52 protein-coding genes, 2 tRNA genes and 1 pseudogene (2 of these 55 only partly in view) are annotated in these 55,592 nt (G+C 63.2%); 26 read left to right on the plus strand and 29 right to left on the minus strand.

Annotated features, from left to right (window positions below; genetic code table 11):
• Positions 1-354, minus strand: the 5' end (the start) of a protein-coding gene (serA, locus tag CFY91_RS01185) for a phosphoglycerate dehydrogenase (protein WP_093984507.1). It extends 876 nt beyond the left edge of the window; the window shows 354 of its 1,230 coding nt (coding positions 1-354); its start codon is at positions 352-354; its stop codon lies off the left edge, out of view.
• A gap of 187 nt (positions 355-541) precedes the next feature.
• Between serA and CFY91_RS01190 the strand changes: the two genes are divergently transcribed.
• The 4 genes from CFY91_RS01190 to CFY91_RS01205 all read left to right on the plus strand — a co-directional run bounded on the left by CFY91_RS01190 (position 542) and on the right by CFY91_RS01205 (position 4,710).
• Positions 542-1,936, plus strand: a complete 1,395-nt coding sequence (locus tag CFY91_RS01190; RefSeq protein WP_093984508.1) for an FAD-binding oxidoreductase — start codon at positions 542-544, stop codon at positions 1,934-1,936.
• A gap of 153 nt (positions 1,937-2,089) precedes the next feature.
• Positions 2,090-2,755 carry a fumarylacetoacetate hydrolase family protein gene (locus CFY91_RS01195; RefSeq protein ID WP_093984509.1) on the plus strand — a complete coding sequence of 222 codons (666 nt, stop codon included), beginning with the start codon at positions 2,090-2,092 and terminating at the stop codon, positions 2,753-2,755.
• A gap of 75 nt (positions 2,756-2,830) precedes the next feature.
• The gene (locus tag CFY91_RS01200) at positions 2,831-3,727 is read left to right on the plus strand and encodes an SdiA-regulated domain-containing protein (protein ID WP_093984510.1); all 897 of its coding nucleotides are present in this window, start codon (positions 2,831-2,833) and stop codon (positions 3,725-3,727) included.
• 41 nt (positions 3,728-3,768) lie between these two features.
• A complete protein-coding gene (locus tag CFY91_RS01205; protein WP_371870507.1) occupies positions 3,769-4,710 on the plus strand; it encodes an SdiA-regulated domain-containing protein in 942 nt (313 codons plus the stop codon).
• A 70-nt stretch (positions 4,711-4,780) separates the two neighbouring features.
• Here the strand turns inward: CFY91_RS01205 and dctM are convergent, their stop codons facing one another.
• From dctM to CFY91_RS01225, 4 genes are all read right to left on the minus strand, one after another.
• Complete coding sequence (gene dctM, locus CFY91_RS01210) at positions 4,781-6,064, minus strand: C4-dicarboxylate TRAP transporter large permease protein DctM (protein ID WP_093984511.1); 1,284 nt, start codon at positions 6,062-6,064, stop codon at positions 4,781-4,783.
• Positions 6,061-6,690: a TRAP transporter small permease gene (locus CFY91_RS01215; protein WP_093984512.1), complete on the minus strand. Its 630-nt coding sequence runs from the start codon at positions 6,688-6,690 to the stop codon at positions 6,061-6,063. The genes dctM and CFY91_RS01215 overlap by 4 nt, the downstream gene beginning before the upstream one ends.
• 81 nt (positions 6,691-6,771) lie before the next feature.
• The gene (dctP, locus tag CFY91_RS01220) at positions 6,772-7,767 is read right to left on the minus strand and encodes a C4-dicarboxylate TRAP substrate-binding protein DctP (protein ID WP_093984513.1); all 996 of its coding nucleotides are present in this window, start codon (positions 7,765-7,767) and stop codon (positions 6,772-6,774) included.
• Positions 7,768-8,043: 276 nt separating this feature from the next.
• Positions 8,044-8,793 (minus strand): NRDE family protein, encoded by a 750-nt coding sequence (locus tag CFY91_RS01225; RefSeq protein WP_093984514.1) that lies wholly within the window; start codon positions 8,791-8,793, stop codon positions 8,044-8,046.
• A gap of 148 nt (positions 8,794-8,941) precedes the next feature.
• Between CFY91_RS01225 and CFY91_RS01230 the strand changes: the two genes are divergently transcribed.
• The 3 genes from CFY91_RS01230 (at position 8,942) to CFY91_RS01240 (ending at position 11,399) form a co-directional block, all read left to right on the plus strand.
• Positions 8,942-9,724, plus strand: a complete 783-nt coding sequence (locus CFY91_RS01230) for a sulfite exporter TauE/SafE family protein (protein ID WP_093984515.1) — start codon at positions 8,942-8,944, stop codon at positions 9,722-9,724.
• 9 nt (positions 9,725-9,733) lie between these two features.
• Positions 9,734-10,525 carry a prolipoprotein diacylglyceryl transferase gene (gene lgt / locus CFY91_RS01235; protein WP_093984516.1) on the plus strand — a complete coding sequence of 264 codons (792 nt, stop codon included), beginning with the start codon at positions 9,734-9,736 and terminating at the stop codon, positions 10,523-10,525.
• Between the two features lie 79 nt (positions 10,526-10,604).
• On the plus strand, positions 10,605-11,399 hold the full coding sequence (locus tag CFY91_RS01240) for a thymidylate synthase (protein ID WP_093984517.1): 795 nt from the start codon (positions 10,605-10,607) through the stop codon (positions 11,397-11,399).
• Positions 11,400-11,429: 30 nt separating this feature from the next.
• On the opposite strand, the gene rmf is transcribed toward CFY91_RS01240, so the two are convergent.
• The 3 genes from rmf to CFY91_RS01255 all read right to left on the minus strand — a co-directional run bounded on the left by rmf (position 11,430) and on the right by CFY91_RS01255 (position 15,755).
• Complete coding sequence (rmf, locus tag CFY91_RS01245) at positions 11,430-11,630, minus strand: ribosome modulation factor (protein WP_093984518.1); 201 nt, start codon at positions 11,628-11,630, stop codon at positions 11,430-11,432.
• A 144-nt stretch (positions 11,631-11,774) separates the two neighbouring features.
• A complete protein-coding gene (gene gshA, locus CFY91_RS01250; RefSeq protein ID WP_093984519.1) occupies positions 11,775-13,328 on the minus strand; it encodes a glutamate--cysteine ligase in 1,554 nt (517 codons plus the stop codon).
• A gap of 93 nt (positions 13,329-13,421) precedes the next feature.
• Positions 13,422-15,755: a Tex family protein gene (locus tag CFY91_RS01255; protein WP_093984520.1), complete on the minus strand. Its 2,334-nt coding sequence runs from the start codon at positions 15,753-15,755 to the stop codon at positions 13,422-13,424.
• A gap of 181 nt (positions 15,756-15,936) precedes the next feature.
• Here CFY91_RS01255 and ompR point away from each other — a divergent pair, with 181 nt between their 5' ends.
• Positions 15,937-16,668 (plus strand): osmolarity response regulator transcription factor OmpR, encoded by a 732-nt coding sequence (gene ompR, locus CFY91_RS01260; protein WP_093984521.1) that lies wholly within the window; start codon positions 15,937-15,939, stop codon positions 16,666-16,668.
• 34 nt (positions 16,669-16,702) lie between these two features.
• The gene (locus tag CFY91_RS01265; RefSeq protein ID WP_093984522.1) at positions 16,703-18,016 is read left to right on the plus strand and encodes an ATP-binding protein; all 1,314 of its coding nucleotides are present in this window, start codon (positions 16,703-16,705) and stop codon (positions 18,014-18,016) included.
• An 8-nt stretch (positions 18,017-18,024) separates the two neighbouring features.
• On the opposite strand, the gene rimK is transcribed toward CFY91_RS01265, so the two are convergent.
• Both rimK and rimB read right to left on the minus strand, forming a co-directional pair.
• Positions 18,025-18,930 carry a 30S ribosomal protein S6--L-glutamate ligase gene (gene rimK, locus CFY91_RS01270; protein WP_093984523.1) on the minus strand — a complete coding sequence of 302 codons (906 nt, stop codon included), beginning with the start codon at positions 18,928-18,930 and terminating at the stop codon, positions 18,025-18,027.
• On the minus strand, positions 18,927-19,388 hold the full coding sequence (gene rimB, locus CFY91_RS01275; RefSeq protein WP_093984524.1) for a retropepsin-like aspartic endopeptidase RimB: 462 nt from the start codon (positions 19,386-19,388) through the stop codon (positions 18,927-18,929). The genes rimK and rimB overlap by 4 nt, the downstream gene beginning before the upstream one ends.
• A gap of 67 nt (positions 19,389-19,455) precedes the next feature.
• On the opposite strand from rimB, the gene CFY91_RS01280 reads away from it, so the two are divergent.
• Positions 19,456-19,851: an RNA-binding S4 domain-containing protein gene (locus CFY91_RS01280; protein ID WP_093984525.1), complete on the plus strand. Its 396-nt coding sequence runs from the start codon at positions 19,456-19,458 to the stop codon at positions 19,849-19,851.
• Positions 19,852-19,861: 10 nt separating this feature from the next.
• Here CFY91_RS01280 and CFY91_RS01285 read toward each other — a convergent pair whose 3' ends face one another.
• On the minus strand, positions 19,862-20,659 hold the full coding sequence (locus tag CFY91_RS01285; protein WP_093984526.1) for a phosphatase PAP2 family protein: 798 nt from the start codon (positions 20,657-20,659) through the stop codon (positions 19,862-19,864).
• Positions 20,660-20,754: 95 nt separating this feature from the next.
• Between CFY91_RS01285 and hslO the strand changes: the two genes are divergently transcribed.
• The gene (gene hslO, locus CFY91_RS01290; protein ID WP_093984527.1) at positions 20,755-21,648 is read left to right on the plus strand and encodes an Hsp33 family molecular chaperone HslO; all 894 of its coding nucleotides are present in this window, start codon (positions 20,755-20,757) and stop codon (positions 21,646-21,648) included.
• A 171-nt stretch (positions 21,649-21,819) separates the two neighbouring features.
• Positions 21,820-23,361 carry a phosphoenolpyruvate carboxykinase gene (locus CFY91_RS01295; RefSeq protein ID WP_093984528.1) on the plus strand — a complete coding sequence of 514 codons (1,542 nt, stop codon included), beginning with the start codon at positions 21,820-21,822 and terminating at the stop codon, positions 23,359-23,361.
• A gap of 111 nt (positions 23,362-23,472) precedes the next feature.
• Here CFY91_RS01295 and CFY91_RS01300 read toward each other — a convergent pair whose 3' ends face one another.
• The 7 genes and pseudogenes from CFY91_RS01300 to CFY91_RS01330 form a co-directional block, all read right to left on the minus strand.
• Positions 23,473-24,834 (minus strand): sigma-54-dependent transcriptional regulator, encoded by a 1,362-nt coding sequence (locus CFY91_RS01300; RefSeq protein WP_093984529.1) that lies wholly within the window; start codon positions 24,832-24,834, stop codon positions 23,473-23,475.
• The gene (locus CFY91_RS01305) at positions 24,831-26,642 is read right to left on the minus strand and encodes a sensor histidine kinase (protein ID WP_133063648.1); all 1,812 of its coding nucleotides are present in this window, start codon (positions 26,640-26,642) and stop codon (positions 24,831-24,833) included. Before CFY91_RS01305 ends, CFY91_RS01300 begins: the two co-directional genes overlap by 4 nt.
• An 81-nt stretch (positions 26,643-26,723) precedes the next feature.
• Positions 26,724-26,888, minus strand: a pseudogene (locus CFY91_RS16345) (winged helix-turn-helix domain-containing protein); the annotation flags it as partial.
• Between the two features lie 29 nt (positions 26,889-26,917).
• On the minus strand, positions 26,918-27,751 hold the full coding sequence (locus tag CFY91_RS01310) for a hypothetical protein (protein WP_165765284.1): 834 nt from the start codon (positions 27,749-27,751) through the stop codon (positions 26,918-26,920).
• A gap of 48 nt (positions 27,752-27,799) precedes the next feature.
• Positions 27,800-28,243 (minus strand): DUF6957 family protein, encoded by a 444-nt coding sequence (locus CFY91_RS01320; RefSeq protein WP_229727140.1) that lies wholly within the window; start codon positions 28,241-28,243, stop codon positions 27,800-27,802.
• Between the two features lie 69 nt (positions 28,244-28,312).
• Positions 28,313-29,038, minus strand: coding sequence for a phage antirepressor N-terminal domain-containing protein (locus CFY91_RS01325; protein WP_003464201.1), 726 nt, complete (start codon positions 29,036-29,038; stop codon positions 28,313-28,315).
• Positions 29,039-29,042: 4 nt separating this feature from the next.
• Positions 29,043-29,528: a hypothetical protein gene (locus CFY91_RS01330; protein WP_093984533.1), complete on the minus strand. Its 486-nt coding sequence runs from the start codon at positions 29,526-29,528 to the stop codon at positions 29,043-29,045.
• Positions 29,529-29,624: 96 nt separating this feature from the next.
• Between CFY91_RS01330 and CFY91_RS01335 the strand changes: the two genes are divergently transcribed.
• Positions 29,625-29,879, plus strand: coding sequence for a helix-turn-helix domain-containing protein (locus CFY91_RS01335; protein WP_003464196.1), 255 nt, complete (start codon positions 29,625-29,627; stop codon positions 29,877-29,879).
• Here the strand turns inward: CFY91_RS01335 and CFY91_RS01340 are convergent.
• Positions 29,876-30,181, minus strand: coding sequence for a hypothetical protein (locus CFY91_RS01340; protein ID WP_229727139.1), 306 nt, complete (start codon positions 30,179-30,181; stop codon positions 29,876-29,878). The genes CFY91_RS01335 and CFY91_RS01340 overlap by 4 nt on opposite strands.
• Positions 30,182-30,871: 690 nt before the next feature.
• On the opposite strand from CFY91_RS01340, the gene CFY91_RS01345 reads away from it, so the two are divergent.
• From CFY91_RS01345 to CFY91_RS01400, 13 genes are all read left to right on the plus strand, one after another.
• Positions 30,872-32,269 carry a tyrosine-type recombinase/integrase gene (locus tag CFY91_RS01345; protein WP_133063649.1) on the plus strand — a complete coding sequence of 466 codons (1,398 nt, stop codon included), beginning with the start codon at positions 30,872-30,874 and terminating at the stop codon, positions 32,267-32,269.
• Between the two features lie 587 nt (positions 32,270-32,856).
• Entirely contained in the window at positions 32,857-33,078 is a 222-nt protein-coding gene (locus CFY91_RS01350; RefSeq protein ID WP_093984535.1) for a helix-turn-helix transcriptional regulator, read from the plus strand.
• Between the two features lie 3 nt (positions 33,079-33,081).
• Complete coding sequence (locus CFY91_RS15965) at positions 33,082-33,234, plus strand: hypothetical protein (RefSeq protein WP_165765285.1); 153 nt, start codon at positions 33,082-33,084, stop codon at positions 33,232-33,234.
• Positions 33,231-33,473 (plus strand): hypothetical protein, encoded by a 243-nt coding sequence (locus CFY91_RS01355; protein ID WP_093984536.1) that lies wholly within the window; start codon positions 33,231-33,233, stop codon positions 33,471-33,473. Before CFY91_RS15965 ends, CFY91_RS01355 begins: the two co-directional genes overlap by 4 nt.
• Positions 33,473-34,465 carry a toprim domain-containing protein gene (locus CFY91_RS01360; protein ID WP_229727137.1) on the plus strand — a complete coding sequence of 331 codons (993 nt, stop codon included), beginning with the start codon at positions 33,473-33,475 and terminating at the stop codon, positions 34,463-34,465. The genes CFY91_RS01355 and CFY91_RS01360 overlap by 1 nt, the downstream gene beginning before the upstream one ends.
• Positions 34,462-36,144 carry a DUF3987 domain-containing protein gene (locus tag CFY91_RS01365; RefSeq protein ID WP_093984537.1) on the plus strand — a complete coding sequence of 561 codons (1,683 nt, stop codon included), beginning with the start codon at positions 34,462-34,464 and terminating at the stop codon, positions 36,142-36,144. Before CFY91_RS01360 ends, CFY91_RS01365 begins: the two co-directional genes overlap by 4 nt.
• Entirely contained in the window at positions 36,141-36,941 is an 801-nt protein-coding gene (locus tag CFY91_RS16145) for a hypothetical protein (RefSeq protein WP_229727136.1), read from the plus strand. The genes CFY91_RS01365 and CFY91_RS16145 overlap by 4 nt, the downstream gene beginning before the upstream one ends.
• Complete coding sequence (locus CFY91_RS16150) at positions 36,938-37,549, plus strand: hypothetical protein (RefSeq protein ID WP_229727135.1); 612 nt, start codon at positions 36,938-36,940, stop codon at positions 37,547-37,549. Before CFY91_RS16145 ends, CFY91_RS16150 begins: the two co-directional genes overlap by 4 nt.
• Before the next feature lie 190 nt (positions 37,550-37,739).
• Entirely contained in the window at positions 37,740-40,238 is a 2,499-nt protein-coding gene (locus tag CFY91_RS01380) for a type I restriction-modification system subunit M (RefSeq protein ID WP_093984538.1), read from the plus strand.
• Positions 40,231-41,454 (plus strand): restriction endonuclease subunit S, encoded by a 1,224-nt coding sequence (locus CFY91_RS01385; RefSeq protein ID WP_093984539.1) that lies wholly within the window; start codon positions 40,231-40,233, stop codon positions 41,452-41,454. Before CFY91_RS01380 ends, CFY91_RS01385 begins: the two co-directional genes overlap by 8 nt.
• Position 41,455: 1 nt before the next feature.
• Positions 41,456-43,108 (plus strand): ATP-binding protein, encoded by a 1,653-nt coding sequence (locus CFY91_RS01390; RefSeq protein ID WP_093984540.1) that lies wholly within the window; start codon positions 41,456-41,458, stop codon positions 43,106-43,108.
• 77 nt (positions 43,109-43,185) lie between these two features.
• Positions 43,186-46,503: a type I restriction endonuclease subunit R gene (locus CFY91_RS01395; RefSeq protein WP_093984541.1), complete on the plus strand. Its 3,318-nt coding sequence runs from the start codon at positions 43,186-43,188 to the stop codon at positions 46,501-46,503.
• A 1-nt stretch (position 46,504) separates the two neighbouring features.
• The gene (locus CFY91_RS01400; protein WP_093984542.1) at positions 46,505-47,206 is read left to right on the plus strand and encodes a M48 family metallopeptidase; all 702 of its coding nucleotides are present in this window, start codon (positions 46,505-46,507) and stop codon (positions 47,204-47,206) included.
• A 1,185-nt stretch (positions 47,207-48,391) separates the two neighbouring features.
• On the opposite strand, the gene CFY91_RS01410 is transcribed toward CFY91_RS01400, so the two are convergent.
• From CFY91_RS01410 to CFY91_RS01455, 10 genes are all read right to left on the minus strand, one after another.
• Positions 48,392-48,467: transfer RNA gene (locus tag CFY91_RS01410), tRNA-Thr, on the minus strand.
• A 272-nt stretch (positions 48,468-48,739) separates the two neighbouring features.
• Positions 48,740-49,951, minus strand: coding sequence for a methyltransferase (locus CFY91_RS01415; protein WP_093984543.1), 1,212 nt, complete (start codon positions 49,949-49,951; stop codon positions 48,740-48,742).
• 9 nt (positions 49,952-49,960) lie between these two features.
• Complete coding sequence (locus CFY91_RS01420) at positions 49,961-50,650, minus strand: ABC transporter permease (protein WP_093984544.1); 690 nt, start codon at positions 50,648-50,650, stop codon at positions 49,961-49,963.
• Positions 50,647-51,342, minus strand: a complete 696-nt coding sequence (locus CFY91_RS01425; RefSeq protein ID WP_093984545.1) for an ABC transporter permease — start codon at positions 51,340-51,342, stop codon at positions 50,647-50,649. The genes CFY91_RS01420 and CFY91_RS01425 overlap by 4 nt, the downstream gene beginning before the upstream one ends.
• Before the next feature lie 49 nt (positions 51,343-51,391).
• Positions 51,392-52,144, minus strand: coding sequence for an ABC transporter substrate-binding protein (locus CFY91_RS01430; protein ID WP_093984546.1), 753 nt, complete (start codon positions 52,142-52,144; stop codon positions 51,392-51,394).
• A gap of 12 nt (positions 52,145-52,156) precedes the next feature.
• Positions 52,157-52,930 carry an ABC transporter ATP-binding protein gene (locus CFY91_RS01435; protein WP_093984547.1) on the minus strand — a complete coding sequence of 258 codons (774 nt, stop codon included), beginning with the start codon at positions 52,928-52,930 and terminating at the stop codon, positions 52,157-52,159.
• 350 nt (positions 52,931-53,280) lie between these two features.
• A tRNA-Phe gene (locus CFY91_RS01440) sits at positions 53,281-53,356 on the minus strand.
• Between the two features lie 86 nt (positions 53,357-53,442).
• Positions 53,443-53,715 (minus strand): oxidative damage protection protein, encoded by a 273-nt coding sequence (locus CFY91_RS01445; protein ID WP_093984548.1) that lies wholly within the window; start codon positions 53,713-53,715, stop codon positions 53,443-53,445.
• Positions 53,712-54,779 carry an A/G-specific adenine glycosylase gene (gene mutY, locus CFY91_RS01450; protein WP_093984549.1) on the minus strand — a complete coding sequence of 356 codons (1,068 nt, stop codon included), beginning with the start codon at positions 54,777-54,779 and terminating at the stop codon, positions 53,712-53,714. Before mutY ends, CFY91_RS01445 begins: the two co-directional genes overlap by 4 nt.
• Positions 54,776-55,592, minus strand: partial view of an AsmA family protein gene (locus tag CFY91_RS01455; protein ID WP_093984550.1) — the 3' portion only. It continues 1,400 nt past the right edge of the window; 817 of the gene's 2,217 nt are visible here — the last part of the coding sequence; the start codon falls outside the window, past its right edge; its stop codon occupies positions 54,776-54,778. Before CFY91_RS01455 ends, mutY begins: the two co-directional genes overlap by 4 nt.

A 55,592-nucleotide genomic window follows, 5' to 3' on the forward strand; every position in this document is an offset into this window, starting at 1 on the left:
GCCCAGCACCAGCTCGGCTACCGAACGGGTGTTCGAGTAGGGCGCGTTGAATACCGCGATGCCACGCTCGCGAGCCGCATTCAGGTCAACCTGGTTGGTGCCGATGCAGAAGCAGCCCACCGCAACCAGCTTCTTGGCGCAGTCGAAGACCTCGGCGGTCAGCTGAGTGCGCGAACGGATACCGATGAAATGGGCATCGGCGATCTTTTCTTTCAGTTCGTCACCGGACAGCGCGCCCTTGAGGTACTCGATGTTGCTGTAACCGGCCGCCTTCAGGGTGTCGACGGCGTTCTGGTGTACGCCTTCGAGGAGAAGGAACTTGATCTTGCTCTTGTCGAGAGAGGTCTTGCTCATCGGGATACCTGTGGTCGCGCTGGAAGTGAGTCTGGGCAGGCGCTGGCAGGCGTCTGCGACCCGCCGATATCGGCCTGCTGGCGTGATTCGCGGGGGGCGTATGCTAGCATAGGAGCCCTCCGAAATACCCAGCCTTGGCCGATGAAGCGTGCTCAGGGTGACCATGAATCCTTTGAGAGTTCCCTAGATGACCGACAACGCCCTGATCGAAGCGCTGAAGAGCCTGGTTGAACCGGGCAAGGTGCTGACCGACACCGATTCCCTGCAGGCTTATGGCAAGGACTGGACCAAGCACTTCGCGCCGGCGCCGCTGGCCATCGTGTTTCCCAAGAGCATCGAGCAGGTGCAGGCCATCGTGCGCTGGGCCAACCAGCACAAGGTCGCCCTGGTGCCGTCCGGTGGGCGTACCGGGCTGTCTGCCGGCGCGGTGGCAGCCAACGGTGAAGTGGTGGTGTCCTTCGACTACATGAACCAGATCCTCGCCTTCAACGAGTACGACCGTACGGTGGTCTGCCAGCCAGGCGTGGTGACCAAGCAGTTGCAGCAGTTCGCCGAGGACAAGGGTCTGTACTACCCGGTGGACTTTGCTTCCAGCGGTTCCAGCCAGATTGGCGGCAACATCGGCACCAATGCCGGCGGGATCAAGGTGATCCGCTACGGCATGACCCGCAACTGGGTGGCCGGCCTCAAGGTCGTCACCGGCACTGGCGACCTGCTGGAACTGAACCGCGACCTGATCAAGAACGCTACCGGCTACGACATGCGCCAGCTGTTTATCGGCGCTGAAGGCACCCTGGGTTTTGTTGTCGAGGCGACCATGCGTCTGGAGCGGGCGCCGAAGAACCTCACTGCCATGGTGCTCGGTACCCCGGACTTCGATTCGATCATGCCGGTGCTGCATGCCTTCCAGGGCAAGCTCGACCTGACCGCCTTCGAGTTCTTCTCCGACAAAGCCCTGGCCAAGGTGCTGGCGCGCGGCGATGTGCCGCCGGCTTTTGAGACCGACTGCCCGTTCTATGCCCTGCTGGAGTTCGAGGCGACCACCGAGGAAGTGGCCAACCAGGCCCTGGAAACCTTCGAGTACTGCGTCGAGCAGGGCTGGGTACTGGATGGCGTGATGAGCCAGAGCGAGCAGCAGCTGCAGAACCTGTGGAAGCTGCGCGAGTACATCTCGGAAACCATCAGCCACTGGACGCCGTACAAGAACGACATTTCGGTCACCGTGAGCAAGGTGCCGGCGTTCCTCCACGATATCGACCGCATCGTTGAGGAAAACTACCCGGACTTCGAAGTGGTGTGGTTCGGCCATATCGGCGACGGCAACCTGCACCTGAACATTCTCAAGCCGGAGAGCCTGTCCAAGGACGAGTTCTTCGCCAAGTGCGCGACGGTCAATAAGTGGGTGTTCGAGACCGTGGAGAAGTACAACGGCTCGATCAGCGCCGAGCACGGCGTGGGCATGACCAAGCGCGACTACCTGCACTACAGCCGTTCCGAGGCGGAAATCGCCTACATGAAGGCGGTCAAGGCGGTGTTCGATCCGAACGGCATCATGAACCCCGGCAAGATCTTCCCGGTTTAAAGCTGCTGCGGGCTTGCGCGCACCAGGCGTTGTTGGCGCAACCGGGAAAAATGCTCATTGGCTACAGCCAACTGCGCTTTTTCCCGCTTACGCCGCCTAGCCTGGCCTTCGCTCGCGACGCTTTAAACAGCTCCCAGTAATGGAGAAGCCGCAATGAGCTACCAGCACCACTACACCGACGGCACGCCGATCCACTTTCCGCTGGGCAAGGTGGTCTGTGTCGGGCGCAATTACGCCGAGCATGCCGCCGAGCTGAACAACCCGATCCCCAGCGAGCCGCTGCTGTTCATCAAGCCGGGCAGTTGCACCGTACCCATGGAGGGCAGCTTTGCCATCCCGCAGGAGCGCGGCGCCGTGCACTTCGAGGCGGAGATCGCCGTGCTGATCGGCAAGCCACTGTCGAAAAAGCCGAGCGAAGAAGAGGTGCGTGATGCCATCTCCGGCTATGCCCCGGCACTGGACCTGACCCTGCGTGACGTACAGGCCAAACTGAAGGAAAAGGGCCTGCCCTGGGAGCTGGCCAAGAGCTTCGACGGCGCCTACGTGCTGGCACCCTTCGTGGCGGCCGATGCCGTGGAGGATGTCACGGACATCGGCATTCGTTTGTCCGTCGATGGTCAGCTACGCCAGGACGGCAACAGTCGCGACATGCTCAACCCGATTATCCCGCTGATCCAGCACATCGCTGCTCACTTCAGCCTGCAAGCCGGCGACGTGGTGTCCACCGGCACGCCGGCCGGGGTTGGCCCGTTACACAGTGGCGAGCAACTGCACATTGAGTTGCCCGGGCTCAGTGGATTTACCTGTCGCGTCCGCTAGGTGTTGCGTAGTGCCAGGGAACCAGCGCCTCTCCCGGTGGGTCTGAAACGCTCTGTAGCCTGAACGGGTGGTTGGATGTTTCCTGTATTACGTCGCTATCGCGGGCGTTTGCTGCTGCTGTTGTCGTTGCTGGGTGGTACGGCACTGGCCGGCTACATGCACTGGGATGACCGTGGCCTGTTTTGGCTGCAGCAGCAGCGCAGTACCCCGGCCGAGCGGGCTGCCGCGATCTGGTTGCCGGATTACCATGCGGTAATCGATGGCAAACCGTTGCAGGGCCTGGAGGAGGATGAGACCTCGGGGCTGACCTATCATCCGGCTACCGGCACCCTGTTCACCGTGACCGGACGTAATCCGCTGCTGGTCGAACTGTCCCGCCAGGGTGATGTGCTGCGCCGTATTAGGTTGCGCGGCTTTGCCGACCCGGAAGCGGTCGAGGTGCTGGGTGCCAATCGCCTGGGCATCGTCGATGAACGGCGGCGCCAGCTGGTGGTCTTCGAGCTATCCGCCGCCACCCGGGAAATTGATGCTGCCGACTGGCCGGGCTATGACCTGGGCTTTGCTTCGGCTGGCAACAAGGGCTTCGAGGGCATGGCCTGGAATCCGCGTACGCAAAGCCTGCTGTTGGCCAAGGAGCGTGAGCCACTGGGCCTGTTCAGCCTGCCCTTTCCAGGTGAGGACGGTGCGCCCGGGGCCTTGCAGCCGTTGCGTGGTGGGCATCTGTTCGTGCGTGATCTGTCATCGCTGACCTACGACCTGCGTACCGGCCACACCCTGGTGTTGTCCGACGAGTCGCGTCTGCTGCTGGAGCTCGACGCCGCGGGACAGCCGGTCAGCTTCATCAGCTTGCTGGGCGGGCAGCGCGGCTTGAAGTTCAGCATTGGCCAGGCCGAAGGTGTGGCCATGGACGAGGACGGCACCATCTACCTGGTCAGTGAGCCAAACCTGTTCTATGTGCTGCGCAAGCGCTGATTCAGTTTCGCTTCAGCTGCGTCCGCTATAACGCTTGGCGGATGACCAGCCTGGAGCTCTACCCCACCATGAACAAGCCGATTCGCCTTGTCGTTCTGCTCGGTCTGAGCCTGCTGCTGGTGGGGCTTGCCCAGCATTACCGGTTGTTCGAGCGGGCCTGGTTCAGTGTGCAGGAGTGGCGCAATGCCGCGCAGTGGCGGGAGCGTTCGCTGTGGCTGGGTGACTATCAGGTGGTTATCGAGGCGCAGCCGGTAGCAGGGCTCAGCGACCTGTCGGCGCTGACCTACGATCCGCAGCGGCGTAGCCTGTTCAGCGTGACCAACAAGCCGGCGCGGGTGGTTGAACTGAGCCTGGATGGCCAGCTCAAACGGATTATCGAGTTACGTGGCTTTGGTGATCCGGAAGCCATCGAGTACATCCAGCCGGGTATTTTCGTGATTGCCGATGAGCGTGAGCAGCGCCTGGTCAAGGTATTTATCGATGAACATACCCGCCTGCTCGATGCCAACGGCCTGCAACAGCTGGCGCTGGGGTTGGGGCGCAACGGCAACAAGGGCTTCGAGGGGCTGGCCTGGAACAGTAGCAGCGAGCGCCTGTGGGTAGCCAAGGAGCGTGATCCGGTGCGGATCTTCGAAATCGTCGGTTTTCCCCATGTGCAGCGTGAGTTGCCGCTGAGCCTGGAGGTCAACAGTGACCCGCACCGCGATGCCGGGCTGTTCCTGCGCGACCTGTCGAGTCTTGATCATGACCGTAGTACCGGGCACCTGCTGGTGCTGTCGGACGAGTCGCGGCTGATTCTTGAGTTGGATAGCCAGGGCAAGCCGGTCAGTAGTCTGTCCCTGTTGCGCGGCCGTCATGGTCTGCAGCGCAGTGTGCCGCAGGCCGAGGGGCTGGCCAGCGACGAGCAGGGCAACTTGTATCTGGTCAGCGAACCCAACCTGTTCTACCGCTTCAGCAAGCCTGAGCAGGCTACGGCAAACTGAGGCGCCTGGGATAAAAAAGCCCGGCACATGGCCGGGCTGGAGAACAGCGTCGCACGCGCGACGCGTGGCTTCAGTTCATACCCAGCAGCGCGGGCAGGCCCAGGGACACCGCGGGAATGTAGGTGATGATCAGCAGGAAGCTGAGCAGCAGCATCAGCCATGGCCAGGCGGCGCGAATCACCGAGGTCAGGGGCATGCCGGTGACGGCCGAGGTGACGAACAGGTTGAGCCCCACGGGCGGGGTAATCAGGCCGATTTCCATGTTCACCACCATGATGATGCCCAGGTGGATGGGGTCGATGCCCAGCTGCACGGCGATGGGGAACAGGATCGGCGCGAGGATCAGGATGATCGCCGACGGTTCCATGAATGCGCCGGCCAGCAGCAGCACGATGTTCACCACCAGCAGGAACTGCCAGGGCTGCAGGCCCAGTTCGACGACCCAGGCGGTGATTTGCTGGGGGATCTGCTCGGTGGTCAGCACGTGGGCGAACAGCATGGCGTTGGCGATGATGAACATCAGCATGATGGTCAGCTTGCCGGACTCCAGCAGCACGCGCGGGGTTTCCCGCAGGCGCATGTCCTTGTAGACGAAAATGGCTACGAAGGCGGCATAGACCGCCGCCACGGCGGCTGCTTCGGTGGGGGTGAACATGCCGGTGTAGATGCCGCCGAGGATGATCACCATCAGCAGCAAGCCCCAGATCGCCTTGCGTGCTGCGCTCAGCCATTCGCGCAGGGTGGCACGCGGCAGTGCCGGCAGCTTCTTGACCCGGGCGACGATATAGATCGCCAGCATCAGTGCCACACCGAGCAGGACTCCGGGAATGACTCCGGCCATGAACAGCTTGCCCACCGACTGCTCGGTGGCGGCGGCGTACACCACCATGACGATCGATGGCGGGATGAGAATGCCCAGGGTGCCGGCATTGCAGACGATGCCGGCGCCGAACGCCTGCGGATAACCGGAACGCACCATGCCGGCGATGGCAATCGAGCCCACCGCGGCCACGGTGGCCGGCGATGAGCCGGACAGGGCGGCGAACAGCATGCAGGCCAGCACCGCGCCAATCGCCAGGCCGCCACGGATATGTCCGACACAGGCGTTGGCGAAGTCGATCAGGCGCTTGGCCACGCCGCCAGTGGTCATGAAGGCACCAGACAGCAGGAAGAATGGAATGGCCAGCAGGGTGTAGTGCTCGCTGGTTTCGAACAGCTTGATGGCCAGCGAACGGACCGAGTCGGGGCTGAACAGCATGATGGTGATCGAGCCGGCCAGCCCCAGGGAGGCAGCGATCGGCACGCCGATGAACATCAGCAGGAACAGCAGGAGGAACAAGAACAGCACGGTCATGGCTTGGCCTCCTCGTGCTCGTTGATTTTCAACGCATCGGCGGCTTCGTCAGCCAGGCCCAGGCCGGTCTGCTGGTTACGCAGGATGCGCACGAGGATTTCGCAGAAGCGCACAAACACCATGGCGTAACCGAAGGGCACGATCAGCGCGATCTGCCACTGCATGACGCCAAAGTGGCCAAGGTCTTCGGCACCGATGCCGGCGATAAACAGGGTGCGCACCCAGTCATAGCTGCCCAGGGCAATCAGCCCGGCATAGCCCAGGCAGCACAGGCAGGCCAGCACCCCGATGCAGCGCTGTATGCCGCGCGGGGCCAGCTTGACCAGCGCGTCCACGCCGATGTGTCCGGCGGTGCGTACGCCATAGGCCAGGCCGAAGAAGATCAGCCAGCCAAACAGGGCCTTGGTCAGCGCGTTGCTCCAGGTCATGGCCTGCGCCAGGTCGAGAATGAAATCGCCGATGGCCAGCAGCGCTTCATGGCCGCCAAAGTAGTCACCCAGCCAGTAGAACAGGGTGTAGAAGTTGTTGAGGATCACGTAGGCGAAGGTGATCAGCGTCATGGTCGCCAGGAGAAAGGCGATGAAGCCTTCCTCGAAGTGCTCCCAGGCGCGCCGCAAGGCGTTCATGGTCGGTTCTCCGCAATGCAGGGACGGGCAGGGCAGGCCGGCACTCGGCCTGCCCCGTCGATTGGCCGCAAGGCCTGCGTGTTACTGGTTGGCGTCCTGCGCCGCCTTGATCAGTTCGGCACCGATCTCGCCCTCGAATTTCTTCCACACCGGCTGCATGGCGTTGCGCCATTGCGCGCGCTGCTCGGCGCTGAGGGTGATGATTTCGGTGTTGCCGGCGGCGAGGATGCGCTGCTTGTCGCCTTCGTTGAGTGCGTCGGCCTGGCGGTTCACCTCGACAGTCACCTCGGCCATGATCTGCTTCAGCTCGTTACGCACGTCCTCCGGCAGGCCGTCCCAGAAGGTACTGTTGGCAATCACCATGTAATCGAGCAGGCCGTGGTTGGACTCGGTGATGTACTTCTGCACTTCGTGCATCTTCTGGCTGTAGATATTCGAGTAGGGGTTCTCGGCACCGTTGACCACGCCAGTCTGCAGGCCCTGGTAGACCTCGGCGAAGCTCATCTTGCGCGGGTTGGCGCGTACGGCCTTGAACTGCTCTTCGAGCACGGCCGAGGCCTGCACGCGGAACTTCAGGCCGCGCGCGTCCTTGGGCTCACGCAGCGGCTTGTTGGCCGACAGCTGCTTGAGACCGTTATGCCAGTAGGCCAGACCGGTGATGTTCTTATCCTTCATCGAGGTCAGCAGGCTTTGTCCGGCGGGGCTCTTCTGGAAGCGGTCGACGGCCGCCATGTCGTCGAACAGGAACGGCAGGTCGAAGATCTGGATCTGCTTGGTGTAGTGCTCGAATTTGGCCAGCGATGGGGCGATCAGTTGTACGTCGCCGAGCAGCAGCGCCTCTATTTCCTTGCCATCACCGAACAGCGAGGAGTTCGGGTAGACCTCGACGCGCACCTTGTCGCCCAGGCGCTCTTCGGCCAGTTGCTTGAACAGCAGGGCGCCCTGGCCCTTGGGTGTGTGTTCGGCGACGACGTGGGAGAACTTGATGACGATGGGGGCGGATTCGGCGGCCTGGCCGAGGCCGGCAACACCGAGGGACAGGGCGCAGAGCAGCGCCTTGGCAGAGAACTTGAACATGCGAGAGCTTCCTCTTGTTGTGATTGTGCCGGCAGGTCGCAGCGGCTGGGGCGGTGCCGAACCTGTGCAACGGTGCGGCAGCAGAGCAAGAGCAAGGGCTGTGCCAGTAGGTTGGCGGGTAGTTATTTGCAGATAAAAAGCGACTATTTGCAGCTAACGTGCGGGAAATTGGCTTTTCTGCATGAGCCATGACGGGGTGGTGGCGTGAGCGCTTGGCGAATCTTCGCCAGTTGCTCCGGGTGGGTTGGCGGAAATCCGCCAGCGTGCTGGGTGGGGCTAACCAGGCAGGTGCAGACGCGTTTCGCCCAGCGCCTGACCCAGTGGCCCAAAGCGTCGCTCGCGCAGTTGCTGGCGACCATCGGCAAACTGGCGCAGCAGGGTGCTGGCGCGTGTGCCGTAGTGTGCGCTGTGGATGAAGATGCTCGACAGTAGGCGCTCGCTGGCCTGGCCGATGCCGGTATCCGGCAGTTCGGCGTCCGTGGCCGGCTGGCGGTCGGCGAGCAGCTCCAGCAGGCGCTCGTCATCGGCGTCGAGGTGCTCCGCCAGGCCCTGGCGCAGGCGCAGCAACTTGGGCCAGGGGCTGTCCAGGTCGGCATTGCTCAGAGCGTACAGGCCGGGTGCGAGGACGCGCGCCTGGCCGCTACGGGCGTTGAGGTGGCAAAGCTGCTGGCCGTCGCCGAGCAGCAGGTTGAAGCCGGCATAGCGTGGCAGTTGCGCCTGCAGGCGCGCCAGGTAGTCGGTGATCGACAGTTCGCCCTGCAGGAAGTCGCGTGGCAGCGCGCCGCGCGAGTGCTGGCCGGGTGGCTGGCGCGGGTCGCGGATGTTGGTCAGCGCCGCGAAGCGTCCCCGTCGGTCAACGCCCAGCCAGGTGCCGCCGGCTTGCAGATCGCGGCCGGCGAACAGCCCGGGGCTGTCCGGCCATTCGCTCAGCGCCTGGCTGGGCCGGGCATAGAATTCGTCGCGATTGGCCAGCACCAGCAGGGGCTGGGGCTGGCCGGGTCGCCAGGCAAAGGCCAGCAGGCACATGGTAGAGCTCCGGGCGAGTGCGCCGGGTGGCGCGGCTGATGGCCGACAGTAGGCGATGGCCGGGCAGCTTGTCCATTCACAGACCGAGCAGCGAGCTTTAGCTCGGCCCGCCGAGCAGTTACCATGCCGCTTCGCGTACGGGGGTGTCATGGAATTTCTGCTCTACATGCTGCTGGGGGCTGCCGCCGGCGTGCTGGCCGGGCTGTTCGGTGTCGGTGGCGGGTTGATCATCGTGCCGGTGCTGGTGTTCAGTTTCACTGCCCAGGGCTTTGCCCCCGAGGTACTGACCCACCTGGCCGTGGGCACCTCGCTGGCCACCATCATCTTCACCTCGATCAACTCGGTGCTCGAGCACCAGCGCAAGGGCGCGGTGCGCTGGCCGATCTTTGCCTGGATGGCGCTGGGTATCCTCCTCGGCACCGGCCTGGGCAGCCTGACGGCCGCTTCCCTGCAGGGTCCCCTGTTGCAGAAAGTCATCGGCAGCTTTGCCATTCTGATCGCCATCCAGATGGCCCTGGATCTCAAGCCGCGGGCCAGTCGCGCCGTGCCCGGGCGGCTGGGGTTGACGGCTGCCGGTGGCGTCATCGGCTGGGCCTCGGCGATCTTTGGTATCGGTGGCGGTTCGCTGACCGTGCCGTTCCTGACCTGGCGCAGTGTGATGATGCAGCAGGCTGTAGCGACCTCGGCAGCTTGCGGGTTGCCGATAGCCCTGGCCGGTGCGCTGAGCTTCATGCTGATCGGTTGGGAGCGCCCGGCGCTGCCGGCGTGGAGCCTGGGCTTTGTCTACCTGCCGGCGCTGCTCGGCATTGCCCTGACCTCGATGTATTTCGCCCGCTTGGGGGCGCGTCTGGCCCATCGCCTGTCGCCGCGCCTGCTCAAGCGCCTGTTCGCCCTGCTGCTGTTCTGTGTTGGCAGCAGCTTTCTGCTCTGAGGCTCGACCATGCTGGCTTATCCTGCGATCAACCCGGTAGCCCTTGACCTGGGCTTTGTACAAATCCACTGGTACGGCCTGATGTACCTGATCGGCATTGGCGGCGCCTGGTGGCTGGCCGCGCGCCGGCTGGCGGCCTTCGACCCGCGCTGGACGCGTGACACGCTGTCGGATCTGGTGTTCTGGGTGGCCATGGGGGTGATCCTCGGCGGGAGACTGGGTTACGTGCTGTTCTATGACCTGTCCAGCTACCTGGCCAACCCGGCGCTGATCCTCCAGGTATGGAAGGGCGGCATGTCCTTCCACGGCGGCTTCATCGGCGTGTTGCTGGCCACCGCCTGGTTTGCCCGTCGGCAGGGCAAGACCTTCTTCGAGCTGATGGATTTTATCGCCCCGCTGGTGCCGATCGGCCTGGGTGCCGGGCGTATCGGCAACTTCATCAATGCCGAGTTGTGGGGCAAGGCCAGCGACCTGCCCTGGGCCATGGTGTTTCCCACCGACCCGCAGCAGCTGCCCCGTCATCCCTCGCAGCTTTACCAGTTCGCCCTGGAAGGCCTGGCGCTGTTCGTCATCCTCTGGCTGTATACCCGCAAGCCGCGCCCGACCATGGCGGTGTCCGGGCTGTTCGCCATCTGCTATGGCAGCTTCCGTATCCTCGTCGAGTTCGTACGCGTGCCGGATGCCCAGCTGGGCTACCTGGCGTTTGGCTGGCTGACCATGGGGCAGTTGCTCAGCCTGCCGATGATTGCCGTTGGTGTGCTGCTGATGGTCTTGGCGTATCGCCGCCAGGCGGCTGCCTGAAGCCCGGCTGATTTGGATACACTGGCTACTTTGCCCGGGCGCCTGAGCAGGCACCCGCGACCTGTCCCGCGGAGCTGAGATGAAACAGTACCTCGACCTGATGCGCCACGTGCGCGAGCACGGCACCTTCAAGGAAGACCGCACCGGCACCGGCACCTATTCGGTGTTTGGCTACCAGATGCGCTTCGACCTGGCCGAGGGCTTTCCCCTGGTGACCACCAAGAAGTGCCACCTCAAGTCGATCATTCACGAGCTGCTGTGGTTCCTCAAGGGCGAGACCAACATCCGCTACCTGAAGGAAAACGGCGTGAGTATCTGGGACGAATGGGCCGACCAGAACGGCGAACTGGGGCCGGTCTATGGCTACCAGTGGCGCAGCTGGCCGGCGCCGAATGGCGAGTCGATCGACCAGATCAGCAAGCTGATCGAGATGATCAAAGCCAATCCCGATTCGCGCCGGCTGATCGTTTCCGCCTGGAACCCCGCATTGGTCGAGCAGATGGCGCTGCCGCCCTGCCATGCGTTGTTCCAGTTCTATGTGGCGGACGGCAAGCTGAGCTGCCAGCTGTACCAGCGCTCAGCGGACATCTTCCTCGGTGTGCCCTTCAACATCGCCAGCTATGCGCTGCTGACCCTGATGGTGGCGCAGGTCTGCGACCTGCAGCCGGGTGAGTTCATCTGGACCGGCGGTGACTGTCACCTCTACGCCAACCACCTGGAGCAGGCCGATCTGCAGCTGGGTCGCGAGCCGCTGCCGCTGCCGACCATGCAGCTCAATCCGCGGGTGAAGGACCTGTTCGCCTTCCGTTTTGATGATTTCGAGTTGCTTGGCTATCAGGCGCACCCGCACATCAAGGCGCCTGTGGCGGTATAAGCGTCGGCGGTTGCTCGGGGCGTGCCCGGGCTAGGCGCTGTGGCGGTGTGACGTACGCTGCTGCAGGGCCTGGCCGTCATCCCAGCCGGCCTCCCAGGCCGCGGCGGGAATGGCCGCCTGGTAGGGCTGGCGGGTCAGTGGCTGGCCGGTCATGCCGGCCATGTAGCCTTGCTGGTAGGCCTTGTTGAGGCTTTCCAGACTCCAGTGTTGTTCGGCATCCGCAGCGTCCATGACAGCCACCCGATGAGGGAATCGATCTGCGACCATCCTAGCGGCTGTCTGGCGTGCGGGCCTGGCCGGTCGTCTGCGTACACCGGCAGCTGGTCAGATCTGTGCGCTGTCGCACAATGTTGAATGATCGGTCAGCCAGCCTGGCTACAGGCTGGCCTGAAACGCCGCGACGTAGGCGGCGAAATCCTCCTGCGGCTGGGCTTCCAGCGCGGCCTGGTCGGCCAGCGACTGCTCGGCCAGGGCCGTGAAACGTGCCTGCGCGTCAGCGGACAGGGCGTTCTCGCGCAGTGCCTGCCTGTGCTGGCGGCTCAGTTGCAGGGCCAGCTCGCGGAAGCTCTGGCCGCTGTTGCGCAGATCATCAAGCAGGCGTGCCGAGGGCGTCAGGCTGACATCGGCGAGCTTGTCGCGCTGGCTGGCCAGGGCGCGGGTATGTCGGTCATCGCCATGTGCCTGGTCGAGCAGGGCGGCACACTCGGCGATGCCGTCGAGCAGTTCGCCAGCCCAGCTGCGCAAGTCGATGGCCTGGCCTTGGCGCTGCAGTTGCAGGCCGGGCTGGCGGCCCTGTTTGACCACGCGCTGGAAGTTGTCCTGGCAGGCCGGGCACTCGTTGCCGGTCAGCGCCGGGCTGTCGCTCAGGCTGCAATAGAGCAGGAAGGCATCGAGGAAATGCGCCTGGGCCAGGTCGATGCCCAGCGGCAGGTAGGGATTGATGTCCAGGCAGCGCACTTCCACATACTGCACGCCGCGTGCGGCCAGTGCCTGCAGTGGGCGTTCGCCGGGCAGGGTGACGCGTTTCGGGCGAATGCTCGAGTAGTACTCGTTTTCGATCTGCAACAGGTTGGTGTTGAGCTGCAGCCATTCGCCGTCACGCTGCGTGCCGATCGCCTCGTAGGGCGGGTAGGGCGTCGAGACGGCCTGGCGCAGGCTGGCAATGTAGCTGTCCAGGCTGTTGTAGCAGGGCGTCAGGCTGGACTGGGCATTGTTCTGGTAGCCCAGGTCGCTCATGCGCAGGCTGGTCGCCCAGGGCAGGTAGGCGGTATCCGCGTCGAGGCTTTGCAGGTCGTTTGCAGCGCCGCGCAGGAAGCTCTTGTCCAGCGCCGGTGAGGCGCCGAACAGGTACATGAGCAGCCAGCTGTAGCGGCGGAAATTGCGGATCAGGGCGATATAGCCCAGGGAGCCGGCTGCCGCTTCCTGCTCGCCATAGAGCAGCGTCCAGAGCGCCGGCGGCAGGCTGAAGTTGTAGTGAATGCCGGCGATGCACTGCATGGTCTTGCTGTAGCGCACGGCCAGGCCCTGGCGGTAGACGTACTTGAGGCGGCCCTGGTTGGACTGGCCGTAGCGGGCAATGGGGATCTGTGCCTCGTCGGGCAGCAGGCCGGGCATCGACGGGCTCCACAGCAGCTCGTCGTGCAGCTGGCTGGCGGTGAAGGCATGGATGTCGCGCAGTTCGTCGAGGGTATGCGCAACGTCGCGGTGCGTGGCAGTGATGAACTCCAGCAGCGCTTCCGAGTAGTCGGTAGTGATTTGCGCGTGGGTCAGCGCCGAGCCGAGCGCACGCGGGTGCGCGGTTTGCGCCAGTTGTCCCTGTGCGTCGACGCGCAGGCCTTCACGCTCGATGCCGTGCAGGCACTGGGTGAGCAGCGACAGGTGATCGCCCTGGCCGAGAAGCGCCAGGCGGCGGGAAAGTAGAGTGCTCAACGGCGGGATTCCTTACACGGGTATCGCGCCAATATGGGGGCGCTCGGGACACTCTGCAAGGGGGCGGGGCATGCCGCCCCGCCTGCCGGGCGCTTACTTCTTCTTCAGGCTGCGGGCATTGGCGAACAGGTTGGCCATGGCGCCGTTGGCCGGGGCCGGCTTGTCCTGGCTACTGTGACGCTCGCTGCGTGGCGTGTTGCCGCCGCGCGGCTGGCCGCCACGGCCCTGGCCACGGGCGGGGCCGTCGACTTTCTCGCCCGGGGTGTCGCTCATGCGCATGGACAGGCCGACGCGGTTGCGCGGGATGTCCACTTCCATGACCTTGACCTTGACGATATCGCCGGCTTTCACCACCTCGTAGGGGTCCTTGACGAACTTTTCCGACAGCGCGCTGATGTGCACCAGGCCGTCCTGATGGACGCCAATGTCGACGAAGGCGCCGAAGTTGGTGACGTTGGTTACCACACCTTCGAGGATCATCCCCGGTTGCAGGTCCTTGAGGCTCTCCACGCCGTCCTGGAAAGCGGCGGTCTTGAACTCCGGGCGCGGGTCGCGGCCGGGCTTGTCCAGTTCCTTGAGGATGTCTGTGACGGTCGGCAGGCCGAAGCGTTCGTCGGTGAAACGTGCCGGGTCCAGCTGACGCAGGAAGCTGGAGTCGCCGATCAGTGTGCGGATATCGCGCCCGGTATCCTGGGCGATGCGCTGCACCAGCGGGTAGGTTTCCGGGTGCACCGCGGAGGCGTCCAGCGGGTTGTCGCCATTCATGACGCGCAGGAAGCCGGCGGCCTGCTCGAAGGTCTTCTCGCCCAGGCGCGGCACTTTCTTCAGCTCGGCACGGCTGCGGAACGCGCCGTGGGCATCGCGGAAACTGACGATATTGCTGGCCAGGGTCGTGTTGAGTCCGGAAATGCGTGCCAGCAGGGCGGCCGAGGCGGTGTTCAGGTCGACGCCAACGGCGTTCACGCAGTCCTCGACCACCGCGTCCAGCGAGCGGGCCAGCTGCAACTGCGAGACATCGTGCTGGTACTGGCCGACTCCGATGGATTTCGGCTCGATTTTCACCAGTTCGGCCAGCGGGTCCTGCAGGCGGCGGGCGATGGATACCGCGCCACGCAGCGAGACATCCAGCTCGGGGAATTCGCGCGCAGCCAGTTCGGAGGCCGAGTACACCGAGGCGCCGGCCTCGCTGACCATGATCTTGGTCATGCGCAGTTCCGGCAGCAGCTTGACCAGCTCGCCGGCCAGCTTGTCGGTCTCGCGGCTGGCCGTGCCGTTGCCGATGGCGATCAGCTCGACGCGGTGCTTGGCGCACAGCTTGCCCAGCGTCGCCAGGGTGCCGTTCCAGTCATCGCGCGGCGCGTGCGGGTAGACGGTGGCGGTATCCAGCAGCTTGCCGGTGGCATCCACCACCGCGACCTTGCAGCCGGTACGCAGGCCGGGGTCGAGCGCCAGGGTCACCTTGGCGCCGGCCGGGGCGGCCAGCAGCAGATCGTGCAGGTTGCGCGCGAATACGCTGATCGCCTCGCTTTCCGCTTTTTCGCGCAGCTCGCCGAACAGATCGGTTTCCAGGTGGCTGTACAGCTTGACCTTCCAAGTCCAGCGCACCACTTCGGCCAGCCATTTGTCGGCGGCGCGACCCTGGTTGCGGATGGCGAAGCGCTCGCTGATCATCAGCTCGCAGGGGTGCAGGCTGCCTGGTTGCTCCTCGCCCACGGTCAGGCTGGCGCTGAGGATACCTTCGTTGCGTCCGCGGAAGATCGCCAGGGCGCGGTGCGAGGGTACGCTGTGCAGGGCTTCGTCATGCGCGAAGTAGTCGCTGAACTTGGCGCCTTCGCTTTCCTTGCCGGGCACCACGCGGGCGCTCAGGCTGGCCTCGCTCTTCAGGAAGCTGCGCAGGCGTTCGAGCAGGCTGGCGTCTTCGGCGAAGCGCTCCATGAGGATGTACTTGGCGCCGTCGAGCACGGCCTTCACATCGGCGAAGCCTTTTTCCGCGTCAACGAAACGCTCGGCCTGCTCCTGCGGGTTCAGCGTCGGATCGGCGAACAGGGCATCGGCCAGTTCGCCAATACCCGCTTCCAGGGCGATCTGTCCCTTGGTGCGGCGTTTCTGCTTGTACGGCAGATAGAGGTCTTCCAGGCGCGTCTTGGTATCGGCCAGGTTGATTTCGCGGGCCAGTTCGGCGGTCAGTTTGCCCTGTTCCTCGATGCTGGCGAGGATGCTGGCGCGGCGCTCGTCCAGTTCGCGCAGGTAGCGCAGGCGTTCTTCCAGGTGGCGCAGCTGGGTATCGTCCAGGCTGCCGGTGACTTCCTTGCGGTAGCGGGCGATGAACGGCACGGTGGAGCCTTCATCGAGCAGGCTTACCGCGGCGGCGACCTGTTGCGGGCGTACGCCCAGTTCTTCGGCAATCCGTTGATTGATGCTGTGCATGAAACTACCTGAGTCGGTGGGGCAGGCAGGCCGTAGCCTGGGCAAAGGCGGGGATTATAAGAGCAAAGCCGGGCAGGCCAAGAGGCAGGCGCCGGCAGGCGCAAAATCTGCTAACAATGCCCGACACGCCGGTTGCGGCGTGGCTGCGCCATAATGCGCACACCTGTCTGGGAGAGCTGCAATGACCACTGCCGTGCCGAACGAAGGCGAGAAGATCCTTTTGGTTGACGATGACCCCGGCCTGCGCCGTCTGCTGGAGCGTTTCCTCAGCGAACAGGGCTATCGCGTGCGTACCGTGGAGAATGTCGAGCAGATGGACCGTCTGCTGGCCCGCGAGCTGTTCAACCTGCTGGTTCTCGACCTGATGCTGCCAGGCGAGGATGGCCTCTCTGCCTGCCGGCGCCTGCGCGAAGCCGGCAACCAGATGCCGATCATCATGCTTACCGCCAAGGGTGACGAAAGCAGCCGTATCCAGGGGTTGGAGCAGGGTGCTGACGATTATCTGGGCAAGCCGTTCAACCCGCGTGAGCTGCTGGCGCGCATCAAGGCGGTGCTGCGTCGCCAGGCACCGGTAGTGCCGGGTGCGCCGGCCAGCGACGATGAGGTGGTCAGCTTTGGCGATTATCGCCTGTCGCTGGGTACCCGCGAGCTGACCCGCGGCGATCAGGTGCACATGCTCACCACCGGCGAGTTCGCCGTGCTCAAGGCCCTTGTGCAGCATGCCCGCGAACCGCTGACCCGCGACAAGCTGATGAGCCTGGCGCGTGGTCGTGAGTGGGATGCGCTGGAACGCTCCATCGACGTGCAGATTTCCCGCCTGCGCCGGCTGATCGAGCCGGACCCCTCGAAGCCGCGCTATATCCAGACAGTGTGGGGTGTGGGCTATGTCTTCGTGCCGGATGGTAACAAGTGATTCGCCATGAGGCTGGCCGCCGGACGTGTCGCGGATGAACGCACCGGCCTGGTTCCCGCAAAGCTTTTTTGCCCGCACGCTCTGGCTGGTGCTGGTGGTGGTGCTGTTTTCCAAGGCGCTGACCCTGGTCTACCTGATGATGAACGAGGATGTGCTGGTTGATCGCCAGTACAGCCACGGTGCGGCGCTAACCCTGCGTGCCTACTGGGCCGCCGACCCGGAAGATCGCGAGCAGATCGCCCATGCGGCGACCTTGCGTCGGGTGCCTGCCGAGCAGGTGCCGGCCAGTGAGCAGCACTGGCCGTACAGCGAGATTTTCCTGCGCCAGATGAAGTCCGAGCTGGGCGAGAACACCGAAGTCCGTGTGCGTGTGCAGAGTCCGCCATCGTTGTGGGTGCTGGCGCCGGATTTCGGCCCGGACTGGATTCAGGTGCCGCTTTATCCGCACCCGTTGCGCGGCCAGAAAATCTGGGACGTGCTGGGCTGGTTCCTGGCCATCGGCCTGCTGTCCACGGCCGCGGCGTGGATTTTCGTGCGGCAGTTGAATGCCCCGTTGAAACGCCTGGTGCTGGCCACTCGCTACCTCGGCCAGGGACGCAGTGTGCGCTTGCCGGTCAGCGATACGCCCAGTGAAATGACCGAGGTCTATCGCTCCTTCAACCAGATGGCGGATGAACTGGAACAGGCGGCCCGCGAGCGCGAACTGATGCTCGCCGGTGTGTCCCATGACTTGCGCACACCGCTGACCCGCCTGCGCCTGTCGCTGGAGCTGATGAGCAGTGATGCCGAGCTGACCGAGGAAATGATCCGCGATGTCGAGGACATGGACGCCATCCTCGACCAGTTCATCGCCTTCATCCGCGACGGGCGTGACGAGCCGCTGGAGCGCCTCGACCTGGCGGCGCTGATCCGCGAGGTGGTCGCTCCCTACAACCAGCATGGCGAACGGGTGCGCCTGTGCCTGCAGGTGTTGCCGGAAGTCAGCCTGCGCCGGGTATCGATCAAGCGCCTGCTGACCAACCTGATCGAGAATGCCCTGCGCTACGGTGGCGATGCGGTAGAAGTGGCCGCCTCGCTGGGTGGCGAAGAGACGGCGCCTTACCTGGTGCTCAGCGTGCTGGACCGTGGCCAGGGCATCGACCCGGCGGAGCTGGCATCGATCTTCAATCCGTTCATTCGTGGTGATCGGGCGCGAGGCGGGCGAGGTACCGGGCTGGGCCTGGCGATTGTCCGGCGTATCGCCGCGCTACATGGCGGCAGCGTCGACTTGCGCAACCGTGAAGGTGGCGGGCTGGAAGCGCGGGTCTGTTTGCCCCTGGGCCTGCTGTTGCCGCGCGACGCCAGCTGAGGCGCGGCTCAGCCCTTGCCGCGGGTGCGCGTCAGCCCCGGTCCGGCATGCTTCTCCAGGTGTTCGATGATCAGCCCGGCGACGTCCTTGCCCGTGGTGGTTTCGATACCTTCCAGGCCAGGTGAGGAATTCACCTCCATCACCAGGGGGCCGCGTTGCGAGCGCAGAATGTCTACCCCGGCGACGCTCAGGCCCATTACCTTGGCCGCACGGATGGCCGTGGAGCGCTCCTGCGGGGTGATCTTGACCAGGCTGGCACTGCCGCCACGGTGCAGGTTGGAGCGGAACTCACCGGGTTTGGCCTGGCGCTTCATGGCGGCGATGACCTTGTCGCCGACCACGAAACAGCGGATATCCGCGCCGCCGGCTTCACGGATGTACTCCTGCACCATGATGTCCTGCTTGAGGCCCATGAATGCCTCGATCACCGACTCGGCGGCCTTGTGGGTTTCCGCCAGTACCACGCCGATGCCCTGGGTGCCTTCCAGCACCTTGATGACCAGCGGCGCACCACCGACCATCTGGATCAGGTCGGGAATGTCGTCCGGCGAGTGGGCAAAGCCGGTCACCGGCAGGCCCAGCCCCTTGCGCGAGAGCAGCTGCAGGGAGCGCAGTTTGTCGCGTGAGCGGCTGATGGCGACCGACTCGTTGAGCGGGAATACGCCCATCATCTCGAACTGGCGCAGCACTGCGCAGCCGTAGAAGGTCACCGACGCGCCGATGCGCGGAATCACCGCGTCGAAGCCCTCCAGGGCCTGGCCGCGGTAGTGGATCTGCGGCTTGTGGCTGGCAATGTTCATGTAGGCGCGCAGGGTATCGATAACCAGGATTTCATGGCCGCGTTGCTGGCCGGCTTCGACCAGGCGGCGGGTCGAATACAGGCGCGGGTTACGCGAGAGAATGGCGATCTTCATGCGTCCCCCAGGGCCAGCAATGGCTTGTCCTGCACATAGCTGCGCGCTGGGTCGACCAGCAACCGGCCATCCACCAGCGCCTTGCAGCCCAGCAGCATGCGGTAGCGCATGGTCTTGCGGCAGGCCAGGGTCAGCTCGATGGGCCAGCTATGCCGGCCGAGGGTCAGGCGGGTGCTGATCACATAGCGCGATTGACTGTGGCCGTTGGAGCTCTTGATGGTCTTCAGCGAAACCAGCGGTGCCTCGCAGCGATGGCGACGCTGCACCTGAGTACCCAGGTAGGCGGTGAAGCGTACCCAGGGCTGGCCGTCGCGCTCGAAGGGCTGGATATCGCTGGCGTGCAGGCTGGAGGTGCTGGCGCCGGTATCGATTTTGGCGCGCAGGCCGATGATGCCTAGCTGGGGCAGATCCACCCACTCGCGTAGGCCGACGATATTGGCAGGGTCTATGGATTTCATGGTGGCTCAATCAGCACGGATGACCGCGTATGATGCGCAGGTTAGCGGGGCACGGAGGGGCATGCCAATGAGCGAACAGGGTGAACAGCGCGTGCGGCTCGACAAATGGCTGTGGGCGGCGCGTTTCTTCAAGACCCGCGCCCTGGCCAAGGCGGCCATCGACGGGGGCAAGGTGCATTGTCGTGGCGAGCGCTGCAAGCCGGGCAAGGAACCGCGGATTGGCGACGAGTACCTGATCCGTAGCGGCTTCGACGAGCGCAGCGTGCGCGTGCTGGCGCTCAGTGACGTGCGTCGTGGCGCGGCCGAGGCGCAGTTGCTGTACGCCGAAACCGCCGAGAGCCTGGCGCGTCGTGAGCAGGCCGCAGCGCTGCGCAAGGCTGGCGCGCTGGGGCTGCAGAGCGATGGGCGACCGAACAAGAAGCAGCGCCGTGAGCTGACGCAATTTCACGCCAGCCACGACTGAGCCTGTCTTGTCAGTGGCGCTGCAGAACCGCCCACTGGCCCACCAGGGGCAGTCGGGTAAGCAGCGGCAGCAGGGGTTGGTATAGCGCTTCCAGGCCGGCGGCCATGCGTCCGGCCAGTGGTGTGCAGTAGCCCCAGGCAAAGGCCAGCAGGGCCAGGAGCAGGCCGCCGACGGCCACGTCTACCAGCCAGTGGGCACCGGCGACCAGGCGCGGCAGCATGCACAGCACGACCAGCAGCTGGCCGGCGAACAGCTTCCAGCCGCGGCTGAAGCAGGCCATGAACAGGCCCCAGAGCAGCAGTACCGAGGCGTGATCACCCGGGAAGCTGCGACTGGAGCGGTCCTTGAGTTCAAAGACCCGCTCCAGCAGTGGGAACTGCTCGCTTAGGTGATAGGCGCCGGCGAGCACGACGGACGGGCTGGCGTGCTGCCAGTCGAAATAGCCGATCAGCTTGTTGAACAGTACCCGGCCAACCAGCAGCAGTGCCAGCAGCGCGAGAAAGTGCAGCAGCGCGCTGCGGGTTTCCTCGGCGCGGAAGGTCCAGCCACTGTGGATCAGCATGCTCAGCATGAGGGCGCCGACCAGAATGTCGAACACCCGCAGGCTGCTCAGGGCCCACAGCCAGTCCCATAGCGGCCAGTGGCCGAGGCTGCCGTTGAGGCTGTAGAACAGCGCCTCGTTGGCGGCCTGCCACAGCGGCCTGCTGGCCGGAGCCAGCCAGCTGGTCATGAGCAGCAGGGCGAGCAGGTGCAGTACGAGAAATGCCGGCCATCGCCAGCGGGCTTGGATGCGCGAGGTATTGTCCATAGAATCGCTCACTTCCCTTGAGTGCATGAATGCCTGGCGCGCCTTATAGCCAGCTGTCATGCATTTGTCATGTTCTTCTCGATAGCCGGGCCTGTATGAGCGATAGCGATTTCACTCAGCGTTTCCTTTTTGACGAGTTCGATGCCCGTGGCGAGTTGGTGTCGCTGCGCGACAGTTATGCCCATGTGCTGGCCAAACATCCCTATCCGCAACCGGTAGCCCAACTGCTGGGCGAATTGCTGGCCGCGGCGGCGCTGCTGGTCGGCACGCTGAAGTTTGATGGTTTGCTGATACTGCAGGCGCGCTCCTCGGGTGCCGTGCCGCTGCTCATGGTGGAGTGCTCCAGTGAGCGCGAATTGCGCGGTATCGCCCGCTACCATGCCGAACAGATCGATGCCACCGACGGCCTGCGCGAGCTGATGCCCGAAGGCGTGCTGGCACTGACCGTCGACCCGCGTAATGGTCAGCGTTACCAGGGCATCGTCGAGCTGGACGGCGACACGCTGGCGCAGTCGCTGTCCAGCTACTTTGCCAACTCCGAACAATTGCCGACCCGCTTCTGGCTGCAGGCTGACGGGCGCACTGCGCGTGGTCTGCTGTTGCAGGCGCTGCCTGCGCAACAACAGACTGACCCTGAAGAGCGTGCGGCCAGCTGGCAGCACCTCACCGTGCTGGCCGACAGCCTGCAGGCCGAGGAGTTGCTCGGGCTGGACAATGCCACCCTGTTGCATCGCCTGTATCACCAGGAAACGGTACGCCTGTTCGAGCCGCAAGCCCTGCAGTTCCGCTGCAGTTGCTCGCGCGAGCGTTCGGCGCGGGCGCTGGTCAGCCTGGGTGAGGCTGACGCGTTGCAGCTGGCCGAGGAACAGGGTGGGCAGATCAGCATCGACTGCCAGTTCTGCAACCACACCTATGCCTTTGATAGCGCCGATATTGCCCAGCTGTTCGCCGGAGCGGGTAGCGACGAACCGTCGCCTACCCGCCACTGATATGCCGCCGTTGGCTTATAGCGAAGCGCTATCAGCTCCATTAGCCTTTCGCGGGCTGCCAAAAGCAGCGGCTTTCTGGCATACTCCCGCGACTTTTTTATCGATGTAGTGCGCTTCATGGCGCACTACACACTGTTCGGAAGGATCGGCCGCTGGCCGACGGGGACCCACATGACGCAAGCCAACACTGCCGTGTACACCGATATCAGCGCTGCCCAGCTGGTAGAACAAGCGATTCAGCGTGGCGAGGGCGAACTGGCCGCCAACGGTGCGCTGGTCGTTCGTACCGGTCATCGTACCGGCCGTTCGCCGGCTGACCGTTTCATCGTGCAGGAGCCGAGCACCGAGGCGAAGATCGCCTGGGGCAACATCAACCGCCCGTTCCCGGCTGACAAGTTCGATGCCCTGTGGGCCCGCGTCGAAGCCTTCAATGCTGGCCAGGAACACTTCGTGTCGCATGTGCATGTCGGTTCCGCCGAGGCGCACTATCTGCCGGTCAAAATGACCACGCAGACCGCCTGGCAAAACCTGTTTGGCCGCTGCCTGTTCATTGAGCCCGAGCAGTACAACCCGGCGGGCAAGGCCGAGTGGCAGATTCTCAACGTCGCCAACTTCGAGTGCGTACCGGAGCGTGACGGCACCAACTCCGATGGGTGCGTGATCATCAACTTTGCGCAGAAGAAAGTCCTGCTGGCCGGCATGCGTTACGCCGGTGAAATGAAGAAAGCCATGTTCTCCGTGCAGAACTTCCTGCTGCCGGAAGCCGATGTGCTGCCGATGCACTGCGCTGCCAACATTGGCGAAGAAGGCGATGTCACCCTGTTCTTCGGTCTGTCCGGTACCGGCAAGACCACGCTGTCCGCTGACGAAAGCCGTTACCTGATCGGTGACGACGAGCACGGCTGGGGTGAAGGCGTGGTGTTCAACATCGAAGGCGGTTGCTATGCCAAGTGCATCGACCTGTCCGAGAAGAACGAGCCGGTGATCTGGAAAGCCATCCAGTTCGGCGCCGTGCTGGAAAACGTGGTGCTCGACGCCAACCGTGTTCCGGACTACAGCGATGACAGCCTGACCCAGAACAGCCGTGCCGCCTACCCGCTGGAGCACGTCGAGAAGCGCAGCGAGAAGAACCTCGGTGGCGAGCCGAACGCGGTGATCTTCCTGACCTGCGACCTGACCGGCGTACTGCCGCCGGTGTCGATCCTTAACAACGAGCAGGCGGCCTACCACTTCCTGTCCGGTTACACCGCACTGGTCGGTTCCACCGAAATGGGTTCGGGCAGCGGCATCAAGTCGACCTTCTCCACCTGCTTCGGTGCGCCCTTCTTCCCGCGTCCGGCCGGCGAGTATGCCGAGCTGCTGATCAAGCGCATCAATGGCTTCGGCTCCAAGGTCTACCTGGTCAACACGGGCTGGACCGGTGGTGGCTACGGCGTCGGCAAGCGTTTCAACATCCCGACTACCCGTGCGGTGATTGCAGCCATTCAGAGCGGCGCACTGATCGGTGCCGAGACCGAACACCTGCCGATCATCAACCTCGACGTACCCAAGTCGGTACCGGGCGTCGACAGCGTGCTGCTCAACCCGCGCAACACCTGGGCTGACCAGAACGCCTACGACGAAGCCGCCAAGGCCCTGGCCAAGCTGTTCATCGACAACTTCCAGAAGTTCGACGTCAGCGCCGCCATCAAGAACGCTGGCCCGCAGCTCTAACAGGCTATTGAAAGACCTAGGTGGTTTTTCAGCGGCCTGCTAAGCCCTGTCGTGACGTACCAACGCCCAGCCCGCTTTGCGTGCTGGGCGTTTTTCATGGCGTAGTGGCGGCTAGGCCTGGCCGTCTTCCTGGCTACCCAGGCCATGCTTGCGCAGTTTGTCGTGCAGGGTCTTGCGGGGCAGGCCCAGGGCTTCGGCCAGACTACGCAGCGAGCCATGGTTGCGCGCCAGTTCGGCGGCGATCAGCGCCCGCTCGAAGGCTTCTACCTGCTGGCTGAGGCTACCGGCGTTGGGCTGGCTGAGCGGCACCTGGCCATCCAGGTCGAGTGGCAGGCCCAGGGCGAAGCGCTCTGCGGCATTGCTCAGCTCACGCACGTTGCCTGGCCAACTGTGCCGCAGCAGTGCTGCCTGTTCGTGGCCTTCCAGGTGGCGCAGGCTGAGGCCGTGGCGCAGTGCGGCACTCTCGGCAAAATGCTGGAACAGCTGCAGGCAGTCGTCACCGCGTTCGCGCAGCGGTGGGATAGCCAGGCTGGCGACGTTTAGCCGGTAGAACAGGTCGGCACGGAAGCGGCCCTGTTCGGATGCCTGGCGCAGGTCCTCCTTGGTCGCGGCGATCACCCGGATATCCAGCGCCACCGCCTGGTTGCCACCCAGCCGTTCCAGACGGCGCTCCTGCAACAGGCGCAGCAACTTGACCTGGATATCCAGGCTCATGCTTTCGATTTCGTCGAGAAACACCGTACCGCCGCTGGCAAATTCGAACTTGCCGATACGTCGCTTGCTGGCCCCGGTGAAGGCACCGGCTTCATGTCCGAACAGCTCGCTTTCCACCACCGACTCGGCCAGCGCGCCGGCATTGATGGCCACGAAAGGCCCCTGGCGTCGGCTGGATAGCTCATGCAGGGCGCGCGCCACCACTTCCTTGCCGGCGCCGGTTTCACCGAGGATCAGCACGTCGGCCTGGGTTGCCGCCAGGGCCCCCACCTGCTGGCGCAGACGCTGCATGGCGGGTGACTGGCCGAGGAGGCGGCCGTCCAGGGCCTGGCGGTCGGCCAGAGCCAGGCGCAGACGACGGTTGTCCAGTACCAGGCGGCGCATCTCCAGGGCGCGTCGCACGCTGTCCAGCAGTAGATCGCTGGCGAAGGGCTTTTCCAGAAAGTCATAGGCGCCGGCGCGCATCGCCTGTACGGCCAGCGGCACATCACCGTGCCCGGTGATCAGCAGAACCGGTAACTGGCTATCGCGGGCCTGCAGTTGGGCGAGCAGCTGCAGGCCGTCGATGCCCGGCATGCGGATGTCACTGATTACCACGCCGGGCCAATCGTCTTCCAGTTCCTCGGCCAGGCCTGCGGCAGTACCCCGGCTATGGACCCGCAGGCCAGCCAGGTCGAGCGTCTGTGCCAGGGCCTGGCGCAGGTGCGGGTCATCGTCGAGCAGCAGTACCTGGCTGTCGGCGAGCAGATGGCTGGTCATGCAGGGGTATCCTCCGGAGACAGGGGGCGCGCGCCGGCATCTACTGCGCGCAGGCGCAGGGTCAGGAGTGCCCCGCCCTCGGCATGGTTGGCCAGCTGCAGCTCGCCACCCAGGGCGCGCAGCAGGCTGTCACAGATGGCCAGGCCGAGGCCCAGGCCCTGGGTGCGCGTCTTGGTTGTGAAGAAGGGCTCGCGAGCACGTGCCAAGGCCTCATCAGTGAAGCCGGGGCCGTTGTCGTGGATCAGCAGGGCGATGTATTCCCCTTGTGTCTGGGTGCTCAGGGTCAGGCGGCGGGGCGGTGGGCGCTCGCCCAGGGCGTCGAGGGCATTGCCCAGCAGGTTGCCGAGTACCTGGCGCAAGCGGGTTTCGCCGGCCTGTACCCAGAGTGGCGCCTCCGGCAGGTCGCGGATCAGCTCGACCTGTAGCTCGCGGCGTCGTTTGGCCAGCAAGGCCAGGGCGTCATCGATGGCTGGCTGCAGGGCTACACGCTCCGGGGCATGGCTATCACGACGGGCAAAGGCGCGCAGATGAGCGATGATCGAGGCCATGCGCGCCGTCAGGCCACTGATTTGCAGAAGGTTGTCGCGGGCCTCGGCCTGACGCTGTTGGTCGAGCAGCACCACGGCGTTATCGGCGTAGCTGCGAATCGCCGCCAGCGGCTGATTGAGCTCGTGGCTGATGCTTGCCGACATGGTGCCCAGCACCGAGAGCTTGCCGGCCTGCAACAGCTCATCCTGGGTGCGCGCCAGCTCCTGCTGGGCCTGCTCACGCTCCAGTACCTCATCCTGCAACCGCTGGTTGAGCTGCGAGAGGGCCTGGGTGCGTTGCTGTACGCGCTGCTCCAGGTGCTGGCGTGCCCGGCTGTCCAGGGCAATGCGTTCCAGATAGTGCCGGCGCCGCTGCAGCAGCAGGCCGAGGAGCAGGATCAGCAACAGCCAGGCGCTGCCGGCAATCAGCATGGCGCTTTGCACCGGGCGATCGAGCAGGTTGCGCGGCGTCAGGATACTGACCTGCCAGCCGGTTTCCGCCAGCTTGCGGTCCTGACGCAGCCACTGCGCTTGTTCCAGCTGCAGGGGGCGTGGCGCCAGGGTTGGGTAGGGCTGGTTGGCGGCAATCGCCGCGTGATCGGCGGCATCCAGCTCGCGGGTGGCGCGGAAGCGCCAGGCCGCGTGCGAGGTGAGGATCACCACGCCATGCTGGTCGGTGACCAGCAGGCGCTCGGGACTGTTGCCCCACAAGGTCTCGGTATGGTCGAGATCGACCTTGACCACCAGTACGCCGAGCGTGCGTTCCGCGTCACGGATGGCCGCCGCGAAGAAGTAGCCGCGCTTGCCCGAGGTGTTGCCCAGTCCGAAAAAGCGTCCCAGGCGGCCCTGCATGGCTTCGCGGAAGTACGGGCGGAAGGCGAAGTTGCGTTCGATGAAGGAGTCTTCCGCCGCCCAGTTGGAGGAAGCCAGGGTGCGACCATCCGGCGCCATCAGGTAGATCACATCCGCGCCGGTTTGCCGTTGCAGTCCGGCCAGCAGACGGTTGGCCTGGTCACGCCGTGTCGCCTCCTCGGGCGCCAGCAGGGGCGCACGGAGCACCGGCAGCTGGCCGAAGATGGCCGGCAGCACTTCGAAACGACGCAGCGTACCCAACAGGTTGGCGACATACAGGTCGAGCGTCTGGCGATTCTGCTCGGCCAGCTGCTCGCTGTAATGGCGCTGAACCACTCCTTGCAGCGGCCACAGCAAAGGCGCCAGCAGCAAGGCCAGCAGCAACAGGCTACGCCAGCGCAGGCGCGGCGGTAGGTGTTTTTTGTCCATGCGCCGATTATGCCTGAGGCTCCGCGCGCACGCCGCGTGCCTGCGTGCCCGCGCGTTGGCGCAGTGGAAGGTGCGCGCCCATCCCTCCCGGTTGTTGATGACGGTCTGCCGGCCCGAAGGCAGGCGCTCGTGGCGTTCCGCTTCGCTGAGTTGGAACTCATTGGTAATCCGCTCGCGCAATGCGCTCAGTGCCAGCGGAGCACCATCGGCCACTGCGGCAAGTACGGGCGTATAACCGTTTGGCAATCTGGAATGGGCATAAAGCCTCCTTGCAATCAGCGGGGCAGGGGTGCCGCCAATTGGCCGCTGCTGGGTTTGCGTGAAAAACGCAGGGTATCGTTGTGCAACTGTTCCAACACCTCGGTTAGCCCGGCGCGGCGTAGGCCCTGTTCGGCCTCTGCGCGCAGTTCATCAAGCCATGGGGAGTGCCCGGAGCAATGTGGCCATAGCTCATGGTCGGCCTCCAGGGGGTGAGGGCGGCACTTGCCCAGCCAGTTGGGGATAAGCTCTTTATGGTGACTCAGCTGATACAGGGAGGCCTCATCCAGCTGCGAGCGGCGCATGATGGTGCCGTGGTGATGGGCGATAGCCAATACCTGTAGGAGATGGATCAAACAGGGCCGATGCTCGAAGTGACCGCCTGCGGTGAGGTGGTAAAAGCGTCTGCACACTGAATGTTCTTCATTCATTCGCTCCAGAAGCAGAGCGTAATAGCCGGCTGAGTCCGGCCCGATTTCGCGGGTGTCGGGTGTGAGCAGGTGCAGCGTGAACTCAAGAAAGGTTTCAGGCGTGCGGTGTTCCTGAAACCATTGATTTAGCCGTTCCGGCGCTTTGTAGCTGAAGAGATGCTGATGAGCTGAATCGCTTTGCCCGGTCAGCCAGCCTTCTGCGAGCGCGAAATGCTGGTTGAGCCAATCCAGGTGTGCTTGGCGCAAGGCCAGCTTGAGCTGATCGGCACTCGACCATTGGTAGGCGGATAGCTGTAGCGCCTCCGGTAACAGAGCGTTGATCTCAGTGCGTGCCACGCCATGGGCTTCAAAAGTCGCCAGTACGCGTGCGGCCTGCTGGCGTGCAGGGCTTGGCGTGATCGGGATGATCTTCTTGGTCATTACAACGCCTTTGAGCGACGGTTCTACGAGAAGGACTGCTTGCAGGCGCTATACAAAGCGCAGACCCCGCGTTGGGAAGGCATTTGGCAAGGCACGTGCTGAGCGCAAGGAGGAGGTCGTCCAGTTGCTAAAGGACTTGACCGGCAATGCCTTCACCGAACAGTTGGGCAGCCAGTTTGAGCTGGGCTGGGGGACCTGGATGCGCGTGCCTGGTCCTAGAAGCAAGTAGGCTGTATTGAGCGTTCTGAAATGGAACTCCTCGTGATGGTGCAGAAGTGACGTTCGGACGAAGTCTCCGACATCCCACCGTCTTTCACTGTCGAAGATAACCGTGTGTGCATAGACCAGAGCAGGTTGTCGTCGGGTCTTTGCCAGTTGTAGGCGCTGGCTTTCAGTGACATCCAGATCAAGCCACCGCCAGTTCCGCACCAAGCAATAGCCGCCATAAACAAAATGCTGCCGTGCATAGGCCATGGCCTCAGTGTCGTTCATGCCACTGCCGCTCATCGGCTCGCCTGCTGAATACAGCAAGTCCGCCATTTCCCTAAGTGTGGCCATGGTCTAAGGCTGTTCGTGCTGAGCGCTGCTATGGTGGTGCTCCTCAAGCTCAATGCTGCACAACAGGGCCGCAAAGTCCGAGTCGAGCAGATGAATGCGCTGAGGGCGGGCATCCACGATGGATTTGATGATCGCGTCGACCCGTTGTGAAACAGGCATCTGGCTTGGCGATTTCGAGCGGTCATGCTGATAAATGATCGTGCTGAGCGAAGCGACGGCTCCACGCAACTGGTGCTCCTGCGCTTCAGCAATTTCAAAACCGTTTTTCGCACTGAATTGGTCGGAGAGCTCTTTGAGCACGGCTTTGCGGTTTCCTGGCTCAGCCTGTTGCGCTCGCCAGTTCAGAATCCGCTTCAGCACCGCAGGTGCTGCCGTTGCAGTTGGCGGTGTCGGCCCTGCCAGCGGTGTGGGCTCACCAAAGAAATGTGCGCGCAACTGATCGAGTCGCATGCGGGCGCCGGGGGAAACCTTGCGCGAGCTAAGGCTTTTCAGCCAGAACTCGAATTCCGACTGCGGCAGGCACAGCATTCGTTTCAGCAGTGGTTCCCCAGGCAGGGCAACGTCATGCTCGGTCGGGCTGTAGCGAGGGGGCTGCAGTTTGGCGGCTTGAGCATGCCAGTTAAGACCCATAGCTTCGCAAATGGGGCGTATCGGCCAGTAACGCTCATTGTCGCTGCTGATCAGACTTGGAATCGACAGTCCCTGGATTTTGATTTTGGTGGCGCGCATCGGATTACTGTCCTCCCGGAGCTGCATGGTTGGGGGAAGTGGCCGGTGGGTGTTGATGCTGTCTGCTGAGGATCTTGTGCATTGTTTGCGTGGCTTCATCAGAGTCCATCCACTTCAGCCATGTCTCGTAGACGTGGGGTTTGGTCTGTTGCAGCCTGGAAATCTTGTTGGCGCTAGCTTCAATGGTTCGGCAAGCATCTCGGAATTGCACGGCATCTGTTCTGCTATCTGAATCCAACTGGTCAAGAATCAGATCGATGAAGTCAGCAGATAGCTGCATTGGTAAGTAGTACAGCGGTGATCCTGAGTCGGGATCCTCTGTTATTAAGAGCTCGTTTTCCCAGGTCGAAGCTGCAGCTTTAGCCAGGGTGGTGGGTGCGCTGAACGCACGGAGCAGTGAGCCAAGTTCGATCTTGGTTTGCTGTGTTTTCTTGTCGATCAAAAACAGGATTTCCGAATTGCTCGATGGTGTCTTGGTGAGGGTATCCATGAATGACTCCGTGAACCTTTATCCAGATAATCTGTAAATCAGATATCTGTAGATTAGATATACCCTTGCCGGATTGTCAAGCGTGAGGTGTACCCGTTGGAAAAGTCGGTGTATCGGGATGAGAACCTGGTGCTGCTCAGACTGCTAAAGCAGTGTCGAGTGGAAGCTGGTTTGACCCAGGCGCAATTCGCCCAAGCGCTGGAGCGCCCACAGTCGTTTGCCAGCGATATCGAGCGCGGCTTGCGCCGGATTGATCTCGTCCAACTGCGGGATATCTGCCACGCGCTGAACATCGGCCTCGTCGAATTCGTGCAGCGCTTCGAGACCGAGTTAGCGCGTAAGGACGCTTAAGGCTGGAGCTGGTTTTCTGCTTTGCTGCGTTCGCATGCTGCCGCATACAGCGCAGCAGCATCGGAGCACAGCAGCCGCAGTGCCATGATGCAGTCCAGAAGCAAATGGTTTTCCAAGGTGTTCAAGTCACTTGCGCTGGAGAGCGCGTGGAGCATGCCGACTGCGGCGTTTTGGCGAAGCTGGGCTTCGTCATGCAACTGGTCGGAGGTGACATCGCTGCGGACAGTGAACAGGCCGCTGAACGCGTCGAGGGCCTGGGGAGCGGAGTCGGTGGTACTCGAAGGGATATTGGTCTGCTGCATAGGGTGATCTCTTGAGTTTTAAGAGACCGCCACCTTCGCTTCCACACGAAGGGTGGCGGCTGCATACGGGTGTGGAAGACCGAGACTCAAGGAACTCGGTGCGCCGAAGCGCCCCGCATGCAGCCACCATGACACAAGAATCCTCTGGCGCTGTGTTCCTGAAGCCAGGTCTGTCGACCCGCCCAATCACCCTATGCTGCCCGCAGAGGCCCTGCAAGGTGGCACTTTACGGGATCTGGGCGCAAAAGGCTCTGACCATGAGTAGCCTTCAAGATGCTGTTAATGCCTAGATTTTGATGGCGGGGGATGTGATGCGGAGGGCGCCATCGGTGATGACAGATAAAATAGCCCGACGAGCGGCTTTGAGACTGGCGCAGATTTTTTCTAACCGAGAGGTGGCGCGGTGGCAAATCCCTACCCCAATCCTACCCCAGGCCGAATTTCAGGCACAAAAAAGGGCTACGCTTTCACGTAACCCTTTGATTTGTATGGTGCCGGCACCAGGAGTCGAACCCTTGAACTACTGATTACAAGCCGCTTGTCCTGGTGATTTTCGGTGTTTCGCAGGGTTGCTGATAAGCCTATATATTCTTGTATTTAAAGGATTATCGCTATTTTCTTGTTCTTTGCTGTTTCAGGTTGTACCGTTCGATTACACCCTCGAACGGGGAGCAGAACGGGGAGCAGATTATGGCCGTTTCTAAGACCAAGGATGACAAGCGGATCACTGATCTTCAGGTGCGCAACCTGAAAGGCAAGCTATCTGAGCCTGCAGACAAGGACCAGAAGCGCGGCTTTGGGACTTTGCAGTTCGAGCGCAGGGCCTCTGGCATCGTTGAAGCCTATTACCGCCAGCGAGTGGAGGGGGCCGACGTGGCGCTAAAGATCGGCGTCTATAAGGCCAATCCCCGTGCTGCTGGGCTGACTGTCTCCCAGATCAGAGATAAGGCAAACGAGTACGCAGCAATCGCTGCCAAGCACGGTAGCGTCAAAGCGTATATCGAAGAACAAGAAGCCGCCGCTGCTGTTGAGCGGGCGAGGCTTCAGCGTCTAGCCGAGATCGAAGCGTCTCACGGCACTTTCAGCGAGCTATTCCTCGATTACATCGACTCGCGCAGAGCGAAGGCCACGCCTGGTGTCGTTAAGGAGCTCGAGCGTCTGTATCAGACCAACATGCTTGGGCCGCACCCTTGCATCATGGCCATGAAGGCGCGCGATATACGGCCCGACCATATCCTCGACATTCTCAATACGATCTGGGAGCGCGGTGCGAAGGTGCAGGCCGAGCGTATGCGTTCGTTCTTGTCGGCAGCCTTCAATCATGGCCTGCGTGCCGAGAATGCGGTCGGCAGGGCTAATGCCAAGAGCTACAACCTAGAGAGCAATCCTGCCGCGGTGGTTGCGGTCGAAAAGGTGTCCGTACCTGCTACCCGAGCGCTTACTGATATCGAACTGCGTCAATTCTGGGAAAGCATCGAGCATACGGAAGGCGTTGGGCCAGTTATGGCGTTGCTCTTCAAGTTCGTCATTGCTACGGGTGGTCAGCGCATTTTCAATATTTGCCAGACCACCTGGGAGGATTACGACCTGGATGCCGCTACTGTGCGCCTGGTTCATCGTAAGGGGCGTGGTGGTCAGGCGATGAGCAGGCCGCACCTTGTTCCGCTTTCGTCGCGCGCCATCGCCATTCTAGAGCGCGTGAGGGAGATCAACGGCTGCCACCCTTGGCCATGGACGACCACAGGAAAGCAGCACATCGTTGTCAGCAGCCCGCGCCATGCAATTGCCGACTGGCTGCAGTCGGAGCACGCGGTTATCGACGGGAAGCAGATCCCCAGCTTCTCGCCGCGCGACCTGCGTCGCACCTGCGCCCAACTGATGCAGAAACACGGCGTCAGCGATCAACTGTCCGACCTGCTGCAAGCGCATGGGCAGACCGGCGTGGCGAATCTGCACTACCGCAACAACCCCGAGGCGGCCTTGCCGGAGAAGCAGCGCGCCATCGAACTGTTCGAGCGTGCACTCGCCAAGGTGCTGGGAGAGCGGCAGTCCGGCAACGTGGTGAAGTTGTCGAGGCGTGGTCGTTGAAATATTTTGTTACGTTTCAGGATGATGGCGGATTTTTGATAGAAGGTTCCATGTGGAACGCAACGAAACATCAAGAAGCCGTTATTGCTTACAATAAAACCTATAAAGCGCTGTTGATGGCAGCCTAATGTTTCTATAACCAAATGATTTATAAGGATTTTTTTATTATATTGAGACTGTTTGTGTTCTTTTGAATCGCACAGGTAAGATAAGACAACTGGTTAGACATACAGGCCAAGATGAAACGTACGACCACACCACGGTGCTGGCTGAGCCGCGTAGAATCGAGGTCGCTGTCGGGCTGGAATGCAGACAAAGAAAAGCCCCCGGCACGCCAATGCCGGGGGCTGATTCGGGGAGGACGCGCCAACGTCCGCGCATACCAGCAAGCCAGTACACACCCCGAGGGGATGAAGCATTTCGACGGGCTTCAATGGGTGAACCATTGGTTCACCTATACGCTAGGGTATTGTGCCGGACTCAGAATATCAACGGGTTGTTTATTCGACCCGTCGAGCGGTTCCGGTGGATTCCTGATCGCACCTCCTCGGGTTCTTCAGCTTCACTCCACATCGGAGAACCCGAACATGGCACAGCTTGCCACCTGCACCACCGCAGAACCCAACCTGCCGATTCCTGGCACCTTCGCCACCACTGAGCAGCTTTGCACCCGTTTCCAAGTCAGCCGCACGACGTGGTGGCGCTGGTCGAAGACTGCCGACTTCCCGCGTGCTGTCCGCTTTGGCCGCTCGGTTCGCTGGCCGGTTGAGGCCGTCGAAGCCTTCCTGACCCAGCAGTCGGAGGCTTAACCCATGCATACCCAACAACCTGCCAATCAGCGCAGGCCGGCAGCGTTCGGCCTGAAGAAAGCCGCCGCCTGGCTTTACCGTCACCCGCTGGCCGTCGAGCTGCTGGTACTCGCCGCCGTGGTCACCCTGATCGCGCTGCCGGAGGTGCTGGTATGACCACCTACACCGGGAACCGCGCCGAGGATCACGAAGGCTTCATTCTGGACGAACTGCTGCCGCGCATCGTCGTCTATGCCCGTGCCAGCAGCACCCCGTCCGAGGTAGTCGCCCTGGCCTGTTTCCTGAGCCTGGCGACGATCCTGCAGGCCAAGGGTCTGGGCCGTGACACGCTGCTCAAGGCCCTGGACGCCTCCCGCCTGCCGACGATCCACGAAGCGCCGGAGGGTCTGCACTGATGACCCTTCACTTCGAGATTCAGCGCATCGCGGACGCGGCTCTGCATCAGGCCGACCACCTGCTCGCCGACTGGCTACCGGACGGCACCCGCAAGGGCACAGAGTACTGGCCGACCAACCCGGTACGCGGCGACCGCCAGCCGGGCAGCTTCAGCATCAGCACGACCACCGGCACCTGGCACGACTTCGCTAGCGGCGACAAAGGCGGCGATCTGGTGTCGCTGCTCGCCTACTTGCGCGACTGCCGGCAGACCGATGCCGCCCGGATGATTGCCCAGCAGCTCGGGCTGTCGTTCGGAGGCGAGCATCACAAGCGCGACCTGCTCGCCGAGGAAGCCGAGCGCCAGCGCATCGCCCGCCAGCGTGACCAGCGCCAGCGCAAAGCCGATGCAGAGCGCCAGGCCGGGTGGGATCGTGTTGCCGCCCGGGCACGTCGTGATTTCGCCCTTGCTGGCGTGCCTGATCCCGACCACCCGTACCTGAGCCGCAAGCGCATCAAGCCGCACCACCTGCGCCAGCGCGGCGACATGCTGCTCGCCCCGATTTGCTGGCGCGGGCAAGTGGTGAACCTGCAGCGCATCGCCGCCGATGGCTGCAAACGTTTCCTGCCAAGCGGGAGGATTACCGGCTGCTACTGCCCGTTCGGCCGTATCGAGGCCGGCGTCGAGCTGCTGATCGTCGAAGGCATCGCCACCGCTGCCACCCTGCACGAGCAGACCGGCAAGCCGGTAGCCGCTGCAATGAGCGCGGGCAACCTGCTGCCGGCTGGGCAGGAGCTGAAGCGCCGCTATCCCGATGTCGTACCGATCATCGGTGGCGACGATGACCGCACCAAGGAAACCGAGGGCAAGCCCAACGCGGGCAAGCTGGCTGCCATCCACGCAGCCACGCAGCTCGGATGCGGTTACGTCCTGCCTGCCTGGCCGACGGATGCGCCTATGCATCTGAGCGATTTCAACGACTTGGCCATGTGGCAGGAGGGTCGGGTATGAACGCGCGACTGCTAACGGAGGTTCAGACCCCGACTGGGACGGCACCGCAACCGCTGCTGCCAGAAACCGCGCCGCCGACACCCTACCCGGTAGATGCACTGCCCTGCGTAATGCGTGAAGCGGTCGAGGCCATCGTCGAACATGAGCTCGTCCCTGCAGCCATTGCCGGCCAGTGTGTTATCGGCGCAGCCACCCACCTGGCGCAGACCCGCGTCAACGCCTGGCACCCCAAGGGAAAACCCGGAGGAGCACCCTGCTCACTGTTCGCGCTGTCGCTGTTCGGCAGCGGGGAAGGTAAGTCGAGCGCGCGAAAACTGGCCTTCAAGACAATCGACGAAGCGGAAAAGGATGCCCGCACCCGATACCGCCAGGCCTGCGCGGAAGTCGAGGCAATGGCCGCCGGCATGAAAGGCAAGGCGCGTGAGGAGTTCCTTGCTGCCCATACGCTGCCGCCTGATCCGCAGACTCAGTTCAGCGATGCGACCTTTGAACCGCTGGCCGGCGAGTTCATCCGGGGCAAACCGGCGGCGAGCTGGGACACGGATGAAGGCGGGCAAATGCTCGGTGGTTCATCGCTCAAGGCTGACACCGTGGCCGCGACCCTGGGCGGGCTGACCAAGGGTTTCGATGATGGACGCTTCGAGCGCACCCGTTCCAAGAGCAACTTGGAAGGCTCGGGCGTGGCCTACAACCGCCGCCTGAGCATTCACCTGCTGGCACAGCCGGTAACGGTCGCCGAGGTGCTGAGTAACCCGCTGATGGTAGGCCAAGGCTTTCTTGCGCGGTTTCTACTGGCTGCGCCAGATAGCTTGGCCGGGCAACGCTTCACCACTATCGAGGCACTGAAGCGCAGTTCCTACGCTGATCCGCGCTTGCAACGCTACTGGGCGCGCTGCCAGGAGGTCGCAGCCAGCCCCGAACATATCGAGATGGAAACCGGCGAAGTCAGGCCGCCCGTTCTGCAGCCGGAGGCAGAGGCGATTAAGGTTTGGGTGGGATTCCGCAACGAGATCGAAAGCCACCTCGGGCCGCTCGGCAAGTTTGCCGGGCTCAAACCGTTCGCCAACCGGGGCGCCGAGCAGGCGCTGCGCCTGGCTGCCGTGCTGGGATGCTTCGAGGGTATTGAGCAAATCGACGGCGACTGTATGCGCCGGGCTTGCGAGCTGGTGCGCTATTCGCTGTCGGAGTGGCTGCGCTATACCGATGCCGGCGCGGTTGATCCTGATCTGCAAAAGGCGGCCCACCTGATGAGCTGGCTGCGCGACCCGAAGCGCGCGGCGAAGTGGCACGAGTTCCACGCCAACGATCTGGGCAAGTCGGGGCCGGCTGCGATGCGCTCAGCCAAGGTGCGCAACCGGGTTCTGGCGGCGCTAGTACGGCATCACCACCTGCTGACCAACGATGGCAAGCAATTCAGGCTCAACCCCCTTGCGGAAGCTGCGGATTCTGCGGAAACCCAGCAATCACAAGGCATTGAGGTTGCGGGGAATTTGCGGAAGGTTGCGGACACCAGGCAAATCATCACCGCTGAGCGCCCGGCATTCGTAGCGCTTCCGCAAACTTCCGCAGGCCTTCCGCAAGCTGAAACCCAGCAAGTACGGGGCCTTCCGCATAATCCGCAACATCCGCAGCCCCAGGCGTCCGCAGATGCCGATGAACAGTGGGAGTTGGCACTGTGACCGCCGTCGAACTGATCCGCCGCGCGACCGAGGCCGGCGTCGAGATCGCGCTCGAGCAGGATGGGCGGCTGCTACTGCGTGCTAAGCGAGAGCCGTCCGCCGGTCTGCTCGCTGATCTGGCTGCGCACAAGATTGAGCTGGTCGAGCGGCTGATCGAACTGAGTGCCTCCAGCGATGCGCAGCCGAGCGCCTGGCTGCACCTGCTGGCGCTGGCCGATGGCAGTGTGATTCAGCGTTGCGGCGAACAGGCCACCGTACTTGTCGATAAGGAGGCCCGACTGCGGTTCGGTGACCAGTTGCAGGCCGTGGTGGCTGTTCCAGGCTACGAGCGACCGTTTACCGATGAGGAGATCGTTAAGGCGCTGGCCGGTACCTTTTCTGCACCAGCAGCGTTACCGCCGCCGTCGAGTGTCTGGCTGGCCCGTGTCGCCCGCTTGCTCGGCGCCAGGCCGGCCGAGCTGCTGGCTGGCCGGCATCTGGAACAGCACGATCTTGTCGAGCTGGCTGGCAGCGATGCGGCCCAAGTGGCCAAGACGATCCTGAACAGTCCGGCATGGATAAACCGTCCGCGTCCGGTCGAGCAACTGGCTGAGCGCATCACCGAGGAAAAGCCCGAGGAGCAACGCTTCACCCACGCCGCTGCCACGGCAACACCCGCATGGCGTAAAGCAGCGGCTCACTACCACAACCACCTAATGGCCTGCCGTGCCTGTCACGCTCCCACGAGCCGCTACTGCCCCATCGGCAGCGACCTGCGCCAGCACTACAACAACATCTCACGAGAGGCGAATACATGAGCGATAAGCCCAAGATAACCAAGCGCGAGGGCGAAACACCTTCCCAGGCCATGGCCCGTTTGAGCCTGACCCCGGAATGCCTGAGCGCTGTCGTGCTGCTAGACAGCAAAATGATGGGCAATCTCGATGTCATCGACGTCGTGGACGAGCTGCGCCGGCAGACTGCCGCGCTCAACAGCGGCGATATGACCCGCGCCGAGGACATGCTGTTGGCACAAGCCCATACGCTCGACAACCTGTTCGCCCAACTCACCGGCCGGGCGCTGCGTTCTCAGCAGCTCAGTGCTTTGGAGCCCTACATGCGCCTGGCACTCAAGGCTCAGAACCAGGCCAGAGCCACCTTGCAGACCCTGGGTGAGCTCAAGGCTCCCAAGCAGGTCGCCTTTGTTCAGCAAGCCAATATCGGCAATCAGGTGCAAGTGAACAACGGCACGGCCGCGCAACCTGCGCGCACGCGGAAAACCCAAAAAGCGCCAAACGAACTATTGGAGGTGCAGCATGGCGAACGGTTGGACACCCGAGCGACGGGCTCGGCAGGCAGCGCTGATAAGGCAATGGCAACCCTGGAAGAGCAGCACCGGCCCAGTCAGCGTCGGCGGGAAGGCTAAAGCGTCGCGCAATGCTGACAAAGGCGGAATGAAACGGCAGCTGCGTGAGCTAAGGGCGTTGCTCAGGGAACAAGAACAATGGCTGAGGGACCTGCTGTAAGCCGCCGCCATTGCAACAATATGCGCCCGGCAGGATGGGATAGAATCCCCGGCATTTCTGCCCACACGGGCGCGGATAAAGGATTTCGCAATGCCCCTTACCCTTCCTCAACTCGAACGTCACCTGTTTAAGGCGGCCGACATCCTGCGCGGCAAGATGGATGCCTCGGAGTTCAAGGAATACATCTTCGGCATGCTGTTCCTCAAACGCTGCTCCGACGTCTTCGAGCAGCGTTACAACCAGCTGATTGAACAGGAACTCAACAGTGGCAAAAGCCTGGCCGATGCAACCGTAACCGCGCAGACCCAGCGCTGGTACTCGCGTGATGGCAGCTTCTGGGTGCCGCCCGAGGCGCGCTTTGCCTATCTGCTGGACAACGCCCACCACAACGTCGGCACCTTCCTCAACAAGGCGCTGTCGGCCATCGAGCAAACCAACACCAGCCTGGCCGGTGTGCTTGAACACATCGACTTCACCCGCAAGGTCGGCCAGAGCAAGATCCCCGACCTCAAGCTGCGCCAACTGATCACCCACTTCGGCGAAGTGCGCCTGCGCAACGAGGACTTCGAGTTCCCCGACCTGCTCGGCGCCGCCTACGAGTACCTGATCGCCGAGTTCGCCGACTCCGCCGGCAAGAAGGGTGGCGAGTTCTACACCCCGCGCTCGGTGGTGCGGCTGATGGTGCGTCTGCTCAGGCCAAGTCTGGAACACGACATCTACGACCCCTGCTGCGGCTCGGGCGGCATGCTGATCGCCGCCAAGGAATACATCGACGAACACGGCGAGGACGGCCGCAAGGCCAACCTGTTCGGTCAGGAGTTCAATGGCACCGTCTGGTCCATCGCCAAGATGAACATGTTGCTGCACGGCATCAGCACCGCCTCGCTGGAAAACGAAGACACCCTGGCCGAGCCGAAGCACGTCGAAGGCGGTGAATTGCTGCGCTTCGACCGCATCCTTACCAACCCGCCGTTCTCTATCAACTGGGGCAACACCGAGAAAAACGCAGACGGCCAGCCCGCCTGGCAGCCCAAGTTCCCTGAACGCTTCCAGTACGGTCAGGTGCCGCTGGGCAGCAAGAAGGCTGACCTGATGTTCCTTCAGCACATGCTCGCCGTTTGCCGCGACCAGGGCATGGTTGCCACTGTGCTGCCCCATGGCGTGCTGTTCCGTGGTGGCGAGGAGCGCGGCATCCGCGCCGGCATCATCGAGAACGACCTGCTCGAAGCGGTGATCGGCCTACCGGCCAACCTGTTTTACGGTACCGGCATCCCGGCCTGCATCCTCATCCTGCGCCAGCAGCGGCAGGAGGGCGCCAATCGGGTCAGCGGCAAGCCGGCCGAGCGCCAGGGCAAGGTGCTGTTCATCAATGCCGACCGTGAATACTTCGAGGGCCGTGCGCAGAACTTCCTGCTGCCTGAGCACATCGAGAAGATTGCTACGGCTTTCGACGAGTTCCGTCGCATCGATGGGCTGAGCGACGTGGTGGATATCGCCACCCTCAAGGCCAACGACTACAACCTCAATATCCGCCGCTATGTCGACAACGCTCCTCCGCCCGAGCCGCATGACGTGCGGGCCCACCTGCTCGGCGGCGTGCCCAAGGCCGAAGTTGAAGCGAAAGCACCGCTGTTCGCCGCCCACGGCCTCGACCCGCGCGACCTGCTCGACGCCCGCGACGAGCGCTATTTCGACTTCAAGCCCGAACTGGTCAGCCGCGCCGACCTCAAGCCGGCCATCGAGGGCAATCGCGGCTTGCAGGCCAAGGAAGCGGCGATCCGCGACGCCTTCGAGGCGTGGTGGGAAGAACACAGCCCGCGTATCACCGCCCTGGCTGGGAAGCTGGATAACAGCGCCGCCCTGGTCGAACTGCGCGGCGAACTGCTGGCCAGCTTTAGCCAGACCCTGGAAGGCATCGGCCTGCTCGATCCCTTCCAGGTCCGCGGCATCGTCGCCGGCTTCTGGTACCAGAGCAAATACGACTTCCTCGGCCTGATGGCCCGTGGCAGCAGGGGCGTGATCGATGCCTGGCGCACCAGCATCGTCACCGCCCTGGAAGACAAGGCCAGCAAGCAAAGCCCGCTGGAGCACAAGCTGGTGAAGTTCCTGCTCAGCGATTTCGTTACCGGGCTGGCCGAGCTGGAAGCGAAAAAGGCCGAACTGGACAGCCAGCTCAAGGCCGCCGCGCCAAGCAAGGGCGAGGACGGCGACGAAGCCGAGGGCAGCGATGCGGAAACCGGCGACGATGAGGAAAACGCCGTCGACGAGGCCCAGCTCAAGGCCTGGAAGGCCGAGCTGACCAAGGTGAAGAAGCAGCTTAAAACCCAGCAGGAAAACTTCGCCAGCCACCTCAATCAGGCCGTCGACGGGCTGGACGAGCCGCAAGCCGCCGAACTGCTGCTGACCATCCTGCACAACGACATGCAGGCCATCGTCGAGCGCTATATCGCCGCCCAGCGCAAGCAGATCGTCGCCGCCTTCGAGAACTGGTGGGACAAGTACCGAGTGACGCTGACCGAGATCGAGCGTGAGCGAGATGCGGCTGCGGTGGCGTTGCAGGGGTTCTTGAAGGGGTTGGGGTATGTCTGAGCTCGGCGCACTTCTCTCTCTCGAATATGGCGAGCCGCTACCTGCTGAACGCCGCGCTGGTTTCGGCTTTCCCGTATTCGGCTCAAATGGTGAGGTTGGTCGCCATCAATCGGCATTGATCGCCGGGCCAGGGATCGTTGTCGGCCGCAAAGGCAGCGTTGGTAAGGTCACATGGTCGGATGATGATTTCTGGCCCATTGATACGACGTATTGGGTGAACTGTTCGCCAGAAGAGCGTCGTTGGCTGTACTGGGTGTTGTCTTGGTTGCCGCTTCATCGACTGGATACGTCTACAGGTATCCCAGGCCTGAACAGAAATGATGTCTATGAGCTTGAGGTTTACCGGCCGGAGGCTGGGGAGCGACGTCAGATCGCCCAAGTCCTCGACACCCTCGACACCGCCATCCGCGAAACCGAGGCGCTGATCGACAAGCTCAAGGCCGTCAAGCAGGGCTTGCTGCATGACCTGCTGACCCGCGGCATCGACGCCAACGGCCAACTGCGCCCGCCGCAGAGCGAAGCGCCGCAGCTCTATAAGGAGTCGCCGCTGGGGTGGATTCCGAGGGAGTGGGAGGTTGAGCCCATCATCAGTCTGACTTCCAACTCTGTGATCGGACCATTCGGTAGTGACCTCGTTGCTGCCGACTATCGCGACTCTGGGGTGCCGGTGATATTCGTGCGAGACGTTAAACCGGATCAGCTCGTTTGGAAGAGTAACGTCTTCGTGACCACTAACAAGGCACTGGCTTTGGCAGCGCATGAGGTCCACGCGGGAGATGTCGTTGCCACAAAGATGGGCCTGCCACCATGTGTAGCTGCCGTCTATCCAGAATCCATGTCCAGCGGGATCGTGACCGCAGACATCGTTCGTCTGCGACCATGCACGGATCGTATCTGCCCTGACTGGATGTCGATTTTTATGAACTCGCCTGCCGTCGCCAAGCAAGTCGAGCAGATCACTGCCGGTGTCACTCGACCCAAGGTCACATTGCGCGATGTTCGGAATCTGCTGATCGGACTCCCATCAATCAAAGAGCAAGAGCGGATATTGGATCGGCTAGTTGCTGTGCAGTCGCGAATCCAACTCGAAGAAACCTCGCGTGAGAAGCTCATCGCCGAAAAATCCGGCCTGATGGACGACCTGCTAACCGGCCGCGTCCGCGTCACCCCGCTGCTGAAGTCTCTACAGCAGACTGCTGCACAAACGGGAGCCTGATATGCCCCAACGCCTGCCACCCCGCGAATCCCTCACCGTCGAGTTCAAGAGCGACGTAAAAAAGCTCTCCGACCGCGAGTTGATCGAGGCACTGGTCTGTCTGGCCAACGCCGAGGGCGGCGAGCTGTGGCTGGGCGTCGAAGACGACGGCACGCCCACCGGTCTGCATGCCGAGCATCACCTGCTGGAAGGCCTGGCCGGCATGGTGGCGGCGCGCACCTCGCCGTCGCTCTCCGTCCAGACAGAAGCAGTCGAATTGGACGACGTGACGGTGGCGCGCATCCACGTGCCCAAGGCTCACGGCGAGGTGGCCACCACCAGCGGCGTCTACCTGCGCCGCCGCCTCAAGCACGACGGCACCCCGGAGTGCGTGGCCATGCTGCCCCACGAGCGGGCCAGCCGTGCCTCCAGCTTCGGCTTGATCGATGTATCCGCCCAGCCAGTAGCCGGCGCGACCCTGGCCGACCTCGACCCGCTGGAACGCGAGCGTTTGCGCCAGGCGGTGCAGCAATACGGCGGCGACCGCGTGCTCTTGGAGCTGGACGACGAAGCCCTGGACGGCGCGCTGCTGCTGACCGCTCGCCAGCCGGATGGCTCGCGGGTGCCGACCCTCACCGGCCTGTTACTGGTCGGCCGGGAAACCTCCCTGCGCCAGTTGGTGCCCACCCACGAATTCGCCTTCCAGGTCATGGCTCAACAGGCGGTGCGCTTCAACGAGTTTCGCCGCTTCCCGCTGCTCAAGGCGCTGGACTGGCTGGAAACCAACTTCCGCCCCTATAACCCGGAAGAAGAGCTGCAGGTCGGCCTGTTCCGCGTGCCAGTGCCCAAGGTGGACCTCGGCGCCTTCCGCGAAGCCGTAGCCAATGCCCTGGTCCACCGTGACTACCACGGCCGGGGCGCGGTACATGTGCGCCTGGAGGACGATGCCCTGGTGGTCAGCAACCCCGGGGGCCTGGTGGATGGTGTGACCCTGGCCAACCTGCTGGTGACCGAACCGCGCCCGCGCAACCCCGCATTGGCCGATGCCATGAAGCGTATCGGCGTGGTCGAACGCTCCGGCCGCGGCGTGGACAAGATCTTCCGCGGCATGCTCAAGTTCGGCCGCCCGGCCCCGGACTACAGCTACACCACCGCCCAGAGCGTGGTGCTGCGCCTGCCCACCGCCGAGGCCGACCTGGACTTCCGCCGCCTGGTGGTCGAACACGAGCGCGCTACCAACGCCGAGCTGCCCATCGACAGCCTGATCGCCCTGGCCGCCTTACGCGAAAGCAAGCGCGTCACGGCCGACGAGCTGGCGGTGCAGATCCAGCGCGACACCACCAGCGCCAAACGCACCCTGGAAGCCCTGACCGAAGCTGGCTTGGTGGAGGCTCACGGCTCTACCCGAGGGCGCAGCTATACCCTGTCGGCCAGCCTCTACCAGGCCGTGGGCGACAAGGCCGCCTACACCCGCCAGGCCGGCTTTACACCGATTCAGCATGAGCAGATGGTGTTGAACTATGTGCAGCAGCATGGGCAGATCCAGCGCGCTGAAGTGATGGATCTGTGCCGGCTATCGCCTGATCAGGCGGCAAAACTGCTCAAACGCATGAAAGACAAAGGTGTGCTGAGACAGCAAGGCGAGAGACGCTGGGCGGTCTATAAGCCTGCTTGAGATGCTATGAGCCGCTATGAGCCTGTATGAGCCTGTATGGCTCATATGCCCCGCAACCGGATTAAGGGAGTAAGCCTGTGGGCTGGGAACTGGAAGACGTCGAGAAGCCCTTTGTGGCTCAGTTGCAAGGGCTGGGCTGGACGCATATCGAGGGCAGCATCGACGACCCGGCGGTAACCGCGCGCGGCAGCTTTGCCGAGGTGGTGCAGGAGGCGGTACTGCGCGAGCGCCTGCGGGCCATCAACCTGCGCGACGGCCAGCCCTGGCTGAACGATGAGCGTATTGCCGAGGCAGTGGCTGCCATTACCCGGCTGGGCACCGCCAAACTGATGGAGGCCAACCAGAAGGCCACCGAGCTGCTGCTCAAGGGCATTACCGTCGACGGCCTGCCGGGCTGGGATGGCGGGCGCGGGCAGACCATCCAGTTCATCGACTGGGACAACCTGGCCAGCAACTGCTTCACCGTGGTCAATCAGTACCGGGTCGACTGTCCGCCCGGCTACGACAGTGGCAAGAAGTTCATCATTCCCGACCTGGTGCTGCTGGTGAACGGCATCCCGCTGGTGGTTGTGGAGTGCAAGAGCCCGTCGGTGCCCGAGCCGCTAGCCGATGCGGTGGACCAGCTGCGCCGCTACAGCAACCAGCGCAAGGCGGCCTTCGAGGTCGAAGACAACGAGGGCAACGAGCAACTGTTTGCCAGCGTGCAGCTGCTGATTGCCAGCAGCTTCGACGAGGCTCGGGTCGGCTGCATCGGCGCCGGGTTGGCGCATTACGCACAGTGGAAGACGGTGGTTGGCACGGATGGACGCGGTAGCGAGCAGGAGGTGGCGGTCGTGCTGGGTAAGCCGGCACTGTCCGAGCAGGAACGCCTGATCGCCGGGTTGCTGGCACCGGCTCAGCTGCTCGATGTGGTGCGCCACTTCATGCTGTTCATGCAGGCCGGCGGGCAGACCATTAAGACCGTCTGCCGCTATCAGCAGTACCGCGCAGTGAACCGTGCGGTGAACCGCCTGAAGACCGGACAGACCCGTCTGGAACACGGCGAGAGCGACCAGCGTGGCGGCATCGTTTGGCACACCCAGGGATCGGGCAAGAGCCTGACCATGGTGTTCCTGGTGCGCAAACTACGCACCGACGGGCGCCTGCGCCGTTTCAAGGTCATCGTGGTGACCGACCGCAAGGACCTGCAGCGCCAGCTGTCTGCCACCGCCACCTTGACCGGCGAACGCCCGGAAGTAGCCACCAGCACCGAGGGCGTGAAGGCGCTGGTGCGGCGTCAGGGGCCGGGGCTGGTGTTTGCCACCATTCAGAAGTACCGCAACCCGGAGCTGGAGGACGAGGCCGAGGCGCAAAGTGCCGGCCCGGCCCGTCAGGCGGCGGAGAACCGCGCCGGCTATCAGGGCGGCAAGCCCTTCGAGGTGCTGAACAGCGATGACAGCATTCTGGTGCTGGTCGATGAAGCGCATCGCACTCAGGCCGGCGATCTGCATGCCAACCTGCTGGGAGGGCTGCCCAACTGCGCACGCATCGGCTTTACCGGCACGCCGATCATCATGGGCGAGAAAAAGCGCACCCACGAGATATTCGGTGAGTTCATCGACAAGTACACCATTCGCGAGGCCGAGGCCGATGGCGCCACTGTACCGGTGCTATACGAGGGCCGCACGGCCAGCGGCGCGGTGAAGGATGGCGCCAGCCTCGACGAACTGTTCGAGGACCTGTTCCGTGAGCACAGCCCCGAGGAGCTGGAGGCAATTCGGCAGAAGTACGCCACCAAGGGCAACATCCTCGAAGCCCCGGCGCTGATCACCGACAAGGCCCGCGACATCCTCCGCCACTACGTCAGCAACATCCTGCCCAACGGCTACAAGGCGCAGGTGGTGGCCTATAGCCGGCTGGCAGCAATCCGCTATTTCAACGCCCTGCAGGCGGCCCGCGACGAAATGCTGCAGGAGGCGGAAGCATTGCCTGCCGAGGACAAGGCGCTGGACGACGAGGCGCTATGCCAGCGTCCGCCCAAGGTACAGGCGCGCATTCAGGCCTGGCGCTACCGCGACCTGCTGGCGCGGCTGGAGTTCGCACCGATCATTTCCGGCAGCAACAATGATGATCCGGCCTGGAAGACCTGGACCGATGGCAGCAAGCAGGAGCGGCTGATCGAGCGTTTCAAGAAGCCGCTGCAGCATGCCCAGGCTGACAAAGCCGATCCGCTGGCCTTCCTGATAGTGAAGTCGATGCTGCTGACCGGCTTCGATGCCCCCATTGCAGGGGTGATGTACCTGGACCGGCCCATCCGCGAGGCCGAGTTGCTGCAAGCCATCGCGCGGGTCAACCGTACCGGCTTCGGCAAGCGCTGCGGCATCGTGGTCGACTACTACGGGGTTGCCAACCACCTGCAGGAGGCTTTGGCCGCCTACGCCGATGAGGATGTCGAGGGCGCGCTGGCGAGCATCAAGGACGAGGTGCCGGTGCTGCGGGACCGACACCTGCGCGTGATCGACGTGCTGCGCCGCGAAGGCATCGAGTCGCTGGATGACACCGAGGCCTGTCTTGCGGCGCTGGGTGACGAGCGTCTGCGAGCCGAGTTCGACGTCAAGCTCAAGGCCTTCCTCGCCAGCCTGGATACCGTGCTGCCACGCCCCGAAGGGCTGCCGTTCACTGCCGACGCCAAGCGCCTGGCTTATCTCTATGCCCGTGCCCGCAACCGCTACAAGGATGTGCCGGTGCTGGGCAAGGATGTTGGCGCCAAGGTGCGCAAGCTGATCGACGATCATGTGATTTCACTGGGCATCGATCCGAAAATCCCACCGATCCAGCTGACCGATGTGGACTTCGAGAAGCAGGTGCTGCGCCAGCCCAACGACCGCGCCAAGGCCTCGGAAATGGAGCACGCCATCCGCTCGCACATCCGCAAGCATCTGGACGAAGACCCGGTGCTGTTCCGCAAGCTGTCTGAGCGCCTGAGTGACATTCTCAAATCCCTTGGCGAGCAATGGGATGCACTGATCGAGCAACTGCAGCAGATCATCGATGAGTTGCGTAGTGGGCAGAGCAGTGATACCGCTTCTGCACTGGATCTGCCTACGCATTACGCGCCCTTCCTGCGCAGTGTGTTGGAGGTTGCATGTGCCGGCACCGAGCCGCAACCCGCTGAGCTGCTGCGCCTGAAGGATGTCACGGTGGAGCTGGTCGACCTGCTGGTGGACGAGCTGCAAAGCCACCGGGACATCTGGAGCCCGCGCAAGAAGGCCGCTCAGGAGGACCTTAATGGCCAGTTGTTTGAGCACCTGATGCGTTTACGCCCGCCACTGGTGGATGTGGCGGGTGCCGAGCAACTGGCCGACCGGCTGATGGAGCAGGCACGGGCCAGCCATGACAAGCTCATGCAGGTCTGAGATGAGCGAAAGCCTTCTGCAGGTCGATGACCTGAGCCTGACATTGCGCCGCAGCCCACGGCGCAAGACCGTACAGATCACCATTGAGCGCGACGGCCAGTTGCTGCTGCTGGCACCGCCGCAAGCTGACGAAGAACTGCTACGCCAGTTTGTGCAGGCAAAACGCTTCTGGATCTACTCGCGTCTGGCCGAGAAGGATCGCCTGCAGCAGGTCGCTCCGGCCAAAGAGTTTTTGGATGGAGAAGGTTTCTCCTATCTGGGGCGCAGCTACCGGCTCAAGCTGGTGGACGAGCAGGACGTGCCGCTCAAGCTCGCCGCCGGACGCTTCCGCCTGCTGCGCAGCGAACTGCCGCAGGCGCGTGAGCACTTCATCCGCTGGTACAGCGCCCACGGCAAGGCCTGGCTGGCGCAGCGTGTGGCAGCCTTCCGCAATCGCATGGCGGTCAATCCGGGTGGCGTGAAGGTGCAGGATCTAGGATACCGCTGGGGCTCCTGCGGCAAGGGCAACTGGCTGTACTTCCACTGGAAGACCATCCTGCTGCCAGCGCCTGTTGCCGAGTATGTGGTGGTCCACGAGTTGGCCCACCTGCACGAGCCGCACCACACTCCAGAGTTCTGGCTGCGCGTTGAGCGTGCCATGCCCGATTACACCCGGCGCAAGACCTGGCTGGCGGAGCATGGGATGGAGGTTGAGGGGATTTGAGGTGCTACGCCGCAGGCAAGCGCTCAGCTGCATTGAGTCTGTAGGTGTCGAGCTGCGTGGTTGCAATTGGGAAACTGAGTCGTGATTGCGGTGGTTTACACGGTACGCAATCCGCTCAATTTTCCAATTGATTAAGGTTCCCCAAATGGCCAGAGCGAAGGAAAAATCCGCGACTAGCGACTACCGGGCACTGGACGTTCGCGGCCTGCACAAAGCCGGCGTCCTGTCTTCAGGGTATGCCTGTGCGTGGCAGTGGAAACTCCGGGGCGAAATGGTGGCGAGCATCGACATTCACACCGAAAGCCGAACCGGCGTGCGCCTGAGATACCAAGTGAAGGCCGGAGGCAAAGCAGAGCAGAAGGACTATCGCGTCCCGATAGCCTGGACACCCTGCCACCTTGGAGGGAGCGTCCGTGGTTTTTGTGCCCGTGCTGCCATCGTCGCGTGGCCAAGCTGTACGGCGGTGCCGTGTTCGCCTGTCGTCACTGCTGGCGCTTGAACTACGCCAGTCAACAAGCCAGCAAGCGAGACCGGGCGTCCGATCGTTCGTGGAAACTGCGGCAAGCCTTGGGCTGCGATGAGGGTTTTCTGTGCCTGCCGGCAGAGTGCATCCCCAAGCCCAAGGGTATGCACTGGCGGACGTTCGAGCGAAAGATTGAGCAGCTCAAGCAAGTGGATGATCGAGCCTTAGCGGATGTCTCAGCAGTGATTTCCAGTGTTGAGCGACGTGCCGGTCGTGCGCTGTCTCGCCTTCTACCCTGATACCAGAGGTTGTCAAAATTTAACATTTCATTCAGGTTGCTTTTCCGAAGACTCTTCGCAACCAGACCCTAATTCGCGGCTGTGGCTTCGGGATTGTGCGCAGCCCTTAGGAGATCATTGGCCTGTCGAGGTACGACAGGTCATCCTCTTCGTCTACCTTCGCCTTGCCTTGGCTGCCTTCCTTGTCGCAGTTGTCCGTCTTGTACATTGCTGCCTTTCGGTTCGGTTAAGCCGCCGACGATTCGGCTTCGTCGTGTTCAGTTCAGTTTGCGATAGGCAGAAGCCACCGGCAATGCAGGTGAGGGCGAGACAGGGGCGTGGCAAGCTGCCTAGTAGCGTGCTCAACGGGGAGCAATACGGGGAGCAGATACCCCAGAAACAACAAAGGCCCGCATTGCTGCGAGCCTAAGTCGTTGATTTATATGGTGCCGGCACCAGGAGTCGAACCCGGGACCTACTGATTACAAGTCAGTTGCTCTACCAGCTGAGCTATACCGGCTAGGGGCGGCCATTATAGCCATTGCGCGGGGCGAGTAAAGGGGTTTGCTGGACGCTGGCCTGGTAGTGGTTATGCACAATAGGCTCGGGCTATGTAGTGCGTGTGGCAGCCTTTGTGCGCTGCTTCTCGGTTTTTCGTAACTGTTTGAATTTTAAAGTTTTAACGGGGATGCCTGAAAACTAGACAGGTCCTTGCACGGCTGATGTGACGCGGCTTGCAGGCATTGATCCCAGGCTCATCAACAGAGTTATCCACAGATACTGTGGAATAGTTCAGGCGGAGCGCTCAGCGAGTAGGAGCAGGTTGCGGGGGGTCAGCTGGCTGGCGCAAAACAGTCCGAGCTGCACCTGGTAGCCCTGTTCCTGCAGGTAGAGGGCGCGGTCGAGGAGCAGCCAGAGTTCCAGTGGGCGGCGGAACAGGGCGCGTGGCAGCTCCAGATTGCGTACTACGGCCAGACGTTGCCAGCCCTGTTGCTCAAGCGCCGACCAGTTGCGCGGAGGCGGCGGCGGGAGTTGCTTGAGCGCGGCAAGGTCTCGGCAGTAGTCGGCAAAGGGCTTGTGTAGCCAGTCTGCGGGCAGCGAGGGAGTGGGTAGGTACTCCGTGCTGTTACGCAGTTCTCGCTGCAGCAGGTCGAAGGCCAGGCGCCAGGCCATCGACTGGTCGCGTTGGCGTCGCGTACGTGAGCTGGCAGTGACGGTTTCACTGAGCGGCAGGCGCAGGTCATCCAGTGACAGCTGCAAGGTGGACTGTTGCGCCGGGCGGCTGAGTGGCTGGTAGTACGCGGTGCTGATGCGGTTGTAACAGCAGGGGGCCACGGCCAGGCGCGGGCAGCCGGCGGCGCTGGCCAGTTGCAGCAGGCGCACGTGCAGGTCGCCACAGGCGTGCAGGGCTACCGGGGTGTGATCGCTATGCAGGGCGGCAGCGCTGTCGTTGGCCAGCACGTCCTGCTGGCGGTGTGTGGCCTGTAGGTGCAGGCGCTGGCTGAGCTGTGCGCCGCTGGCTACCAGTGCCGGGTCGCTCTCCAGGCAGGTCAGTTGCTGCGTGGGCCAGGCTAGCAGGCGACCCAGGTGCCCCTTGCCGGAACACCAGTCGAGCCAGTGTGTTGGCTGAGTGCGAAACGGCAGGCAGCTGGCGAAGGCTTCGATTTGCTGGCGTTTGCGTCCGGGGACGTCGACGAACAGGCTGTGTGGTGTATCGCCCAATGAATGGCTGGGAAATTGCCCCAGGCTGATCAGCTGCCTGGCCTGTGCGGCCAGTTCGGGGTAGGGCGGTGGCGCCTCGGTCAGCTGTTCGGGGTGATTGTGCTGGGTTTCGGCTTGCTCCAGGCTGCGCGCGCGCAGCCAGTTGGCCAAGATGGGGTGCCGGGTTTCCCAGGGCAGCTCCAGCAGGGTGAACGGGCGCGGTCGCCAGATATCCTGATGCTGGCCGAGGAAGGCGTCCAGTGCCTGGAAACGCTCGGCCAGTGCGTTGCCGCTGAGGATCATTGCTCGCTCTCAGCGCCCCTGGCAGGCATCGACGCGTAGCCAACGCTCGAGCAGCTTGAAGGCCTGGACCAGGACAAAGGCGATCAGCAGGTAGAACAGGCCGGCGGCAAAGAAGATCTCTACCGGCAGGTAGGTGCGGGCAATGATGGTGCGCGCCATGCCGGTCAGTTCGAGCAGGGTGATGGTGCTGGCCAGGGCGCTGGCCTTGAGCATCAGGATTACTTCGTTGCTGTAGGCCGGCAGGCCGATGCGTGCAGCGCGCGGCAGGATGATGTGCAGCAGGGTCTGGCGGCGGCCCATGCCCAGGGCGCGTGCAGCTTCGATTTCGCCGGGGGGGATGGCCTGGATGGCACCTCGGAGAATTTCCGCGATATAGGCTGCGGTATGCAGGGTCATGGTGATGATGGCGCACCAGTAAGGGTCACGCAGGTAGGGCCACAGCGGCCCCTGGCGGATCACGTCGAACTGCGCCATGCCGTAGTACACCAGGAATAGCTGCAGCAGCAGTGGTGTGCCGCGGAAGAAGAAGATGTAGCCAAAGGGCAGGGCGCGCACATACCAGTGGCGCGAGGCGCGGGCGATACCCAGCGGGATGGCCAGCAGCAGGCCGGCGATCACCGCGATGGCGACCAGTTCCAGGGTCAGCAAGGCGCCTTCGGTCAGGCGTGGCAACCATTTGATGATGACGTCCCAGTTCATGACGCGCTCCGCACGAAGCCGCGGTTGGCTCGTTTTTCCAGGAAGTACATGCCAGTCATGGCGAGGATGGTCAGCCCCAGGTAGATGAAGGCGGCAACCATGTAGAAAGTGAAGGGCTCTTTGCTGGCCGTTACGGCGATCTGCGAACGACGCATGATTTCCTCAAGGCCGATCACCGAAACCAGCGCGGTGTCCTTCATGAGGATCATGAACAGATTGCCCAGGCCTGGCAGGGCGATGCGCCACATTTGCGGCAGGATGATCGTCCAGAGAATGCGCGGGCGCGACAGGCCCAGGGCCAGACCGGCTTCGCGATGACCTCTGGGAATGGCCAGGATGGCACCCCGGAAGACCTCGGTGGCATAGGCGCCGAAGCACAGGCCAAGGGCGATGGTGCCGGCGGCAAAGGCGTTCAGTTCCAGGCTTTCCAGGCCCAGCCAGTCGGCCAGGCTACGCATCAGGCCGACCGTGCCGAAATAGATGAGCAGTACCCAGAGCAGCTCCGGCACGCCACGTACGATGGTCGAATAGCTGCTGCCCAACCATTGCAGAGGCTTGTAGGACGAGGTTTTGGCCAGGGCGCCGAGCAGGCCCAGCACCAGGCCGACCGCCAGCGCGGCGAGGGCCAGCTGAATGGTCATCCAGGTGCCGGCAGCCAGGGCCGGGCCGAATCCGTGAAGGTCTGGGGTCATTGCTTAACTACGCAAGGCAGGGCCGGGGCGGAGGCCCCGGCCGGTGGCATCAGTAGATGCTGAACGGGAAGTACTTGTCGTTGATCTTCTTGTAGGTGCCGTCTTCGACGATCTCCGCCAGGGCCTTGTTCAGGCGCTCGCGCAGCGGATCGTTCTTGCGTACGGCAATGCCGATCTTGTCGTTGTCGAAGACCGGCTCACCCTTGAACTCGAAGGACTGGCCGGCATCGCTTTTCAGCCATTCCCATTGCACGAAGGTGTCGGCGAGGATGCCGTCGAGGCGTCCGGACGACAGGTCGAGATAGGCGTTTTCCTGGGTGTCGTACAGTTTGATATCGACCACGCCGTCGAGGTTGTCTTCCAGCCAGGTGCCGGCGATGGTCGCGCGTTGGGCGCCAATCACCTTGCCCTTGAGGCTGGCCTTGTCGGTCTTGAATTCGCCACCCTTGGGCGCCACGAACTGCAGCTTGTTGGTGTAGTAGGGCTCGGTGAAGTCGACTGCAGCCTTGCGCTCTTCGGTGATCGACATGGAGGCAATGAGGAAGTCGAACTTCCTGGCATTCAGTGCCGGGATGATGCCGTCCCAGTCGGAAGTGACCACTTCGCACTCAACCGCCATCTTGGCGCACAGTGCCTGGCCGATTTCCACGTCGAAACCACCGACTTGACCACTGGCGTCGATCAGGTTGAAGGGCGGGTAGGCGCCTTCGGTGCCGAGCTTGAGTTTTTCCGCGGCAACGGCCTGGGCGCCGAAGGCCAGGGTGGCAGCAGCAGCGAGCAGGATCTTCTTGTAGTTCTGCATGGTGGAGCTCCGTTAGCGATTGCTGGACATGAATTGCTTGCAGCGGGCCGACTGGGGGTTGTCGAACACCTGGTCGGGCGGGCCTTGCTCCTCGACCAGGCCCTGGTGAAGGAATACCACTTCACTGGATACCTGGCGGGCAAAGTTCATCTCGTGGGTCACCAGCAGCATGGTACGGCCTTCTTCGGCCAGCGCACGGATAACGCTGAGGACTTCCTGCACCATTTCCGGATCGAGTGCCGAAGTGGGCTCGTCGAACAGGATGACCTTGGGCTGCATGGCCAGGGTGCGGGCGATCGCTGCGCGTTGCTGCTGCCCGCCGGACAGCTGGTTGGGGTAGCTGTGGCGTTTGTCGGCAATACCGACCTTGGCCAGCAGGGCTTCGGCGCTGTCGATCGCTTCGGCCTTGCTCAGGCCCAGCACGCGACGCGGTGCCTCGATGATGTTGTCGAGGATGCTCATGTGCGGCCAGAGGTTGAAATTCTGGAACACGAAACCCAGCTCGCTGCGGATGCGGTTGATCTGCTTGTGGCTGGCAGCGACCAGCTCGCCGTTCTTCGCCGCTTTGAGCTTGAGTTCTTCGCCGGCGACGATGATCTGTCCCTGGTGAGGGTTTTCCAGCAGGTTGATGCAGCGCAGGAAGGTCGACTTGCCGGAGCCTGAGGAGCCGAGGATGGAAATCACATCACCGTCGCGGGCGGTGAGGGAAATGCCCTTGAGCACCTCCAGGTCACCGTAGCGCTTGTGCAGGTTGCGAACTTCCAGTGCGGGGGTGGCCTCGGCCATGGCGATTCTCTTTGTTGGCTGGTTATGGGTGTATGTGCCTTCCTGGCAGAAGTGGCAGCGGCCGGGCGATCCACTGGTTTGCTGGCGGTCAAGCTAGCATAGCGTTTTGCCCAGCGCCAAGCCGCATGGGCGTTGAGCCGGGTTGCCGGGCCTGGGCTGTCGCATTGTTGCAGCTGCCTGTCGCCAGGGGCAAAGAATGCCGGGCAGCGCGCGCGGCTGGCACTTTAGCTGATCTGGCTGGTGCTGGCTGCGCGACGGGTGGTCGCGGCTGGCAAGCACCCTAGACAACAAAAAACCCGCACTAGGCGGGTTTTAAGTGTTTGATCGGCAAGGCCGTTCAAACGTAAGAGTGGTGCCCAGAGACGGAATCGAACCGCCGACACGGGGATTTTCAATCCCCTGCTCTACCGACTGAGCTATCTGGGCAACGGGGCGCAATTAAACGGGCTTTGTGCACTAGTGTCAACCCTGCGCCCGAAAAATATTTAATTATTCCGGGCGCTTAGCGATGCTCAGGCGCTGGGCGGCACATAGCCTTCAGCTTTGGCGTAGTCCTCGCCGCTGAGGAACTTGTCCATTTCCTGCTGGAGGAACTTGCGGTCTTCGGCGTTCATCATGTTCAGCCGGCGCTCGTTGATCAGCATGGTCTGGTGCTTCTGCCATTCGTCCCAGGCCTGGCGTGAGACGTTCTGGAAGATGTCTTCACCCTTGGCGCCAGGATAGGGCGGACGATCGAGGCCGGGAAGTTCTTGCTTGTGCTTGCGGCACAGTACGGTACGGGTCATCGCGACTCTCCTTCGGGCAATGCGTGGGCGGCGCGCTTGAGCAGGGTCTTTACCGGGGCTGCCAGGCCCAGGCGCGGCGGGCTGGCGAGGTTATACCAGAGCCAGTCGCCTTCGGCCATGCGCGGGGCAACCTGCTGGCAGTGCACCAGCCAGGGTTCTATGTGTAGCTGGAAGTGGCTGAAGGTATGACTCAGCGTGGGCAGTGCCTGGCGCGCGCCCAGTTGCAGACCGTGCTGGCTGGCCAGGCTTTCGAGGTGGGCCAGCGTGCTGACTTCCGGCAGGCTCCACAGCCCGCCCCATAGCCCGCTTGAAGGGCGGCGATAGAGCAGGATGTCACCCTGCGGATTGCTCAGCAGCGCCATCAGGGTCTGGCGCTGGGGCAGTTGCCGGCGGGGCTTGGGCTCTGGGTAGGCGCTGGGGCAGCCAAGCTGGTGGGCGCGGCAGCTGTCGCGCAGCGGGCAGAGCAGGCAGCTGGGTTTGCTGCGGGTGCACAGCGTGGCGCCCAGGTCCATCATCGCCTGGGTGTAGTGGTTGACGCGTTGCGTGGGCGTCAGCTGCTCGGCCAGTGCCCATAGCTGGCGGGCCACGGCGCTTTCCCCCGGGTAGCCAGGCAGCGCGGCATAGCGCGCCAGTACCCGCTTGACGTTGCCATCCAGGATAGCTGCGCGTAGCCCCATGCTCAGGCTGGCGATGGCGCCTGCGGTAGAGCGACCGATGCCTGGCAGCTCGGCCAGTTGCTCGACGCTGCGCGGGAACTCCCCGGCATGCTGGGTAACGATGATCTGTGCGGTTTTGTGCAGGTTGCGGGCGCGGCTGTAGTAGCCCAGTCCGGTCCACAGGTGCAGCACTTCGTCTTCATGCGCCGCCGCCAGGGCCTGCACGCTGGGCAGGGCCTGCATGAAGCGTTCGAAGTAGCCCAGCACGGTGGCGACCTGGGTTTGTTGCAGCATGATTTCCGACACCCATACCCGATAGGGGCTGATGTCCTGCTGCCAGGGCAGGTCCTTGCGGCCGTGCTGGTCATACCAGGCCAGCACGGCATCGGCGAACGTGTGGGTGGTCATTGCTTGAACAGGCCGCGCAGGGCGTCCTTGAGTTCCGGGCTGACTTTGTCGCCGAGTTTTTCCTCAAGTTTTTCGGTCAGCTTGCTGCCGGCCAGGCGCGCCGCGATCTTGCCCAGGCCGTCCTTGTCCAGGCGGCAGGCCTTGCCGCCCAGCTCCAGTGGGCCGCGGCAGCGCAGCGGCCATTCGATGCCCTGGTAGCGTTCATTGACCTGGCAGGCTGGGTCGGGCATTTCCCGCTGGTCGCCTTCCAGGGTGATGCCGGCACGATAATCCATGCCCAGTACGCGCAGGTCGATGTCGCCCTGGCCCTTGACGCTCAGGCCGGGCAGGCGCACCTGCAGGTCCGGGTTGTTGGCCACGCCGTTGCGAATGCGCAGGCTGCCATCGAGGCGCTGGAACGGGGTGTCGCGACCGCTTGGCGGGTTGCTCAGCGGCTGGCGATTGAGCGTGGCAATGCCCTGGCATAACTGCTGTTCGAGGTTGGCATCGAGCAGTACGCCATCCAGCACGGCGAAACGCATGTCGCCACTGAGGGCATCGACCCAGGCCTGCTGGCTATTGCCCTGGGTGGTCAGTTGAGCCTGCAGGTCGAGCCGGCCGCGCAGCGGCAGCGATTCGCCCTGGGCTTTGAACAGTTGCTCCAGCGGCAGACGGCTGAGGGTTTTGTTGAGGCTCAGGCGAATCGGCTGCTCGCGCAGATCGGCTTCGCCGGTGGCTTCAAGGCGCCCGTCGAACAGTTCGCTGCGCAGCTGTTTAAGGGTCAGACGCCCCTGTTTGGCGTGCAGCTGTAATTGCAGGTTGCGTAGAGGCAGG

Source organism: Pseudomonas fluvialis, from assembly GCF_002234375.1.
GTDB classification, from domain to species: Bacteria; Pseudomonadota; Gammaproteobacteria; order Pseudomonadales; family Pseudomonadaceae; genus Aquipseudomonas; species Aquipseudomonas fluvialis.

What these genes read in the sequence shown, in the direction of transcription:
- CFY91_RS01200 (WP_093984510.1), top strand. Translation starts at nt 2,831, where the DNA reads ATGTTTCCTGTATTACGTCGCTATCGCGGGCGTTTGCTGCTGCTGTTG.
- dctM (WP_093984511.1), bottom strand. Translation starts at nt 6,064, where the DNA reads ATGACCGTGCTGTTCTTGTTCCTCCTGCTGTTCCTGCTGATGTTCATC.
- mutY (WP_093984549.1), bottom strand. Translation starts at nt 54,779, where the DNA reads ATGACCACCCACACGTTCGCCGATGCCGTGCTGGCCTGGTATGACCAG.
- CFY91_RS01205 (WP_371870507.1), top strand. Translation starts at nt 3,769, where the DNA reads ATGACCAGCCTGGAGCTCTACCCCACCATGAACAAGCCGATTCGCCTT.
- CFY91_RS01225 (WP_093984514.1), bottom strand. Translation starts at nt 8,793, where the DNA reads ATGTGCCTGCTGGCCTTTGCCTGGCGACCCGGCCAGCCCCAGCCCCTG.
- CFY91_RS01365 (WP_093984537.1), top strand. Translation starts at nt 34,462, where the DNA reads ATGAACGCGCGACTGCTAACGGAGGTTCAGACCCCGACTGGGACGGCA.
- dctP (WP_093984513.1), bottom strand. Translation starts at nt 7,767, where the DNA reads ATGTTCAAGTTCTCTGCCAAGGCGCTGCTCTGCGCCCTGTCCCTCGGT.
- CFY91_RS01300 (WP_093984529.1), bottom strand. Translation starts at nt 24,834, where the DNA reads ATGACCAGCCATCTGCTCGCCGACAGCCAGGTACTGCTGCTCGACGAT.
- CFY91_RS01360 (WP_229727137.1), top strand. Translation starts at nt 33,473, where the DNA reads ATGACCCTTCACTTCGAGATTCAGCGCATCGCGGACGCGGCTCTGCAT.
- CFY91_RS01430 (WP_093984546.1), bottom strand. Translation starts at nt 52,144, where the DNA reads ATGCAGAACTACAAGAAGATCCTGCTCGCTGCTGCTGCCACCCTGGCC.
- CFY91_RS01420 (WP_093984544.1), bottom strand. Translation starts at nt 50,650, where the DNA reads ATGAACTGGGACGTCATCATCAAATGGTTGCCACGCCTGACCGAAGGC.
- CFY91_RS01285 (WP_093984526.1), bottom strand. Translation starts at nt 20,659, where the DNA reads ATGGACAATACCTCGCGCATCCAAGCCCGCTGGCGATGGCCGGCATTT.
- CFY91_RS01255 (WP_093984520.1), bottom strand. Translation starts at nt 15,755, where the DNA reads ATGCACAGCATCAATCAACGGATTGCCGAAGAACTGGGCGTACGCCCG.
- CFY91_RS01350 (WP_093984535.1), top strand. Translation starts at nt 32,857, where the DNA reads ATGGCACAGCTTGCCACCTGCACCACCGCAGAACCCAACCTGCCGATT.
- CFY91_RS01355 (WP_093984536.1), top strand. Translation starts at nt 33,231, where the DNA reads ATGACCACCTACACCGGGAACCGCGCCGAGGATCACGAAGGCTTCATT.
- CFY91_RS01195 (WP_093984509.1), top strand. Translation starts at nt 2,090, where the DNA reads ATGAGCTACCAGCACCACTACACCGACGGCACGCCGATCCACTTTCCG.
- CFY91_RS01380 (WP_093984538.1), top strand. Translation starts at nt 37,740, where the DNA reads ATGCCCCTTACCCTTCCTCAACTCGAACGTCACCTGTTTAAGGCGGCC.
- CFY91_RS01425 (WP_093984545.1), bottom strand. Translation starts at nt 51,342, where the DNA reads ATGACCCCAGACCTTCACGGATTCGGCCCGGCCCTGGCTGCCGGCACC.
- CFY91_RS01415 (WP_093984543.1), bottom strand. Translation starts at nt 49,951, where the DNA reads ATGATCCTCAGCGGCAACGCACTGGCCGAGCGTTTCCAGGCACTGGAC.
- CFY91_RS16150 (WP_229727135.1), top strand. Translation starts at nt 36,938, where the DNA reads ATGAGCGATAAGCCCAAGATAACCAAGCGCGAGGGCGAAACACCTTCC.
- CFY91_RS01320 (WP_229727140.1), bottom strand. Translation starts at nt 28,243, where the DNA reads ATGAACGACACTGAGGCCATGGCCTATGCACGGCAGCATTTTGTTTAT.
- ompR (WP_093984521.1), top strand. Translation starts at nt 15,937, where the DNA reads ATGACCACTGCCGTGCCGAACGAAGGCGAGAAGATCCTTTTGGTTGAC.
- CFY91_RS01305 (WP_133063648.1), bottom strand. Translation starts at nt 26,642, where the DNA reads ATGGACAAAAAACACCTACCGCCGCGCCTGCGCTGGCGTAGCCTGTTG.
- CFY91_RS01295 (WP_093984528.1), top strand. Translation starts at nt 21,820, where the DNA reads ATGACGCAAGCCAACACTGCCGTGTACACCGATATCAGCGCTGCCCAG.
- CFY91_RS01190 (WP_093984508.1), top strand. Translation starts at nt 542, where the DNA reads ATGACCGACAACGCCCTGATCGAAGCGCTGAAGAGCCTGGTTGAACCG.
- CFY91_RS01215 (WP_093984512.1), bottom strand. Translation starts at nt 6,690, where the DNA reads ATGAACGCCTTGCGGCGCGCCTGGGAGCACTTCGAGGAAGGCTTCATC.
- CFY91_RS01240 (WP_093984517.1), top strand. Translation starts at nt 10,605, where the DNA reads ATGAAACAGTACCTCGACCTGATGCGCCACGTGCGCGAGCACGGCACC.
- CFY91_RS01400 (WP_093984542.1), top strand. Translation starts at nt 46,505, where the DNA reads ATGAGCGAAAGCCTTCTGCAGGTCGATGACCTGAGCCTGACATTGCGC.
- CFY91_RS01310 (WP_165765284.1), bottom strand. Translation starts at nt 27,751, where the DNA reads ATGACCAAGAAGATCATCCCGATCACGCCAAGCCCTGCACGCCAGCAG.
- CFY91_RS01265 (WP_093984522.1), top strand. Translation starts at nt 16,703, where the DNA reads ATGAACGCACCGGCCTGGTTCCCGCAAAGCTTTTTTGCCCGCACGCTC.
- lgt (WP_093984516.1), top strand. Translation starts at nt 9,734, where the DNA reads ATGCTGGCTTATCCTGCGATCAACCCGGTAGCCCTTGACCTGGGCTTT.
- CFY91_RS01340 (WP_229727139.1), bottom strand. Translation starts at nt 30,181, where the DNA reads ATGCAGCAGACCAATATCCCTTCGAGTACCACCGACTCCGCTCCCCAG.
- rmf (WP_093984518.1), bottom strand. Translation starts at nt 11,630, where the DNA reads ATGGACGCTGCGGATGCCGAACAACACTGGAGTCTGGAAAGCCTCAAC.
- CFY91_RS01330 (WP_093984533.1), bottom strand. Translation starts at nt 29,528, where the DNA reads ATGGATACCCTCACCAAGACACCATCGAGCAATTCGGAAATCCTGTTT.
- rimK (WP_093984523.1), bottom strand. Translation starts at nt 18,930, where the DNA reads ATGAAGATCGCCATTCTCTCGCGTAACCCGCGCCTGTATTCGACCCGC.
- CFY91_RS01435 (WP_093984547.1), bottom strand. Translation starts at nt 52,930, where the DNA reads ATGGCCGAGGCCACCCCCGCACTGGAAGTTCGCAACCTGCACAAGCGC.
- CFY91_RS01230 (WP_093984515.1), top strand. Translation starts at nt 8,942, where the DNA reads ATGGAATTTCTGCTCTACATGCTGCTGGGGGCTGCCGCCGGCGTGCTG.
- hslO (WP_093984527.1), top strand. Translation starts at nt 20,755, where the DNA reads ATGAGCGATAGCGATTTCACTCAGCGTTTCCTTTTTGACGAGTTCGAT.
- rimB (WP_093984524.1), bottom strand. Translation starts at nt 19,388, where the DNA reads ATGAAATCCATAGACCCTGCCAATATCGTCGGCCTACGCGAGTGGGTG.
- CFY91_RS01445 (WP_093984548.1), bottom strand. Translation starts at nt 53,715, where the DNA reads ATGACCCGTACCGTACTGTGCCGCAAGCACAAGCAAGAACTTCCCGGC.
- CFY91_RS15965 (WP_165765285.1), top strand. Translation starts at nt 33,082, where the DNA reads ATGCATACCCAACAACCTGCCAATCAGCGCAGGCCGGCAGCGTTCGGC.
- CFY91_RS01345 (WP_133063649.1), top strand. Translation starts at nt 30,872, where the DNA reads ATGGCCGTTTCTAAGACCAAGGATGACAAGCGGATCACTGATCTTCAG.
- CFY91_RS01325 (WP_003464201.1), bottom strand. Translation starts at nt 29,038, where the DNA reads ATGCGCGCCACCAAAATCAAAATCCAGGGACTGTCGATTCCAAGTCTG.
- CFY91_RS01390 (WP_093984540.1), top strand. Translation starts at nt 41,456, where the DNA reads ATGCCCCAACGCCTGCCACCCCGCGAATCCCTCACCGTCGAGTTCAAG.
- CFY91_RS01280 (WP_093984525.1), top strand. Translation starts at nt 19,456, where the DNA reads ATGAGCGAACAGGGTGAACAGCGCGTGCGGCTCGACAAATGGCTGTGG.
- CFY91_RS01385 (WP_093984539.1), top strand. Translation starts at nt 40,231, where the DNA reads ATGTCTGAGCTCGGCGCACTTCTCTCTCTCGAATATGGCGAGCCGCTA.